General features: G+C 68.5%; 34 protein-coding genes and 1 pseudogene (2 of these 35 running past the window's edge). 29 read left to right on the top strand and 6 right to left on the bottom strand.

The features are described 5' to 3' along the window. The 5 genes and pseudogenes from TY25_RS39235 to TY25_RS39215 all read left to right on the top strand — a co-directional run. The coding region annotated (locus TY25_RS39235; RefSeq protein ID WP_042265300.1) for a condensation domain-containing protein crosses the window boundary (this coding region is incomplete at its 5' end): on the top strand, positions 1-1,134 show 1,134 of its 2,245 nt. The annotated region extends 1,111 nt beyond the left edge of the window. Between the two features lie 184 nt (positions 1,135-1,318). Further along, a pseudogene (locus tag TY25_RS39230) lies at positions 1,319-13,552 on the top strand (non-ribosomal peptide synthetase); the annotation flags it as partial. Between the two features lie 282 nt (positions 13,553-13,834). Then, complete coding sequence (locus TY25_RS39225; RefSeq protein WP_042265190.1) at positions 13,835-30,700, top strand: non-ribosomal peptide synthetase; 16,866 nt, start codon at positions 13,835-13,837, stop codon at positions 30,698-30,700. A gap of 241 nt (positions 30,701-30,941) precedes the next feature. Beyond that, positions 30,942-31,934 (top strand): alpha/beta hydrolase, encoded by a 993-nt coding sequence (locus TY25_RS39220; protein WP_029900750.1) that lies wholly within the window; start codon positions 30,942-30,944, stop codon positions 31,932-31,934. A gap of 126 nt (positions 31,935-32,060) precedes the next feature. Continuing rightward, positions 32,061-33,296 carry an Nramp family divalent metal transporter gene (locus tag TY25_RS39215; RefSeq protein WP_042265187.1) on the top strand — a complete coding sequence of 412 codons (1,236 nt, stop codon included), beginning with the start codon at positions 32,061-32,063 and terminating at the stop codon, positions 33,294-33,296. A gap of 7 nt (positions 33,297-33,303) precedes the next feature. On the opposite strand, the gene TY25_RS39210 is transcribed toward TY25_RS39215, so the two are convergent. Together TY25_RS39210 and TY25_RS39205 are read right to left on the bottom strand one after the other, a co-directional pair. Then, entirely contained in the window at positions 33,304-34,332 is a 1,029-nt protein-coding gene (locus TY25_RS39210) for an SDR family oxidoreductase (protein ID WP_042265185.1), read from the bottom strand. Between the two features lie 76 nt (positions 34,333-34,408). After that, the gene (locus TY25_RS39205; protein WP_081869384.1) at positions 34,409-35,230 is read right to left on the bottom strand and encodes an enoyl-CoA hydratase-related protein; all 822 of its coding nucleotides are present in this window, start codon (positions 35,228-35,230) and stop codon (positions 34,409-34,411) included. 130 nt (positions 35,231-35,360) lie between these two features. Here TY25_RS39205 and TY25_RS39200 point away from each other — a divergent pair, with 130 nt between their 5' ends. Then, positions 35,361-36,581, top strand: coding sequence for a TetR/AcrR family transcriptional regulator (locus TY25_RS39200; RefSeq protein WP_042265183.1), 1,221 nt, complete (start codon positions 35,361-35,363; stop codon positions 36,579-36,581). Positions 36,582-36,739: 158 nt separating this feature from the next. Here TY25_RS39200 and TY25_RS39195 read toward each other — a convergent pair whose 3' ends face one another. Next, the gene (locus tag TY25_RS39195; RefSeq protein WP_081869388.1) at positions 36,740-38,266 is read right to left on the bottom strand and encodes an aldehyde dehydrogenase family protein; all 1,527 of its coding nucleotides are present in this window, start codon (positions 38,264-38,266) and stop codon (positions 36,740-36,742) included. Between the two features lie 364 nt (positions 38,267-38,630). Between TY25_RS39195 and TY25_RS39190 the strand changes: the two genes are divergently transcribed. The 3 genes from TY25_RS39190 to TY25_RS39180 are packed head-to-tail and all read left to right on the top strand — an operon-like array spanning position 38,631 to position 41,298. Then, positions 38,631-39,614 carry an ATP-binding cassette domain-containing protein gene (locus TY25_RS39190; RefSeq protein ID WP_042265181.1) on the top strand — a complete coding sequence of 328 codons (984 nt, stop codon included), beginning with the start codon at positions 38,631-38,633 and terminating at the stop codon, positions 39,612-39,614. 38 nt (positions 39,615-39,652) lie between these two features. Beyond that, positions 39,653-40,435 carry an ABC transporter permease gene (locus tag TY25_RS39185; RefSeq protein ID WP_088607259.1) on the top strand — a complete coding sequence of 261 codons (783 nt, stop codon included), beginning with the start codon at positions 39,653-39,655 and terminating at the stop codon, positions 40,433-40,435. A 17-nt stretch (positions 40,436-40,452) separates the two neighbouring features. Continuing rightward, entirely contained in the window at positions 40,453-41,298 is an 846-nt protein-coding gene (locus TY25_RS39180; protein WP_042265295.1) for an ABC transporter permease, read from the top strand. Here the strand turns inward: TY25_RS39180 and TY25_RS39175 are convergent. After that, positions 41,268-42,458 (bottom strand): lycopene cyclase family protein, encoded by a 1,191-nt coding sequence (locus tag TY25_RS39175; protein WP_042265176.1) that lies wholly within the window; start codon positions 42,456-42,458, stop codon positions 41,268-41,270. The two genes, TY25_RS39180 and TY25_RS39175, sit on opposite strands and share 31 nt — an antisense overlap. A gap of 232 nt (positions 42,459-42,690) precedes the next feature. Here TY25_RS39175 and TY25_RS39170 point away from each other — a divergent pair, with 232 nt between their 5' ends. Together TY25_RS39170 and TY25_RS39165 are read left to right on the top strand one after the other, a co-directional pair. Beyond that, complete coding sequence (locus TY25_RS39170) at positions 42,691-43,695, top strand: alpha/beta hydrolase (RefSeq protein ID WP_042265174.1); 1,005 nt, start codon at positions 42,691-42,693, stop codon at positions 43,693-43,695. 1 nt (position 43,696) lies between these two features. Continuing rightward, positions 43,697-44,632: an esterase/lipase family protein gene (locus TY25_RS39165; RefSeq protein WP_042265171.1), complete on the top strand. Its 936-nt coding sequence runs from the start codon at positions 43,697-43,699 to the stop codon at positions 44,630-44,632. Positions 44,633-44,665: 33 nt separating this feature from the next. Here TY25_RS39165 and TY25_RS39160 read toward each other — a convergent pair whose 3' ends face one another. Further along, positions 44,666-45,142: a hotdog fold domain-containing protein gene (locus tag TY25_RS39160; protein ID WP_042265169.1), complete on the bottom strand. Its 477-nt coding sequence runs from the start codon at positions 45,140-45,142 to the stop codon at positions 44,666-44,668. 185 nt (positions 45,143-45,327) lie between these two features. On the opposite strand from TY25_RS39160, the gene TY25_RS39155 reads away from it, so the two are divergent. The 16 genes from TY25_RS39155 to TY25_RS39075 all read left to right on the top strand — a co-directional run bounded on the left by TY25_RS39155 (position 45,328) and on the right by TY25_RS39075 (position 54,871). After that, the gene (locus TY25_RS39155; protein ID WP_042265168.1) at positions 45,328-45,744 is read left to right on the top strand and encodes a hypothetical protein; all 417 of its coding nucleotides are present in this window, start codon (positions 45,328-45,330) and stop codon (positions 45,742-45,744) included. Positions 45,745-46,258: 514 nt separating this feature from the next. Further along, entirely contained in the window at positions 46,259-46,564 is a 306-nt protein-coding gene (gene rpsJ, locus TY25_RS39150; RefSeq protein ID WP_003938093.1) for a 30S ribosomal protein S10, read from the top strand. Between the two features lie 14 nt (positions 46,565-46,578). Next, positions 46,579-47,244, top strand: coding sequence for a 50S ribosomal protein L3 (rplC, locus tag TY25_RS39145; RefSeq protein WP_014981655.1), 666 nt, complete (start codon positions 46,579-46,581; stop codon positions 47,242-47,244). After that, complete coding sequence (gene rplD, locus TY25_RS39140; RefSeq protein WP_042265163.1) at positions 47,241-47,915, top strand: 50S ribosomal protein L4; 675 nt, start codon at positions 47,241-47,243, stop codon at positions 47,913-47,915. Before rplC ends, rplD begins: the two co-directional genes overlap by 4 nt. After that, entirely contained in the window at positions 47,912-48,217 is a 306-nt protein-coding gene (gene rplW, locus TY25_RS39135) for a 50S ribosomal protein L23 (RefSeq protein ID WP_014981657.1), read from the top strand. Before rplD ends, rplW begins: the two co-directional genes overlap by 4 nt. A 33-nt stretch (positions 48,218-48,250) precedes the next feature. Further along, positions 48,251-49,090, top strand: a complete 840-nt coding sequence (rplB, locus tag TY25_RS39130) for a 50S ribosomal protein L2 (protein WP_014981658.1) — start codon at positions 48,251-48,253, stop codon at positions 49,088-49,090. 15 nt (positions 49,091-49,105) lie between these two features. Further along, positions 49,106-49,387, top strand: coding sequence for a 30S ribosomal protein S19 (gene rpsS / locus TY25_RS39125; RefSeq protein ID WP_014981659.1), 282 nt, complete (start codon positions 49,106-49,108; stop codon positions 49,385-49,387). Continuing rightward, the gene (rplV, locus tag TY25_RS39120) at positions 49,384-49,788 is read left to right on the top strand and encodes a 50S ribosomal protein L22 (RefSeq protein WP_029892585.1); all 405 of its coding nucleotides are present in this window, start codon (positions 49,384-49,386) and stop codon (positions 49,786-49,788) included. The genes rpsS and rplV overlap by 4 nt, the downstream gene beginning before the upstream one ends. Next, entirely contained in the window at positions 49,789-50,595 is an 807-nt protein-coding gene (gene rpsC / locus TY25_RS39115; RefSeq protein ID WP_029892584.1) for a 30S ribosomal protein S3, read from the top strand. It begins immediately after the preceding gene. Between the two features lie 4 nt (positions 50,596-50,599). Next, the gene (rplP, locus tag TY25_RS39110) at positions 50,600-51,016 is read left to right on the top strand and encodes a 50S ribosomal protein L16 (protein WP_014981662.1); all 417 of its coding nucleotides are present in this window, start codon (positions 50,600-50,602) and stop codon (positions 51,014-51,016) included. After that, positions 51,016-51,255 (top strand): 50S ribosomal protein L29, encoded by a 240-nt coding sequence (gene rpmC / locus TY25_RS39105; RefSeq protein WP_014981663.1) that lies wholly within the window; start codon positions 51,016-51,018, stop codon positions 51,253-51,255. The genes rplP and rpmC overlap by 1 nt, the downstream gene beginning before the upstream one ends. Beyond that, positions 51,252-51,524 carry a 30S ribosomal protein S17 gene (rpsQ, locus tag TY25_RS39100; RefSeq protein WP_029892583.1) on the top strand — a complete coding sequence of 91 codons (273 nt, stop codon included), beginning with the start codon at positions 51,252-51,254 and terminating at the stop codon, positions 51,522-51,524. The genes rpmC and rpsQ overlap by 4 nt, the downstream gene beginning before the upstream one ends. 127 nt (positions 51,525-51,651) lie before the next feature. Next, positions 51,652-51,906 (top strand): DUF6364 family protein, encoded by a 255-nt coding sequence (locus TY25_RS39095; protein ID WP_014981665.1) that lies wholly within the window; start codon positions 51,652-51,654, stop codon positions 51,904-51,906. Beyond that, the gene (locus TY25_RS39090) at positions 51,903-52,340 is read left to right on the top strand and encodes a PIN domain-containing protein (RefSeq protein WP_042265158.1); all 438 of its coding nucleotides are present in this window, start codon (positions 51,903-51,905) and stop codon (positions 52,338-52,340) included. Before TY25_RS39095 ends, TY25_RS39090 begins: the two co-directional genes overlap by 4 nt. A 191-nt stretch (positions 52,341-52,531) precedes the next feature. Further along, positions 52,532-53,347, top strand: coding sequence for a phosphatase (locus tag TY25_RS39080; protein ID WP_201773755.1), 816 nt, complete (start codon positions 52,532-52,534; stop codon positions 53,345-53,347). Positions 53,348-53,665: 318 nt separating this feature from the next. Further along, the gene (locus tag TY25_RS39075) at positions 53,666-54,871 is read left to right on the top strand and encodes an MFS transporter (protein ID WP_226887068.1); all 1,206 of its coding nucleotides are present in this window, start codon (positions 53,666-53,668) and stop codon (positions 54,869-54,871) included. A gap of 357 nt (positions 54,872-55,228) precedes the next feature. On the opposite strand, the gene TY25_RS39070 is transcribed toward TY25_RS39075, so the two are convergent. Next, entirely contained in the window at positions 55,229-55,492 is a 264-nt protein-coding gene (locus TY25_RS39070; protein ID WP_201773754.1) for a DUF6247 family protein, read from the bottom strand. Positions 55,493-55,625: 133 nt separating this feature from the next. Here TY25_RS39070 and TY25_RS39065 point away from each other — a divergent pair, with 133 nt between their 5' ends. Together TY25_RS39065 and TY25_RS39060 are read left to right on the top strand one after the other, a co-directional pair. Continuing rightward, a complete protein-coding gene (locus TY25_RS39065) occupies positions 55,626-56,156 on the top strand; it encodes an EXLDI protein (RefSeq protein WP_146154093.1) in 531 nt (176 codons plus the stop codon). A gap of 34 nt (positions 56,157-56,190) precedes the next feature. Continuing rightward, on the top strand, positions 56,191-57,671 hold the 5' portion of the coding sequence (locus TY25_RS39060) for an MMPL family transporter (protein WP_042265154.1). The gene runs 715 nt beyond the window's last position; 1,481 of the gene's 2,196 nt are visible here — the first part of the coding sequence; the start codon lies at positions 56,191-56,193; the stop codon falls past the right edge of the window.

Raw genomic sequence — 57,671 nt, 5'->3', positions numbered from 1 at the left:
GGCCTGACCATCGCCGGGTTGGACAGCGGCGAGATCGCGGCGAAATTCGACCTGCAGGTGAACGTCGATCCGCGGCACCGCCCGGACGGCTCGCCGGACGAGCTGATCACCGCGATCACTTACGCCACAGACCTTTTCGACGAGTCGACGGTGCAGGCGCTGTGCCGCAGGCTGGAGCGGATTCTGACCGCGGTGGTCGCCGACCCGCAGGTACGCGTCGGCGATATCGACCTGCTGGACGAGCAGGAGCGCGAGCGGGTGCGGACGGCGGCGGAGTCGTCGCCGGAGTTCCGCGCCGAAGGCGCGCCCACCACCACCGGCACCGCGCTGACCCAGGCGCTGACCGCGGTGGTGGAGGACGATCCGGACGGTCCCGCGCTGGTCTCCGGTGAGGACGCGGTCTCCTACGAAGAACTCGACGCGCGGTCCTCGCGCCTGGCCCGGGTGCTGGCCGCCCGCGGCTGCGGTCCCGGCGACGGTGTCGCGGTGCGGCTCGACCGCGGCGTGGACGCCGTCGTCGCGACCTGGGCCGTGCTCAAGGCCGGTGCCGCGGTTGTTCCGGTGTCCTCGGTCGACGACCCGATGCCGGCCCAGCTGGTCGTCAAGGTGGGTTTGACCGACGCCCGGGTGCACGAGTCGGGCGAGATCGATTGGCTCGTCCTGAGCGATCGCGCGGTGGCCGCACAGATCGCGGCCGAATCACCGCGGCCGGTGACCTACGCGCACCGCACCAGGGTGCTCCGTGGCACGGACCCGGCCTTCGTCGGGGCTCGCACCGTCGGCTACGACGAGCTGGCGGCGGCGGTGGACCGGCTGCGCACCCGCACCGACCTGACCTTCGAGTCACGGACCTGCCGGCTCGGCGGGCCCGCCGAACTCGCGGTGCTCGAGGCGGTGGCCGCCGGTTCGTCCGGGGCCGCGATCGTGCTCACCCCGGCCGGCGCCGAGCCGACCGAGGCGCTCGCGGACGAATGGGTCAGCCACCTGCTGACCGACTCCGCGGGCCTCGATACCCTTGACCCGGCGGCCCTGGAAGATCTGCGGGCCGTGGTGGTCGCCGACGGACCGATTCCGGGTGGTGCATGGTCGCAGGTGACCGTGGCCACCCTCGGCGATCTTCTGAACGTCGGGTAGCAGACCGACGGGTATGGGGTGCAAGCCCCAAAAAACATGACTATGGTCACTCAGATCGGGTTGTCCGACGCCGACACCCGATGGTGGTGTGGCTTCACATGTTCGACAGGCAGGATGAGCAGAGTTTCATGGTTCGCGTAGTGGGGGACGTCAAGGAAAAAGAGGCACTCCTGTTGGTGCGAGCATGACGCGCCCAACTCGTGTCCGCCCCGCCAGAACCCGACGACCGCGGGTCATCACGCTGCCCCAGCTGATGGCGACCGCCGCGGAGGCGAACCCCGACGGCATCGCGCTGACCTACGCGGACGCCACAGCGACACTGTCGCAACTGAGCTACGCGGAGCTGGACGAGCGGTCGACCCGGTTGGCCCGCCTGCTCATCGACCGCGGGATCGGGCCGGAGGATCTGGTCGCCATCGGCATCCCCCGCTCGATCGAGTCGGTGACCGCCGTCTGGGCGGTGGCCAAATCGGGTGCCGGTTTCGTCCCGGTGGACCCGAACTATCCGGCCGACCGGATCGACCACATGGTGAAGGATTCCGGTGCGATCTTCGGCCTGACCACCCGCGCGGCCGCCGCTCAGCTGCCCGGCCAGGTCGAGTGGCTGGCCATCGACGACGAGTCCTGCCTGCGCTCGCTCGAGCGCTACTCCACCGAGCCGATCACCAACGCCGATCGGCTCGGCCGCCTGCATGCCGAACATCCGGCGTACGTCATCTATACCTCCGGATCCACCGGCAGACCGAAGGGCGTGGTCGTCACGCAGGCCGGTTTGTCGAGTTTCTGCGATGAGCAGCGTGAGCGGTACCAGGTCGTCAGTGCTTCGCGGACATTGCATTTCGCGTCGCCCTCGTTCGACGCGTCGGTGCTGGAGTTGTTGCTCGCGGTGGGTGGCGCGGCCACGATGGTGATCGCGGCGCCGACGGTGTTCGGCGGCGAGGAGCTGGCCACTCTGCTGCGGCGGAACGGGGTGACGCACGCGTTCATCACGCCTGCCGCGCTGGCCTCGGTCGAGCCCGCCGGACTGGACGAGTTGCGCGTTGTGGTCGCGGGTGGCGAGGCCTGCCCGCCGGAGTTGGTGCGGCGCTGGGTGATTCCGGTGGCGAACGGGCGGACTCGGGAGTTCTTCAACGGGTACGGGCCTACCGAGACCACGATCATGACGAATATCAGTGCGCCGTTGGTGCCGGACGAGCTGGTCACCATCGGCGGGCCGATCCGCGCGGTCACCGAATACGTGCTGGACGAGCGGCTTTCGCCGGTGCCGGACGGCGTCATCGGCGAGCTGTACATCGCGGGTGCACAGGTGGCGCGCGGCTACCACCAGCGGCCCGCGCTCAGTGCGGCCCGCTTCGTGGCAAACCCCTTCGATCCCAACGGGGCTCGGCTCTACCGCACCGGCGATCTGGTCCGCTGGGTGGCCGACGGCAAGCTGGAGTACGCGGGCCGCAACGACTTCCAGGTGAAGGTGCGTGGCTTCCGGATCGAGCTGGGCGAGATCGATGCCGTTCTTGCCGCGCACGACAGTATCGATTTCGCGGTCACCGTCGGTCATCAGCTGGAGAACGGGACAACGATTCTCGCGTCCTACGTGCTGGCCGCTCCGGGTGCCACGGTGGAGACCGCCGAACTCGTCGCGCTCGCCGAGCGCAGCCTGCCCGCGCACATGGTGCCGACGGCGATCACGGTGCTCGACGAGATCCCGCTGACCCCGGTCGGCAAGCTGGACCGGCGCGCACTGCCCGCACCGCAGTTGCAGACCAAGGAATTCCGGGCGCCGAGCGGGCAGTGGGAACAACTGGTCGCCGACATCTTCGGCGAGCTGCTGGACAGTGATGTCCCGGTCGGCGCCGACGACGACTTCTTCGAGCTGGGTGGCAACTCGCTGATCGCGACCAAGGTCGTGGCCCGTATCGGTGCGCAGATCAGCGCCCGGGTGCCGGCCAGGACCGTGTTCGAGGCGCCGACCGTCGCCGCCCTGGCGGCGCGGCTCGCTCCGCTGGCCGGGGCGGGCGGGCGCGCCGCGCTCACGCGCATGCCACGGCCGGAACATATTCCGCTGTCGCTCGCGCAGCAGCGGATGTGGTTCCTGAACCAGTTCGATACGGCTTCGGCGGCGAACAACATTCCGTTCGCGATCCGGCTGACCGGCGCGTTGGATGTGGCGGCGCTGCGTGCGGCGGTCGCCGATCTGGTCGAGCGGCACGAGACCCTGCGCACGGTCTATCCCGCGCTGGACGGCACCGGCCACCAGGTGATTCTGCCTGCGGCGCAGGCGACTCCGGAGCTGACAGTGACCCGGGTCGCGGCCGCCGACCTGCCGGACAGGCTGGCCGAATTCGCGGTGGCCGGTTTCGACGTCGCGGCCGAGGTGCCGCTGCGCATGGCGCTGTTCGAGGTCGGCGCCGACGATTACGTACTCGCGGTGGTGGTGCACCACATCGCGGCCGACGGCACTTCGATGGCGCCGATGGCGCGCGACCTGACCCTCGCCTACTTCGCCCGCAGCGCGGGCAACGCGCCCGAATTGGCCCCGCTGCCGGTGCAATACGCCGATTACGCGCTGTGGCAGCGCGCCATGCTCGGCGACGAGAGCGATCCGGCCTCGGTGGCGGCCGAGCAGATCCGCTACTGGCGCAGCGCACTGGCCGGACTACCCGGCCGCCTCGAATTGCCCACGGACCGGCCGCGTCCCGCGCTGGCCTCCGGACGGGGCGGTGTGCACGTGTTCGAGGTGGACGCCCGGATTCGCGCCGGACTGGACGCGATCGCGCAGGACACGGGCGCCTCACTGTTCATGGTGGTGCACGCGGCGTTCGCGGCCCTGCTGGCCCGGCTGTCCGGCACCACCGATATCGCCGTCGGCACCCCCGTCGCGGGCCGCGGCGAAGCCGAATTGGACGGCCTGATCGGCATGTTCGTCAACATGCTGGTGCTGCGCACCGAGATCGATCCGGGCGCGTCGTTCCGTGAGCTGGTCGCCGCCGCCAAGACGGTGGACCTCGCGGCGTTCTCCCATGTCGAGCTGCCGTTCGAGCGGTTGGTCGAGGTGCTCGATCCGGTGCGCTCGCAGGCGCACCATCCGCTGTTCCAGGTGGCGCTGTTCTTCCAGAACATGGACAAGCCCGCGTTGGAACTACCCGGGCTGTCCGCGTCGGCGCTCGAACTGGACGGCGCGGCAGCCAAATTCGATCTGCAACTGACCGTGACCCCGCACGAGGGCACGGACGCGGGTCTGTCGGCCATGTTCACCTACGCGACCGACCTGTTCGACGAGGCGACCGTCGCGCGCTTCGCGGCCCGGCTGCGCCGGTTGCTGCGTGCGGTGACGAGCGACCCCGACCGCCCGGTCGGCGACGCCGAACTGCTGTCGCTGGTCGAGCGTGACCGAATTCTGTTCGAGTGGAACGAGACCCGGCAGCGCCTCGCGCCGGAACTGCTGCTCGACGGCTACCGGCGCGCGGTCGGCGCCCATCCCGACGCGGTCGCGGTGGCCGACGAAGACACCACCCTGACGTATCGGGAGTTCGACGAGCGCGTCAATCAGCTCGCCCGCCTGCTGATCTCGCAGGGCGTGGGCGCGGAGTCGCTGGTCGGCCTGGCGATTCGGCGTTCGGCCGACCTCGTGGTCGGCATGTACGCGATCGTGACGGCCGGCGGGGCGTACGTGCCGCTGGATCCGGATCATCCGGCCGAGCGGATCGCACACATCCTCGACACCGCCCAACCCGTCTGTGTGGTCACGACTTCCGCCGATGCGGCGGCGCTGCCGGATGGCGTGGTCACGGTGGCTCTCGACAACGCCGACCTCGCGGCCTTCCCGGGCAGCCCGGTCGGCGCGGCGGAGCTGCTGCGCCCCGTCTCGCCGCTGAATCCGGCGTACGTGATCTTCACCTCCGGTTCCACCGGGCGGCCCAAGGGCGTCGCCGTCTCGCACGCGGCGATCGTCAACCAACTCGTGTGGATGCTCGCCGAGTATCCGCTGACCAGCGACGACGTCTATTTCCAGAAGACCGCGACGACGTTCGACGTATCGCTGTGGGGCTTCTTCCTGCCGCTGCGGGTGGGCGCGAAGCTGGTCGTCGCGACCCCGGACGGCCATCGCGATCCGGCCTACGTCGCCGAAACCATTGCCGCGCAGTCGGTGACGGTCACCGACTTCGTGCCGTCGATGCTGACGATGTTCGCGGCACACACCGCGAAGGGCGCGTGCCCGACGCTGGCACAGATCTTCGTGATCGGCGAGGCACTGCCGCCGGCGACGGTCGACGCGGTGTTCGCGGTCACCGACGCGGACGTGCACAACCTCTACGGCCCGACCGAGGCCGCGGTCTCGGTGACCTACTGGCCGGCCGACGGCTCGGACACCGGTTCGGTGCCGATCGGCTTGCCGCAGTGGAACACCCGGGTCTACGTGCTCGATGCCCGGCTGCGTCCGGTGCCCGAGGGGGTGGCCGGTGAGCTCTACTTGGCCGGGGATCAGCTGGCGCGCGGCTACGTCGGGCGGCCGGATCTGACCGCGGATCGGTTCGTGGCCAACCCGTTCGGCCCGGGACAGCGCATGTACCGCACCGGGGATCTGGTGCTGTGGCGTAAGGCCGCAGGCGCGGAGACCGACGACGAGATGGTGCTCGACTACCTCGGCCGCACCGATTTCCAGGTCAAGTTCCGCGGTCAGCGGATCGAGCTGGGGGAGATCGAAACGGCGTTGCTGGCACAGCCTTCGGTGAGTCAGGCGGTCGCGTTGGTCAGCCAGTCGACGCTGGGGGACCAGTTGGTCGCCTACGCGGTGCCCGTGCCGGGCGACCGGATCGATCCGCAGGAGCTGCGGACCGTCGTCGCGGAAACGCTGCCCGCCTATATGGTTCCGGCCGCGATCGTCGTCCTCGACGAGTTCCCGCTGAACCCGTCCGGCAAGCTCGACCGCAAGGCGCTGCCGGAGCCGATGTTCACCGCACGGGAATTCCGTGCGCCCTCGACCGCGCTCGAGGAGATCGTGGCGGGTGTGTTCGGCGAGGTGCTGGGGCTGACCCGGGTCGGCGCCGATGACGATTTCTTCGCCCTCGGCGGCAATTCGCTGATCGCCACCCAGGTCGTCGCGCGGCTCGGCGCCGCGGTGGGCGGCCGGGTGCCGGTGCGCACGCTGTTCGAGGCGCCGACCGTGGCCGGCCTTGCCGCCGTGGTCGATTCGCAGGTGCACGGTCGCCCCGGGGTCGCGCTCGGCAGCCTCGAGCGTCCGGCGGAACTGCCCCTGTCGCTGGCACAGCAGCGGATGTGGTTCCTCAATCGGTTCGACCAGTCCGATGACGGTTCGGCCGGTTCGGCCGCCTACAACCTGCCGTTCGCGCTGCGGTTGACGGGCGCACTGGATGTCGAGGCGCTGGGTGCGGCGCTGGGCGACGTGGTGACGCGGCACGAGGTGCTGCGGACCGTGTACCCGGCGACCGACGCCGGCCCGATCCAAGTGGTGCTGCCGCCGAGCAGTGCCGTGCTGGACGTCACGCCGCAGGTGCTGACCGAGGCCGAGGTGGCCACAGCGGTTTACGCGCTCGCCGCACGGCCGTTCGATGTGACCGACGAGGTTCCGGTGCGGGTCGCGCTGTACCGCATCGACGGCACGGCCGACACCTACGTCTTCGCCGTCGTCGTGCATCACATCGCGGCGGACGGCTCTTCGATGGGTCCGCTGGTGCGTGACGTGATGGTCGCCTATGCCGCGCGGACCGCGGGCGAGGCGCCGGGTTGGACTTCGTTGCCGGTGCAGTACGCGGACTACGCGTTGTGGCAGCGTGCGGTGCTCGGCGATGAGTCCGATGCGGAATCGATTGCGGCGCAACAGATCGATTTCTGGCGTACGCACTTGGCGGGTCTGCCGGATCGGCTGGAGTTGCCTGCTGATCGGCCACGTCCGGCGATCGCGTCGATGGCGGGCGCGCGGGTCGATGTGCGGGTCGATGCGGCTACTCATGCCGGTTTGGTGGAGTTGGGCCGGGCGCACGGTGCGACGTTGTTCATGGTGGTGCACACGGCGCTCGCGGTGCTGCTGGCCCGCCTGTCCGGCTCCTCGGACGTTGCCATCGGGACACCGCTGGCCGGTCGCGGTGAGCGTGAACTCGATGATCTGATCGGCATGTTCGTCAACACCGTGGTGTTCCGGACCCGCTTCGAATCGGACGAGTCGTTCGTCGAATTGCTCGGCAGGCAGCGCGAATCCGATCTGCAGGCGTTCGCGCACGCGGATATTCCGTTCGAGCGGTTGGTGGAGGTGCTGAATCCGCCGCGTTCGACGGCGCATCATCCGCTGTTCCAGGTGGGCCTGTCGTTCCAGAACATCGCGCGCACCGCGCTGGAGCTGCCCGGCCTCGCCGTCGAGGGGCTGGACGCCGATCTCGCGGTGTCGCAGTTCGATCTGCATCTGATCGTCGGCGACAGCTACGACGAGTCCGGTGTGCCCGCGGGCATGGGTGGCTTCTTCACCTATGCCACCGATCTTTTCGACGCCGCCACGGTGCAGGGCTTCGCCGAGCGGTTGACCCGAATCCTGGCCGCCGTGGTCGCGGACGCGACCACCCCGGTCGGCGATATCGAATTGCTCGACGCGGCCGAGCGCGACGAGGTGCTGGCCCGGTGGAACGCCACCGAACAGCTGGTCGACGAGTCGGCCACCTTGGCGTCGTTGCTCGACGCATCGGTGGCGGCCGACCCGCGAGCTGTCGCGCTGGTGACCGATCTGCCGGACGGCGGACGCGAGAAGGTCACCTATGGTGAGCTGGATGCGCGGGTGAATCGTCTTGCGCGGCATTTGATTTCGGTTGGTGTGGGGCCGGAGTCGCGGGTTGCGCTGGCGTTGCGGCGTTCGGTGGATCTGATTGTGGCGATGTATGCGGTGGCGAAGTCTGGTGGTGCGTATGTGCCGGTGGATCCGGATCATGCGGCGGAGCGGACGAGCTACATCTTGGAGACCGCTGCTCCGGTCTGCGTGCTGACGAACGCCGAGGCTGAGTTCGTCACTGATGTAGCGCCTTTGGTGCGTATCGATGAGCTGGACCTGGAGGGTTTCGCTGCCACGCCGGTTACCGATGCGGATCGGGTCGCGGTGTTGCGTCCGGGGAATACGGCGTATGTGATTTTCACGTCGGGTTCGACGGGTCGTCCTAAGGGTGTTGCGGTTTCGCATGGGGCGATTGCGAATCAGTTGCAGTGGAAGGTGACCGAGTTCGGTCTGGATGCTGCTGATGCGGTTTTGTTGAAGACGGCTGCGACGTTCGATCTTTCGGTGTGGGAGTTCTGGTCGGCTGCGGTGTGTGGTGGTCGTTTGGTGATCGCTGCTGCGGATGGTCATCAGGATCCGGTGTATCTGAACGAGTTGATGGCGCGGGAGTGGGTCACCACGCTGCATGTGGTCCCCTCGATGCTGGATGCGTTGGCCAACAACGACTTCCCGACCTCGCTGTGGCGGGTCCTGGCGATCGGCGAGGCGCTGCCCGGTGGGCTGGCACAGCGATTCCTGCGCGACTACCCGCGCGTGGAGCTGTTCAACCTGTACGGCCCCACGGAGGCGGCGGTGTCGATCACCCACCACCGGGTCGGTCGTAACGACCAGGCGTCGGTGCCGGTCGGCGGACCGGAGTGGAACAGCCACGTCTTCGTGCTGGACGCGCGGCTGCGGCCGGTGCCGGTAGGCGTGCCCGGTGAGTTGTATCTGGCCGGTGCGCAGTTGGCACGGGGTTACTTCGGTCGTGCGGATCTGACCGCGGAGCGGTTCGTGGCCAACCCGTTCGAGCCGGGCGTGCGGATGTATCGCACGGGCGACCTGGCGGCCTGGAATGCCGCGGGCGAGCTGGAATATCGGGGCCGCACCGACTTCCAGGTGAAGATCCGTGGTTTCCGGATCGAACTCGGTGAGATCGAGGCCGCGCTGCTGGCTTTGCCGCAGATCGCCCAGGCCACGGTCGTCGCGAAGTCCGATCCGCAGACCGGTGATCGCCTGGTGGCGTACCTGGTGCCTGCGGGGGGTGAGATCGAGGTGGCGGCGGTGAAATCCGCGCTCGGCACCGAACTGCCCTCGTACATGGTGCCTTCGGCGTTCGTTCTGCTCGACGCCTTGCCGCTCAACGCGAACGGCAAGCTCGACCGGAAAGCCTTGCCGGAGCCCGAATTCGAGCCACAAGCCTTCCGTGCGCCGTCGACGCCGATCGAGGAGATCGTGGCGACGGTGTACGCCGAGGTGCTCGGTGCCGAGCAGGTCGGCGCGGACGACGATTTCTTCGGTCTCGGCGGCAATTCGCTGCTGGCTACCCAGGTCGCGGCTCGGCTCGGTGCGGCACTGGATGCCCGGGTGCCCGTGCGCACCTTGTTCGAGGCGTCCACTGTCGCCGGACTCGCGGCCAAGGTCGCACAGCATGCGGGCAGCGGCGGCCGCAAGGCGCTGGTGGCCGGCCCGCGGCCGGAACAGATTCCGCTGTCGCTGGCTCAGCAGCGCATGTGGTTCCTCAACCAGTTCGACACCGCGTCCTCGGTGTACAACATCCCGGCCGCGATCCGGCTGGCCGGCGACCTCGACGTCGCCGCGCTGGGCGCGGCGGTGACCGATCTGGTCGCCCGGCACGAGATCCTGCGCACCACCTACCCGCAATCCGGACTCGGCCCGGTGCAGTCCATCGCCGCGGTACCGGAGGCCACCGTGGACCTCGCGCCGGTGCGGATCAGCGGGGCGGAGGTCGCCGACGCCGTATACCGCGTCGTCGCCACCGGTTTCGACGTCACCGCCGAGGTGCCGTTCCGGGCCCGGCTGTTCCAGGTCGACGACGCCGACTACGTGCTGGTTTTCGTGGCCCACCACATCAGCGCCGACGGCTGGTCGATGGGCCCGCTCACCCGGGACCTGATGCTGGCCTACGTCGCCCGCACCGGCGGCGCGGCACCCACCTGGGCGCCGCTGCCGGTCCAGTACGCGGACTACAGCATCTGGCAGCGCGAGGTGCTCGGTGCCGAGGACGATCCGAAGAGCGTGATCGCGCAGCAGGCCGAGTACTGGCGCGGCGCGCTGGCGGACCTGCCGGACGAACTGGCCTTGCCCGCCGACCGGCCGCGGCCCGCGGTCGCGTCCTATCGCGGGGCGACCCTCGATTTCGAGATCGACGCCGAATTGCACGGCGCGCTGGATGAGGTTGCCCAGCAGCACAATTCGACGTTGTTCATGGTGGTGCACGCGGCGCTCGCGGTGCTGCTGGCCCGGCTGTCCGGCAGCATGGACATCGCGATCGGCACGCCGGTCGCGGGCCGCGGCGAAGCCGAACTCGACGACCTGATCGGCATGTTCGTCAACACGCTGGTGCTGCGCAACGAGATCGCGCCGGGTTCGACCTTCGAGGCGTTGCTCGCCGCGGTGCGCGACACCGATGTCGCGGCCTTCGGCCACGCGGACCTGCCCTTCGAGCGGTTGGTCGAATTGCTCGATCCGGTCCGCTCGGCGGCTCGGCATCCGCTGTTCCAGGTCATGCTGGTGTTCCAGAACCTCGCCGAGTCCTCGCTGGAGCTACCCGGGCTCACCGTGGCGGGCATCGATCCGCAGGTGACCCCCGCCAAGTTCGATCTGCAGCTCACCGTCGCGGAACGGCCGGAGCGGCAGGGTATCTCGGCGGTCCTGACCTATGCGACCGACCTGTTCGACGCGTCGACCGTGCAGAACTTCGCGGATCGTTTCCAGCGCGTCCTGGCCGCGGTCGCCGCCGATGCGGCGGTGGTGGTCGGCGATATCGATGTGCTGGCGGCGGGCGAGCGGGAACTCGTGCTGTCGGAGTGGAATTCGCTCGGTGCCTGGGTACCGGGGGCTACGCTGCCCGACCTGATCGCCGAGCAGGCGTGGCGTCGCCCTGACACCGTCGCGATCCGCTGCGGCGCCCGAGCGCTCACCTTCGGGGAGTTGCAGTCCCGGGCCAACCAGGTGGCCAGGGCGCTCATCGCGCAGGGCGCCGGCCCGGAAACGCTGGTGGCCGTGGCCATGTCGCGTACCGAGGAACTGCCGGTGGCGCTGCTCGGTGTGCTCGCGACCGGTGCCGCCTACCTGCCGATCGATGCCGCCTATCCCGCGCAGCGACTGGAGTTCATGCTCGCCGACGCCGCGCCGGTCTGTGTGCTGACCACGGCGGCCGAGCGGGACGCGGTGCCCACCGGGGAACTGCCGGTGGTATTGCTGGACGAGACAACCACTTTCGCCGATGCGCCGATTCTCGAGGCCGAGCGGCTCGCGCCGCTGCACCCGGACAACCTGGCCTACGTGATCTACACCTCGGGTTCGACCGGTGTGCCGAAGGGTGTCGGTGTCGCGCACCGCAATGTCGTCGAACTGTTCGCGAACACGCAGCCGCTCTTCCGGTTCGACGAGAACGACGTGTGGACGCTGTTCCACTCGTTCGCGTTCGACTTCTCGGTCTGGGAGCTGTGGTGTGCGCTGGCGCACGGCGGTTCGGTCGTGCTGGTCGACTACCTGACCTCGCGGTCGCCGGAACAGTTCCGCGAGTTGCTGATTCGCGAACGGGTGACGGTGCTGAACCAGACCCCGTCGGCCTTCTACCAATTGGCCGAGGCGGATCGGGCCGCCGAACCCGCCGAGCTCGCGCTGCGATACGTGGTCTTCGGCGGTGAGGCGCTGGATCTGCGCAAGTTGCAGCGCTGGTACGAACGCCACGGTGCGGCAACCCGTCTGGTGAACATGTACGGCATCACCGAGACCACGGTGCACGTGTCGTTCCTGCCGCTCGGCGAGAGCGATGTGCGCGACGCGGCCAGCGTGATCGGCCGGGCCATCCCCGGCCTGGACGCCTACGTGCTCGATCCGCGGTTGCATCCGGCGCCGTTGGAGGTGCCCGGCGAGATCCATGTCGTCGGCGCGCAGCTGTCGCGCGGTTACCTCGGCAGGCCGGGCCTGACCGCGACCCGGTTCGTCGCGAATCCGTTCGGCGCGCCCGGTTCCCGGATGTATCGGACCGGTGATGTCGGCCGGTGGCGCGACTGCGGCGACAAGGCCCAGCTCGAATACGCCGGGCGCAGCGACCAGCAGGTGCAGCTGCGCGGCTTCCGCATCGAACTCGGCGAGATCGAAGCGGCGCTGCTGCGCTGCGACGGTGTGCGCCAGGCCGTTACGGTGGTCCGCACGGACGCGCACGGGGAGCGGCTGATCGGCTATGTCGTCGGCGCTGAGCCAGGGGCAATTGATCCGGTGACCGTGCGTTCCGAGGTGGCCCGGTTCCTGACCGGGTACATGGTGCCCGACGCGATCGTGGTGCTCGACGCCCTGCCGCTCACGCCGAACGGCAAGCTGGACCGAAAGGCGCTGCCCGCACCGGAATTCACCGGCGCCGCCGAGTACCGGGCACCCGAGTCGGCACTGGAGCAGGCGGTGGCGCAGGTGTTCGCCGAACTGCTCGGCGCACCGGCCGTCGGCCTCGACGACGACTTCTTCACCCTCGGTGGCAACTCGTTGCTCGCCGCGCAGGCGGTCGGCCGGCTGCGCGAGGCCACCGGCGGCTCGGTGAGCGTGCAGTGGTTCTTCACCGACGCCACGGTGGCCGGGCTGGCCGCGCGGATCGAGGCCGGGGCGGCGGGGGAGATCGACGCCAACGCCGCGTTGAACGTGCTGCTGCCGATCCGCACCGGCGGCACCGAGACACCGCTGTTCTGCCTGCACCCGATGTACGGGCTGGCTTGGACCTACGTCGGGTTCACCCGCTACCTGCCCGCCGCGCAGCCGATCTATGGCGTGCAGTCCCCGGCACTGTCCGAGGACGGCGCGCTGCCGGAGTCGATCACCGCGCTGGCCCGTCGCTACGTGGCCGAGATCAGGGCGGTACAGCCGGAGGGCCCGTACCGGCTGCTCGGCTGGTCGCTCGGCGGCGTGCTGGCCCACGCCATCGCGACCGAACTGCAGGTCGCGGGCCAGCGGGTCGAGCTGCTGGCCATGATGGACAGCCACCCGAATCCCGATGTCGTCGGCTTCCGGACGGCACTGCGGGGCGCGCTCACCGAACTCGGGTTCGGCGCGGACCTCGTCGCGGCCCAGGGCGATGTCTACGACCTGAGCGATCAGGCGCTGGCCGCGTTGCACGCGATGATCCCGCCGGAGCTGGTCGCCATCACCCCGGAACGGTTGCGCAGTATCTACCGCAGCGCGGTCCGCTCGGCCGAGCTCATCGCCGAGCACCGGCCCGGCGTGTTCCACGGCACACTCCAGTACTTCAGTGCCGCGGTCACCGATCCCACGGATGTGCTTCGCGCCACTGCGGGCGATTGGACCGAATTTGTCTCGGGAGAGGTGGTCGATCGACCGATCGAGGTGACCCACGCGCTCATGACCTCGCCGGAAGCGCTGGCTGAGATAGGTCCTCAGCTGGCTGTTCTGCTCGCTCGCCGGGCCTGACGATGCCCTGCCGACGCGCGCGACACCATTCTCGCGTCGGCAGGGAATAATCGTTCCGGGCGCTCGTTTCCCGTGGTTCGTCGCTACCCTTTTCCCGGGGTCGCACCGGGCTGTGTTCGGCGTGGGCCGGTTCCTTCGGTAACGATGGGCGGGCACGCGTTCGATGATCATGGGGGCGGGGGCCAGCTAGGCGGAAATGCGGCGACAACAGGCAGGGTGAGGCATCTTCATGGTTCGGTCGGTCGGGCAGCGAAGTGACGAGACCCGTGCAGCGGTGTGCGCATGACCCGCCCGGCACGCGTTCGACCGACGCGGACCAGGCGCCCGCGCGTCACCACCCTGCCGCAGCTGCTGGCGACCGCCGTCGAAGCCAACCCGAGCGGCCTCGGCGTCACCTACGCCGACGCCACCGGCGTCCTGGCCGAACTGAGCTACGCCGAGCTCGATGAGCGGTCGACGCGGCTGGCCCGGCTGCTGATCGAGCGCGGCATCGGCCCCGAGGACCTGGTCGCCGTCGGCATTCCCCGCTCGATCGACTCCGTGGTCGCGGTCTGGGCGGTGGCCAAGACCGGCGCCGGTTTCCTCCCGGTGGATCCGAACTATCCGGCCGACCGCGTCGAGCACATGGTCGTCGACTCCGGCGCCGTCTTCGGCCTCACGGTCGCGGGCGTGCGCGCCGATCTGCCCGACCGGGTCGATTGGCTGCCCATCGATACCGCCGACTGCGCCCGGCTGCTGGAGGAGTTCCCGGCCGACCCGGTGACCTACGTCGATCGGGTGCGGCCGCTGCGCGCCGAACATCCGGCGTACGTCATCTATACCTCCGGATCCACCGGCAAGCCGAAGGGCGTGGTCGTCACGCAGGCCGGTCTGTCGAGTTTCTGCGATGAGCAGCGGGAGCGATACCAGGTGACGAGTGCCTCGCGGACACTGCATTTCGCGTCGCCCTCGTTCGACGCGTCGGTGCTGGAGTTGTTGCTCGCGGTGGGTGGCGCGGCCACGATGGTGATCGCGGCACCCACCGTGTTCGGCGGCGAGGAGCTGGCCATCCTGCTGCGGCGCACCGGAGTGACGCACGCGTTCATCACGCCCGCCGCGCTGGCCTCGGTCGAGCCCGCCGGACTGGACGAGTTGCGCGTCGTGGTCGCGGGTGGCGAGGCCTGCCCGCCGGAGCTGGTGCGGCGCTGGGTGATTCCCGTGGCGGGTAGCCGGGCTCGCGAGTTCTTCAACGGATACGGGCCTACCGAGACCACCATCATGACCAATATCAGCGCGCCGCTGGTGCCGGACGAGCCGGTCACCATCGGCGGGCCGATCCGCGCGGTCACCGAATACGTGCTGGACGAGTGGCTGGTGCCGGTGCCCGCCGGTACGGTCGGCGAGCTGTACATCACCGGCGCGCAACTGGCGCGCGGGTACCACGATCGTCCGGGGTTGACGGCGGCTCGGTTCGTCGCGAATCCGTTCGATGCCAGCGGCTCCCGGCTGTACCGCACCGGCGATCTGGTGGTCTGGAACGACCGGAACGAGCTGGAATACCGGGGCCGCAACGACTTCCAGGTGAAGATCCGCGGCTTCCGGATCGAACTCGGCGAGATCGACGCGGTGCTCGCCGCGCACGAGACGGTCGACTTCGCGGTGACCGTCGGACACGACCTGGACACCGGCGCCACAATTCTCGTCTCCTACGTGCACGCCGCACCCGGAAAAGCCGCGGACGCCGCCGAGCTGGCCGCGTTCGCCGAGCAGAGCCTGCCCGCGCACATGGTGCCGACGGTCGTCATGGTGCTCGACACCATCCCGTTGACCCCGGTCGGCAAGCTGGATCGGGCCGCGCTGCCCGCACCGCGCTTGCAGACCAAGGTCTTCCGCGCACCGGTCGGCCCGTTGGAAGAGCTGGTCTCGGATGTGTTCGCGGAGGTGCTCGGCCCCGGTGCGCCGGTCGGCGCCGACGACGACTTCTTCGAGCTCGGCGGCAATTCGCTGATCGCGACGCAGGTGGCGGCCCGGCTCGGCACAGCACTGTCGGCCCGAGTGCCCGCCCGGCTGATCTTCGAAACCCCCACGGTGGCAGGCCTGGCCGAGCGGTTGGAGCCGTTGAAGGGCGCTGACGACCGGCGCGCGCTGGCCCCGATGGAACGACCCGAACACATCCCGCTGTCGCTGGCGCAGCAGCGGATGTGGTTCCTGAACCAGTTCGATCCGGCCTCGGCGGCGAACAACATCCCGTTCGCGATCAGGCTCACCGGGGCGCTGGATCTCGGCGCGCTACAGGCCGCGATCACCGATGTGATCGAGCGGCACGAGACGCTGCGCACCGTGTACCCGGCCATCGACGGTACCGGCTACCAGGTGATTCTGCCTGTCGCGGAGGCGGTTCCGGACCTGGCGCCGAAGCCGCTCGCCGAACCCGAACTGGCCGACTGGCTGCGCGAATTCGCGCTGCGCGGTTTCGACGTCGCCACCGAGGTGCCGCTGCGCCTCGCGCTCGCCGAGCTGTCCGCGAGTGAGCACGTGGTCGTGGTGGTGGTGCACCACATCGCCGCCGACGGCGCGTCGGTCGCGCCGTTCCTGCGTGATCTGCTGGGCGCGTTCCTGTCCCGGCGCAACGGCGCGCCGCCCGCGCTGCCGCCGTTGCCGGTGCAGTACGCCGATTACACGCTGTGGCAGCGCGAGGTGCTCGGCGACGAGCACGATCCGGATTCGGTGGCGGCCGCGCAGATCGCCTACTGGCGCAACGCGTTGGCGGGCATCCCGGACCGCATCGATCTGCCCGCGGACCGCCCGCGCCCGGTTGTCGCGTCCGGCGCAGGCGCGGAGTACACCTTCGAGGTGAGCGCCGAGGTGCACCGCGGACTCACCGAACTCGCCCAGCGGGCGGGCGCTTCGGAATTCATGGTGGTGCACACCGCGTTCGCCGCCTTGCTGGCCCGCCTCACCGGAACCGTCGACATCACGATCGGCACACCGGTCGCCGGACGTGGTGAGCGCGAACTCGACGGGCTCATCGGCATGTTCGTCAACACCCTCGTGCTGCGCACGCCGATCGATCCCGGCGCCTCGTTCACGGACTTGCTCGCGGCGACGAAAGAGACCGATCTGGCGGCGTTCTCGCACGCCGAGTTGCCGTTCGAGCGGTTGGTCGAGGTGCTCGATCCGGTGCGCTCGCAGGCGCATCATCCGCTGTTCCAGGTGGCGCTGTTCTTCCAGAACATGAACAAGGCGCAGGTCGAGCTGCCCGGATTGTCCGCGCAGGCGGTCGAATTCGACGGTGCGGTGGCCAAGTTCGATCTGCAGTTGACCGTGGTGCCCAAGGCCGAGTCCGGCTTCTCGGCCCAGTTCACCTATGCCACAGACCTGTTCGATGAAGCGACGATCGCGCAATTCGCGCATCGTCTGGACCGGCTGCTCGCCGCGGTCGTGGCACAGCCGGAACGGGCGGTCGGCGACATCGACCTGCTCGATCCCGCCGAGCGCGAGCGCATCCTGTACGGCTGGAACGAGACCAGGCATGCGGTGGCGCCGGAGCTGCTGCTCGACGGCTACCGCCGGACCGTCGCGGCACGCCCGTCCGCCACCGCGCTGGTCTACGAGGGCGCGACACTCGCCCACCCGTCGCCCGACCACCACCCCCCATCGAGTCGCTACGCGACGCTCACGTATCGCGAATTCGACGACCGGGTCAACCGCCTGGCCCGGTTGCTGATCGACCGGGGTGTCGGCGCGGAATCGCTGGTGGGGCTCGCGATTCGGCGATCCGTGGACCTCGTGGTCGGCATGTACGCGATCGTGACGGCGGGTGGCGCGTACGTCCCGCTGGATCCGGACCATCCGGCCGAGCGGATCGCGCACATCCTCGACACGGCCCAGCCCGCCTGCGTGCTGACCACCGCGGCGGATGCGATCCAGGTGCCGGACGGCGTCGAGGTGCTGCGGCTGGACGAGATCGACACCGCGGCCTTCGACGGCAGTCCGGTGCGCCCGGACGAATTGCGCCGCACGGTGCTGCCGCAGCACCCCGCCTACGTCATCTTCACCTCCGGTTCGACGGGACGGCCGAAAGGCGTTGCGGTCTCGCACGCGGCGATCCACAACCAGATCGACTGGATGCTGGCGCAGTACCCGCTCGGCCCCGACGACGTATACCTGCAGAAGACGGCGACCACGTTCGACGTGTCGCTGTGGGGTTTCTTCATGCCGCTGCGGGCCGGCGCGACCCTGGTGGTCGCCACCCACGACGGTCACCGCGATCCCGCCTACGTCGCGGAAACCATTGCCGCGCAACGGGTGACGGTCACCGACTTCGTGCCCTCGATGCTGACCGTCTTCGCCGCGCACGCGGCCGCCGACGCGGGGCCGACGCTGCGCGAGGTCTTCGTGATCGGCGAGGCGCTGCCCCCGGAGACCGTCGCCGCCTTCGGCGCGGTATCGCAGGCGCAACTGCACAATCTCTACGGCCCGACCGAGGCCGCGGTGTCGGTGACCTATTGGCCCGCCGACGGTTCGGACAGCCGCTCGGTGCCGATCGGCCTGCCGCAGTGGAACACCCAGGTCTACGTGCTCGATGCCCGGTTGCGCCCGGTGCCCGCGGGCGTCCCCGGCGAGCTGTACCTCGCAGGTGACCAGCTGGCCCGCGGCTACGTCCGGCGGCCGGACCTGACCGCGGATCGCTTCCTGGCCAACCCGTTCGGTTTCGGCGAGCGGATGTACCGGACCGGCGACCTGGTGGTGTGGCGCGCGGGCAGCGCGGGCCGGTCGCATCGGCTGGAGTACCTCGGCCGCACCGATTTCCAGGTCAAGTTCCGCGGTCAGCGGATCGAGCTGGGGGAGATCGAAACGGCGTTGCTGGCACAGCCTTCGGTGAGTCAGGCGGTCGCGTTGGTCAGCCAGTCGACGCTGGGGGACCAGTTGGTGGCCTACGTGGTGCCCGCGCCCGGGACGTCGGTGGAACAGCCGGCGCTGCTGGCCGCGGTCGCCGAAACCCTTCCGGCCTATATGGTTCCGGCCGCAATCGTCGTCCTCGACGAGCTCCCGCTGAACCCGTCCGGCAAGCTCGACCGCAGGGCGCTGCCCGAGCCGGCCTTCGCCGCTCGCGAATTCCGCGCTCCCGCAACGCCGGTCGAAGAGATCGTCGCCGAGGTGTTCGGCGAGGTGCTCGGGTTGAGCCGGGTCGGGGCCGATGACGATTTCTTCGCCCTCGGCGGCAATTCGCTGATCGCCACCCAGGTCGTCGCCCGGCTCGGTGCCGCGGTCGATGCCCGCGTGCCGGTGCGCACGCTGTTCGAGACACCGACGGTGCAGGCGCTGGCCGCCGCGATCGAGTCACAGACCCACGCTGCGCGCGGCATCGCGCTGGGCAGCATCGCGCGGCCGGACGAACTGCCACTGTCCTTGGCGCAGCGGCGGATGTGGTTCCTGAACCGGTTCGACCAGTCCGATGACGGGTCGGCCGGTTCGGCCGCCTACAACCTGCCGTTCGCCCTGCGATTGACCGGGGCGCTGGATGTCGAGGCGCTGGGTGCCGCGCTCGAGGATGTGGTGGGCCGGCACGAGGTGCTGCGCACCGTGTACCCGGAGACCTCCGCCGGTCCGGTGCAGGTGGTGCTGCCCGCGAGCCGGGTGACCCTCGATGTCGCCGCGCGGCCGGTGACCGCGGCGGCGGTACCCGCCGAGGTGTATGCCCTGGCGTCCACCCCGTTCGACGTCACCGATGAAGTGCCGCTGCGGGTCCGGCTGCTCGAGATCACCGACAGCGCCGACGAATCCGATCATGTGCTCGCGGTGGTCGTGCATCACATCGCCGCGGACGCGTCCTCCATGGGTCCGCTGGTGCGTGACGTGATGGTCGCCTATGCCGCGCGGACCGCGGGCGAGGCGCCGGGCTGGGCTCCGTTGCCGGTGCAGTACGCGGACTACGCGCTGTGGCAGCGTGCGGTGCTCGGCGATGAGTCCGATGCGGAATCGATTGCGGCGCAACAGATCGACTTCTGGCGCAAGCAGCTGTCCGGGTTGCCGGATCTGCTCGAGTTGCCGACGGACCGATCGCGTCCGGCGATCGCATCGATGGCCGGTGCGCGGGTCGATGTGCGGATTGATGCGGCTACTCATGCCGGTTTGGTGGAGTTGGGCCGGGCGCACGGGGCGACGTTGTTCATGGTGGTGCACACCGCGCTCGCGGTGCTGCTCGCCCGGTTGTCCGGGACGGGAGACATCGCGATCGGCACGCCGGTGGCGGGTCGCGGTGAGCGTGAACTCGACGATCTGATCGGCATGTTCGTCAACACCGTCGTGTTCCGCAGCATCGTGGACGGCGCGGAATCGTTCACGGATCTGCTCGCGCGGCAGCGCGACACCGATCTGCAGGCGTTCGCGCACGCGGACATTCCGTTCGAGCGGTTGGTCGAGGTGCTGAATCCGCCGCGTTCGACGGCGCATCATCCGCTGTTCCAGGTGGGCCTGTCGTTCCAGAACATCGCGCACACCGCACTCGAATTGCCGGGCCTCACGGTGGCCGGCGTCGATGCCGACCTCGACGTGTCGCAGTTCGACCTGCATCTGATCGTGGGCGACAGCTACGACGAATCCGGGGTGCCCGCCGGCATCGGTGGCTTCTTCACCTATGCCACCGATCTTTTCGACGCCGCCACGGTGCAGGGCTTCGCGGCACGGTTGGCGCAGGTCTTGGCCGCGGTGGTCGCCGACGTGGGCACGCCGGTCGGTGACATCGACATTCTTGTTCCCGGAGAACGGCATTCGGTGCTGTCGGAATGGAACGACACCGCGCACCGGGTCGATCCGGCCGCCACGTTGCCGTCGTTCCTGCGCCGGTCGGTGCTGGCCGCCGCACCGGAGGCGGTCGCCGTGGTGGCCGACCTGCCCGACGGTTCGCGTCACGAGCTGACCTATGTCGAACTCGACACGCGCGTGAATCGGCTTGCCCGCTACCTGATCTCGCGCGGCGTCGGCCCCGAGTCCCGTGTGGCGCTGGCTTTCCGGCGATCGGTGGACCTGGTCGTCGCGATGTACGCGGTCGCCAAAGCCGGTGGCGCGTATGTACCGGTCGACCCGGACCAGGCCGCCGAGCGCACGGACTACATTCTGGCGACGGCCGCGCCGGTCTGCGTGCTGACCGATGCCGACGCCGATTTCGACACCGCCGCGGCACCGGTCGTGCGACTCGACGACCTGGTGCTGAGCTCGTTCGCCAGCGGACCGCTCGCGGACACCGAGCGGGTCGCGCCGCTGCGGCCCGAGCACACCGCGTACGTGATCTTCACCTCGGGCTCGACCGGCAGGCCGAAGGGCGTCGCCGTGTCGCACGCCGCGATCGCCAACCAATTGCAGTGGAAGATCGCCGAATTCGGCCTGTCCGGGCACGACGCCGTGCTGCTCAAGACGGCCGCGACGTTCGACCTCTCGGTGTGGGAGTTCTGGTCGGCGGTGGTCTGCGCGGGCAAGCTGGTGATCGCCGCGCCCGATGGACACCGTGACCCGGCCTATCTCAATGACCTGATCATCCGGGAGGCGGTGACGACGCTGCACGTCGTCCCGTCCATGCTGGACGCGCTCCTGGTGCACACCAGCACGGCGGCCTCGGCCCAGCCCTCGCCGCTGACCCGCGTGCTCGCCATCGGTGAGGCCCTGCCCGCCGCACTGGCACAACGCTTCCTGGCCGCGCAGCCCGAGGTGGCGCTGTACAACCTGTACGGACCGACCGAGGCCGCGGTGTCGATCACCCGGCATCGAGTCACCGCGGACGACCAAGCCGTCGTGCCCATCGGCACACCGGAGTGGAACAGCCGGGCCTACGTGCTCGACAGCAGGCTCCGCCCGGTACCGGTCGGTGTCTCCGGTGAGCTGTACTTGGCCGGCGCGCAATTGGCGCGTGGCTATTTCGGCCGCCCGGATCTGAGCGCGGATCGGTTCGTGGCCAACCCGTTCGAGCCCGGTGCGCGGATGTATCGCACCGGCGACCTGGTTGCCTGGACCGGCTCGGGCGAGCTGGAATACCAGGGGCGCACCGACTTCCAGGTGAAGGTCCGTGGCTTCCGGATCGAACTCGGTGAGATCGAGGCCGCGCTGCTGGCGCTGCCCGAGATCGCGCAGGCCGCGGTGGTCGCCAAATCCGACGCCAAAACCGGTGACCGGCTGGTGGCCTACTTGGTCGCTGCCCAGCCGTCCGCCGCGCCGGCGGCCCCCACCTCCTTCGCCGTCCAAGCCGCGTCTTTCGCCGCGCAGGCCGCCGAGGCGGCCGGTGCCGCCGCCGCGGGTCTCGATGTGGCGCAGGTGAAGTCGGCGCTGAGCGAAGGTTTGCCGTCGTACATGGTGCCGTCGGCGTTCGTGGTGCTCGATCGCTTGCCGTTGAATGTGAACGGCAAGCTGGATCGTAAGGCGTTGCCGGAGCCGGAGTTCGAGGCGCAGGTGTTCCGTGCGCCGTCGACGCCGATCGAGGAGATCGTGGCCGCGGTGTACGCCGAGGTGCTCGGTGTCGAACGGGTCGGCGCGGACGACGATTTCTTCGCCCTCGGCGGTAACTCGTTGCTGGCGACCCAGGTCGCGGCCCGCATCGGTGCGGCGCTGGATTCCCGGGTACCGGTGCGCGCGCTGTTCGAGGCCGCCACCGTCGCGGGACTCGCGATCAAGGTGGAGCATCTCGCGGGCGAGCGCACCCGCACGCCGCTCGTCGCGCAGTCACGGCCCGACCACATTCCGCTGTCCTTCGCCCAGCAGCGGATGTGGTTCCTCAACCAGTTCGACACCGCCGCGGCCGTTTACAACATCCCGGTGGCCATCCGGCTGTCCGGCGACCTGGATGTCGACGCGTTGCAGCAGGCCGTCACCGACCTGGTCGCCCGGCACGAGATCATGCGCACCGTCTACCCGGAGACGCTGGACGGCCCGCAGCAGCGCATCCTCGCGCCGCACGAGGTGCTGGTCGACCTCGCGCCCGCCCAGATCGGCGAGGAGCGGGTCGCGCACGAGGTGCAGCGCATCGTCGCCGCCGGTTTCGACGTCACCATGGAGGTGCCGTTCCGCGCCAGGCTGTTCCAGCTCGCGGGCAGCGAGTACGTCCTGGTGTTCGTCGCCCATCACATCAGTGCCGACGGCTGGTCGATGGGTCCGTTGACACGAGATCTGATGCTGGCCTACGCCGCCCGCAGCGGAGGCGAGGCGCCCGCCTGGTCGCCGCTGCCGATCCAGTACGCCGACTACGCGCTCTGGCAGCGCACCGTGCTCGGCGACGACGACGATCCCGATTCCGTCGCAGGCACCCAACTGGCCTACTGGACAACCGAACTCGCCGACCTGCCGGATGAGCTGAACCTGCCGACCGATCGGCCGCGCCCGCCCGCGCAGAGCTTCGCGGGCGGCAAAACCCACTTCGTCGTCGACGCAGAGGTGCACGCCGCGCTGGTCGAGGTGGCCAAGCGGCACAACGCCACCCTGTTCATGGTCGTGCACACCGCGCTGGCGGTGTTCCTGGCCCGCCTGTCCGGGACCGAGGACGTCGTGGTCGGCACCCCGATCGCGGGCCGCGGCGAGGCCGAACTAGACGACCTGATCGGCATGTTCGTCAACACCCTGGTGCTGCGCACCCGGGTCGCGCCGCAACTCGGCTTCACCGAATTGCTGGCCGCGAACCGGGAAACCGATCTGCGGGCCTTCGCGAACGCGGACACCCCGTTCGAGCGGCTGGTCGAGGTGCTCGATCCGGAGCGTTCCGCCGGGCGGCATCCGCTGTTCCAGGTGGCGCTGTCGTTCGAGAACCTCGCCGCCACCAGCTTCGAGCTGCCCGGGCTGAGTTTCGCCGCGCTCGATCCAGCCGCGGACACCGCCAAATTCGATCTGCTGCTCACCCTGCGCGAGCAGCGCACCGAGGCCGGCGCGGAGGCCGGGCTCGCCGCCGAATTCACCTACGCCCGTGACCTGTTCGACGAGACGACGGTCACCGATTTCGGCCGCCGGTTCCGCCGTATTCTTGCCGCGGTCGCGCGGGATCCCGGGATCGCGGTCGGTGATCTGGAGATCCTGGACGATTCGGAACGCGCCGACCTGATCTCCCGGGTGGGCGCCGAGGCGGTGCCGCCGCGCACCCTGGCCGAGCTGATGGCCTCGGCGGTGACCCGCAACCCCACCGGCCCCGCCATCGTGGTGCACGGGCGGGCCTTCAGCTACGTCGAACTCGACGCCGCCTCTTCGCAATTGGCGCGCTCGCTGATCGACCGCGGCGCCGGGCCGGATGTGCTGGTCGCGGTGGCGATCCGGCGTTCGGTCGAATCGGTGCTCGCGCTGTGGGCGGTGGCCAAGACCGGCGCCGCGCTGGTGCCGATCGATCCGACCTATCCGGCCGAGCGCATCGCGCACATGGTCACCGACTCGCAGGCGTATCTCGGCGTGACGCTGACCGCGGAGCTCGGCACGTTGCCCGCGATGGCGGGCGGACGGCCGTGGCTGGTACTCGACGACCGCGACTTCACCTACGACGTCGCGTCCCGCTCGGACCGGCCGATCAGCTTCAGCGAGCGGCACGGCCCGATCCGCAGCAGCAACGCCGCGTACGTGATCTACACCTCCGGCTCCACCGGCCTGCCCAAGGGCGTGGTGGTGACGCACGCGGGCCTGGCCAATTTCAGTGCCGAGCAGGTGGAGCGCTATCAGCTCGACCAGTCCACGCGCGCACTGGCTTTCGCCTCACCGTCGTTCGACGCCTCGATGCTCGAGCTACTGCTCGCGCTGGGTTCGGCGGGCGCGCTGGTCGTCGCGCCGCCACTCACCTTCGGCGGCGCCGAACTGGCGAGCCTGATCCAGGAGGAGCAGGTCACGCACGCCTTCCTCACCCCGTCGGTGCTCGCCTCGCTGGACCCGGACGCCCTGTCCGGCATGCGGGCGATCGTCGCGGGCGGAGAAGCGGTGCCCGCCGATCTGGTGACCAAGTGGGCGGGCGACGAGCAGCGGCGTTTCCACAACGGCTACGGGCCGACCGAGACCACGATCATGACCAACATCAGCGATCCGCTGCGCCCCGGCGAACCGGTCACCATCGGTGGCCCGATCCGCGACATGCGCTCACTGGTGCTCGACAGCAGGTTGCGCCCCGTGCCCGAAGGCGTTGCGGGCGAACTGTATCTGGGCGGCATCCAGTTGGCCCGCGGCTACCACGCGCGGCCCGGCCTTACGGCCGCCCGCTTCGTGGCCGACCCGTACGGTGCGCCCGGCGAACGGCTCTACCGCACCGGTGACGTGGTGCGCTGGCGGCGCGGTAGCGCCGCGCCCGAGGTGGAGTACGTGGGCCGCAACGACTTCCAGGTGAAGGTGCGCGGCTTCCGGATCGAACTCGGCGAGATCGACGCCGCGCTGACCGGGCAACCGGGCGTCGAATTCGCGGTCACCGTCGGCCGCGAATCCGGTTCCGGCGCCACGATGCTCGTGTCCTACGTGCTGCCCGCGCAGGGCGCCACCCTCGACATCGCCGCGCTCACCGAGGAATTGGGCGCGATCCTGCCGGAATACATGGTGCCGACCGCGATCGTCGAACTCGACGAGATCCCGTTGACGCCGGTCGGCAAGCTGGATCGGCGCGCGCTGCCGGAACCCGCACTGGCGACCGCGGCCTATCGCGCGCCGCAGACCCAGGCGGAACTGGCCATCGCCGAGGTGATCGGCGAGGTGCTCGGCCTCGACCGGGTCGGGCTGGACGACGACTTCTTCGCGCTCGGCGGCGACAGCATCGTCTCCATCCAGGTCGTATCGCGCTGCCGCGCCCGGGGCGTGACCTTCACGCCCCGCGCGGTTTTCGAGTCGCGCACGGTCGCGGCGCTGGCCCGGGTCGCGGTGGTCGAGGACGGTCCGGGCGACGAATCCGGTGACCTGCCGTTGACGCCGCACGCGGCCCGGCTGCTCGACGCCGGCGTCGAGGTGCGCGCCATCGCGCTGGACGTGCCGGACAGCTGCGCCGTCGAGGCCGTGCACGCCGCTGTGGGCAAGGTGCTCGACCAGCATCCGATGCTGTGGGTGCGGCTCGATCGCGCGGGCGAGGCCCCGGTGCTGCGCATCCCGCCGGTCGACGAGCGCACCGGCGAGGCGTTCCGCAGGCTGGATCCGCAGCACGGCGAGACGTCGCTGCCGATCGACGACGTGGTGCAGGCCGCCGCCGCGGCACTGGATCCCGAACAGGGACGCAATATCCACTTCGTGCTGACCGGCGGGCCGGAAGGCCGATCGACGCTGATCGTGGTCGCCAACGGCCTTGTCGTGGACGACATCTCGTGGCGCACCATCGTCGATCAGTTGACCGCCGCGTGGAGCCGCGGCAGGCATGCCGCCCCCGCCGCGCCGGAATCCGGTCTCGGCGTGCTGATCCGGGCATTGTCGACGCGGGCGCACGATCTGCGCACCGTCGGTGAGCTGGGCTGGTGGGAGCGGGCGCTGGGGGCCGTGCCCGCCGCTGCCGACACCGATCAGCTGGATCTGCGGACCCGCAGCCGGGTCTCGCTGGCCATCACCGCCGAAGGCGCCGCCGCGGTCGCCGCCGTCGCGGCGGCCTATCACACCATCGTGGACGACGTGCTGCTCACCGCGGTCGCGCTGGCGTTGCAGACCTCGGCGCAGGAGTCCGTCACGCGCGCCGTCGGTTCGCTGATCCGGCTGTCCGCCGATCAGCGGTCCGCGACCAACGCCGACGAGAGCATGGTCGGCGGTTTCACCACCGAGTTCCCGCTGCCGTTGCGGCTCAGCCGGATCGACACCGCCGAGGCCCTGGTCGGCGGTCCCGCCGCGGGTGCCGCCCTGGCCCAGATCAAGGAATCGCGCCGGGCGGTGCCTTCGCAGGGCGTCGGTTACGGCCTGCTGCGCTACCTGAACGCAGACACCGCGGACGAGCTCGGCGTGCTCGGGCGCGGCCGATTCGCGTTGCGCTACCGGGATCTGCGCCCGGCCCGGGTGCACACCGATATCGCCGCCGACGATCTGCTGCTCGACCTGACCGTCGACGCCACCGACGACGGACTGCTCGCCCGATTCGACTACGCCACCGCGGCGTTCGCCGCCGACGAGGTGAAAACCTTTGCCGAGCATTGGATCCGGGCGCTCGGCGGGTTGGCCGAACACGGCTTGCACCCGGACGCGGGCGGTTTCACGCCGTCGGACTTCGGTCTGGTCCGGCTGAACCAGACCGGCATCGACCGGCTCGCCGCCGCCTACCCGAACCTCACCGACGTATGGCCGGTGACGCCGCTGCAGTCGGGCATGCTGTTCCACGCGCTACTGGCCGAGTCCTCGATCGACGCCTACACCACCCAGTTCGTGCTCGACCTGGGTGGCGCGGTGGACGCCACCCGGATGCATCGCTGCGCGCAGGCCGTGCTGGACCGGCACGACAACCTGCGCGTCGCCTTCGCCGAGGACGCGGAGGGCAAACCCCTGCAGATCGTGCAGGATTCGCTCGACGTGCCGTGGCGGCTGATCGATCTCGCGCAGTTGGAGCCGGGTGCCGCGACCGCCGAACTGGACCGGATCAAGGCGGCCGACCTCGCGGACCACTTCGACATGCGGACCGCCCCGCTGCTGCGTTTCGCGCTGATCCGCTCCGCGGCCGACAGCTACCACCTGCTGGTCACCAGCCATCACATCCTGATCGACGGCTGGTCGATGCCGCTGCTGATGAAGGACCTGCTGACGCTGTACGCGCTCGGCGGCAACGCCCGGCACCTGCCCAAGGTGCCGTCGTATCGGAACTATCTCGCCTGGCTGGGCGCGCAACCCGCCGACGCGGCCCGCGACGCCTGGCGCGCGGCGCTGGCCGGTGTCACCGAGCCGACGCCGCTGGCGCCGGTCGACCCCGGTCGCGAGATCTCTTCGGGCGTCGGCGAAGTCGGCTTCGAGCTGGCGCCGGCGGACACCACCGCGCTCACCCGCCTCGCCTCGGGGCTCGGCGTCACGGTGAACACCGTGGTGCAGGCGGCCTGGGGTCTGCTGATCGGGCGCAGTGTCGACCGCGACGATGTGGTCTTCGGCGCCACCGTGTCCGGCCGGCCGCCCCAGCTCGACGGCGTGGAGAGCATGGTCGGCCTGTTCCTCAACGCGATCCCGGTGCGGGTGCGGCTCGGGGCGACCGACACCCTCGGCGGCCTGCTGCGCCAGCTGCAAGCCGAACAGGCCGGACTGCTCGATCACCACTATCTCGGCCTGAGCGACATCCAGGAAACCGTCGGTGTGGAAGGACTTTTCGACTCCCTGGTGGTGTTCGAGTCCTTCCCCGTCGATCGGGAGGGACTGGAGAAGGCCAGCGCGATCGACGGTATGAACATCACCGGTGTCGGCGCGGTCAACGGGACGCACTATCCGCTGACCGTCATGGTGGTGCTCGACAGCCAGCTGCGGGTGTCGGTGAAGTACCTGCGCGACCTGTTCGACGAGGCGACGGCACAGGCGCTGGCGGAACGACTTTCGGCGCTGATCCGCCGCTTCGTGACCAATCCGCAGGCCCGCGTCGCCGACATCGACGTGCTGCTCGACGGGGAACGCGCCGAACTGGCCGCCCGCAACGGCACCGACGTGCCGGACCTGTTGGACGAAGCCACCCTGCTGTCGCTGTTCGACGCGCAGGTGGCGCGGACGCCGGACGCGCCCGCGGTGCGCTTCGGCGAGGTCACGCTCAGTTATGCCGATCTGGACCTGCGTTCCCGCGCGCTCGCCGCCGAATTGATCCGCTGGGGCGTCGGCGCGGAATCGCTGGTGGCCGTGGCCATGCGGCGAAGCATCGATCTGGTCGTCACGATCTACGGCGTGCTGCGTTCGGGTGCCGGATACCTGCCGATCGACCCGGACCATCCGACCGAGCGCAACGAGTTCGTGCTCGACGCCGCGGCGCCCGCGTGCGTGCTGACCACCACCGGCGACGCGTTCGACACCGACGCCGCGGTGCCGGTCGTCGCGGTCGACACGCTGTACCTGCCGCTGGATGCGGTGTCGCCCGCGGACCCGGAGATCACGCCGGACAACGTCGCCTACGTCATCTACACCTCGGGCTCCACGGGCCGTCCCAAGGGCGTGATGATCACCCATCGCCAGATGGTGAACCAATTCCGGTGGGCGCAGTGGATCTACCCGCACGACGCTTCGGATGTGGTGCTGCACAAGACGCCGATCACCTTCGACATCTCGACGTGGGAGTTGTTCTGGCCCTTGCAGACCGGCGCGGCGATCGTCGTCGCCGAGCCCGACGGGCATCGCGATCCGGCTTATCTGGCCCGGGTGATCGCCGAATACGGCGTCAGCACGGTGCATTTCGTGCCGTCGATGCTGGATGCCTTCCTGGATCCGGCGCTCGCCGCGCAACTTCCGACGCTGCGGCGGGTGTTCGCCGCGGGCGAGGCGCTCACCGGCGAGACCGCGGCGCGCTTCGCCGCCACCATTCCCACCGCCCAGCTGGTCAACTGGTACGGGCCCGCGGAAGCCACCGTGGTCACCGACTATCCGGTGCAGGACAGCGGCGTCGTCGCCGTTCCGATCGGCACGCCGGTCGCGAACACCCGGGTGCACGTGCTCGATCGGCAGCTGTGCCCGGTGCCGATCGGCGCGGCGGGCGAGCTGTACATCTCGGGCGTGCAACTGGCCCGCGGCTACCTCGGCGCCCCGGCCCTCACCGCCGAACGGTTCGTCGCGCACGAGGGCGGTACCCGGTTGTACCGCACCGGTGACATCGTGCGCTGGCACGGTGCTGCCCTGGAATACCTGGGCCGCAGCGACTTCCAGGTGAAGCTGCGCGGCCAGCGGATCGAGCTCGGCGAGATCGAGACGGTGTTGCTGGGGCATCCGTCGGTGCGGCACGCCGCGGTCGCGCTGGTCCACGGCAGCACCGGGGACCGGCTCGTCGGCTACCTGGTCGCCGCGCCGGGGGAGGTCGTCGACAACGCCGCGGTGCTGAGCCACGCGCGCGGTGCGCTGCCGTCCTACATGGTGCCGTCGACGTTCGTCGTGCTGGACGCGCTGCCGCTCAACCCGAGCGGCAAATTGGACCGCAAGGCCCTGCCCGTACCCGAATTCGCCGCGCGCCCATACCGTCCGCCGACGACCCCGCTGGAGCGGACCATCACCGAGGTCTTCGCCGAGGTGGTCGGCGCCGAGCAGGTCGGCCTGGACGACGACTTCTTCGACATCGGCGGCAATTCGCTGGTGGCGACCCGTGCGGTCAGCAGATTGCGCACGCTCACCGGGGCCGAGGTCCGGGTGCAGTGGTTCTTCACCGACTCGACCCCGGCGGCGCTGGCCACCCGCATCCTGGCCGCGCTCGCCGGCGACCACGACTACGACCTCGAATCGAACGCCGCGCTCGGCGTGCTGCTCTCGATTCGCACCAGGGTGCCGCACGACACCGCGGCCGCCGAGCCGCTGTTCTGCATCCACCCGATGTACGGATTGTCCTGGTGCTATGCGGGTCTCGCGCGCTACGTACCCGCCAGCACACCGATCTTCGGCCTGCAATCGCCGGCGCTGTCCGAGGACGGCTACCTGCCGACCTCGCTGGCCGAAATGGCCACCCGGTATGTCCGGGAGATCCGCGCGGTGCAGCCGGAGGGGCCGTACCGGCTGCTCGGCTGGTCGCTCGGCGGCGTGCTCGCGCACGCCATCGCGACGGAACTGCAGGCCGCGGGCGAGCAGGTCACGTTGCTCGCCATGCTCGACAGCCATCCCGACATCGATGTGACGGACTTCCGCGCGGCGATTCGGGAGGCGCTGGCCGAACTCGGCATCGGCGCGCACGCGCTGCTGCCCGAGGACGGTGACATCCACGACCTCAGTGAAGAGGCGCTGGCCGCGCTGCACGCGACCATTCCGCCGGACATGGCCGTGCTCACGCCGGAGCGGGTGCGCCGGATCTACCGCAGCGCCGTGCGTTCGGCCGAGCTCATCGCCGAGCACCGGCCCGCGGTATTCCGCGGCAGGCTCGACTACTTCAGCGCCGCCGGTCACGAGACCGCGGCGCAGAATTGGTACCCGCTGGTCGAGGGCCGTGTCGAAGATCACCCGATCGGTGTCCCGCACGATCAGATGACCTCGCCGGAAGCCTTGGCGGACATCGGTCCGGCCCTGTCGCGCCTGCTCGATCCGCGTACCGGGGACACGGCGCGCAGATCGGGTCTGACGTGACGAAATCGAGACTGCTCAGGCATGATGGGCAACGCTGCGGTAACGGTGACCCCTGTCGGCACGACTACATAGGCCGTATGGTCTGGCGCAGGTGTGCCCAGGGCGCTATCGCCGGCGCGTGGGGCATGCAGATGACATTTCGAGACGAAGCGAAGGTGCGAAATTGATACGTCGACAGACTCGGCGCGGCGGCCTACGTGCCGCGGCGGCGATCGCGGCAACGGCGGTCCTTGCGGGCGTGATGACCGGTCTGGGCGTGACCACCGCGTCGGCTGCTGACCCGATCATCGACGGGAAGAGTCTGCTGGCCAACCCGACCGCCCCCGACGGTTCGAAGATCACCAAGGCCGAGTACAAGGACGACCGGAACATCCGGCTGTACGTGTACTCCGCGGCGATGGACCAGAAGGTCATCATCGACGTGCAGCGTCCGGCCGACGCCTCGGTGCCGCGCCCGACGCTGTACCTGCTCAACGGCGCGGGCGGCGGCCAGGACGACGCTTCCTGGCAGGCGAAGACCGACGCGCTGAAGTTCTTGTCGGACAAGAACGTCAACGTCATCCAGCCGATCGGTGGCAAGTGGAGCTACTACACCGACTGGATCAAGGACGACCCGACGCTCGGCCGCAACAAGTGGAAGACCTTCTTCACCGAGGAGCTGCCGCCGCTGGTCGACGGCGCCCTCGGCACCAACGGCGTGAACGCGATCGCGGGGCTGTCCACCTCGGGCACCACCGTGCTGGCGCTGCCGATCGCCAAGCCCGGCCTGTACAAGGCGGCCGCGGCGTACAGCGGTTGCGCGCAGACCAGTGACCCGGTCGGCTCGGAGTTCGTGAAGCTCACGGTCGAGACCTGGGGCGGCGGCGACACCGAGAACATGTGGGGCCCACAGGGTTCGGCCGAATGGGTGGCCAACGATCCCTACGTGCACGCCGAGGGCCTGCGCGGACTGGACCTCTACATCTCCACCGGCAACGGCCTGCCCGGCCAGTACGACACGCTGGACGGCAAGTACGCGCTCCCCGGCGCCTATGGTCTGGCCAATCAGATCATCATCGGCGGCGTGATCGAGGCGGGCACCAACTTCTGCACCAACAACCTCAAGAACAAGCTGGAGTCGCTGGGCATCCCGGCGACCTACAACTTCCGCAACAGCGGCACCCACTCGTGGGGTTACTGGCGCGACGAGTTCCAGCTGTCCTGGCCCGTCCTCGCCCGGGGTCTCGGCATCTGAGGTAGCACCGAATACCGACCGGCCGCCCGGTTACGCCAGCACGGCGTAACCGGGCGGTCGGCTTTTACGGGTACCACTAACGGAAAAGTTCGGGAACCCGTAAAATTCTGTTCTGTGAGTACAACCTTGGCTGAGTCCGCTAAATCCGCCACCCAGCGCGCCCGGGCGGCCAGCCTGCTGCTGGGCCCGGCGTTCGTGGCCGCGATCGCGTACGTCGACCCCGGCAATGTCGCGTCGAACATCAGCGCGGGCGCCCAGTTCGGTTATCTGCTCGTGTGGGTCATCGTGATGGCCAACGTGATGGCGGGCCTGGTCCAATTCCTTTCGGCCAAGCTGGGTTTGGTGACCGGGCTGTCGCTGCCGGAAGCGGTGCGCGACCGGTCCGGCAAATGGACCCGCCTGGCCTACTGGGGGCAGGCCGAGACCGTCGCGATGGCGACCGACCTGGCCGAGGTGGTCGGCGGCGCGATCGCGCTGAACCTGCTGTTCGACCTGCCGCTGCTGGTCGGCGGCGTGATCACCGGCGTGGTCTCGATGGGGCTGCTGCTCGTGCAGGACAAGCGCGGCCAGCGGCCGTTCGAGCGGGTGATCACCGGCCTGCTCGCCATCATCGCGATCGGCTTCCTGGCCAGCGTGTTCATCTCGCCGCCCTCGGTCGGCGGCACCATCGGCGGACTGGTGCCCCGATTCCAGGGCACCGAGAGCGTGCTGCTCGCCGCGGCCATGATCGGCGCGACGGTCATGCCGCACGCGGTGTACCTGCACTCCGGCCTGGCCCGGGATCGGCACGGTCACCCGGAGCCGGGACCGATGCGGGCCCGGCTGCTGCGCGTCACCAAGGTCGACGTGCTGCTGGCCATGCTGCTCGCGGGCACGGTGAACCTGGCGATGCTGCTGATGGCCGCGAACACGCTGCGCGGTCGCGAGGTCGAGACCCTGCAGGACGCGCACACCGCGGTCGGCGATGTGCTCGGCCCGGTCGCCGCCCTGCTGCTCGCCATCGGCCTGCTCGCCTCCGGGCTGGCCTCCACCTCGGTGGGCGCCTATGCGGGCGCGATGATCATGCAGGGCCTGCTGCGCAGGCATATCCCGCTGATGGTGCGCCGGCTGGTCACCTTGGTCCCGGCACTGGTGATCCTGGCCATCGGCATCGATCCCACACGCGCACTGATCATTTCGCAGGTGGTGCTCTCGTTCGGCATCCCGTTCGCGTTGATCCCGCTGGTGCGCCTGACCAGCGATCGCACCCTGATGGGCGCGGACACCAACCACCGTGTCACCACCGCGCTGGCCTGGCTGATCGCCGGAATCATCTCCGCGCTCAACGTGGCGCTGATCTACCTGACCATCACCGGCGCGTGAAAGCCGTTCAGATCACCCAGTTCTCGATCCAGTACCGCCAGATGAGCGGGGCGTAGCCGGCCAGCGGCGGGACCTTGATATCGGTGCCCGCCAAGGCCGCGGTGGTGTTGCGGCAGTCGAACCAGCAGCTGAACTCGCTGTGCTCCAACACCTCTCGGGGCACACCGACGCGGGGGAGCAGCCAGCTCGCCCCGGGCACCTGTAAGGCCAGGTCCAGCGCGCGTTTCGGCATCACCTCGACCAGGTGCGGCGCGCCCGCCTCGTCGGCGAACAGGTTGAGCGCCTCGGCCACGCCCTGCCTGCGGGGGTCGATCAGGTGATAGGTCTGTTCGTTCGGGCCGGCCCGGTGCGCGAGATGATCCAGCGCGCGGGCCACGAAATCGACCGGGACCATGTTTGTTTCGCCGAGCTTGGGCACCAGCACCGGCAGGATGCGCGGCAGCTGCGCGCCCATCCGGAGCAGCCGGAAGAAGTAGTACGGGCCGTCGATCCGATCGATCTCGCCGGTGCGGGAATGGCCGATGACGATCGACGGACGATAGATCCGCCAGGGCAGCGCCGACGTGCGCACGATCCGCTCGGCCTCGAATTTGGCGCGCTGGGCCGGCGTGGTGAGCTCCTGGCCCTCGTCGAACATGTCCTCGGTGAACAGGCCGGTCGTGGTACCGGCGATATCCACCGTCGAGACATGATGCAGCAGACCGGCTTTCAGGCTTTCGGCGACGTCGACCAGATGCTTGGTGCCGTCGCCGCGCTCGGCCGTGTCGTAACTGGACGCCAGATGGAAGACATGATCGATCGTGCCGCGGTGGGCGGCCAGCCACGCCGGGTCGATACCCAGCCCGGGGGCGCCGAGGTCGCCGCGCACCGGCCGCACCCGATCGCCGCCGTCCCATTCCCGGGCGCAGCAGGTGAACCGGTCGGCGGACTCGACGCCCGGCCGCACCAACACATGGATGTCGCCCTCGCGTTTCAGCAGCTCGGGGATGAGAAAACGACCGATGAACCCAGTTGCCCCGGTAACCAGGTAGCCCATAGCCGATCAACATAGCTCATCGACCGCGTCGCGTCTGCAGCCCAGACCCGGTGCGCCGACGGCGGTGCTCGGCGGATCAGTCGGCGAAGACGGCCTTGCGCTTGGTCAGCATGGCGGTGGCGCCTTCGGCGAAGTCCGGGGATGTCAAAAGTTCGCTCTGCCCGGACTTTTCGGCGGCCAAGGCGGCGTCGAGGGACGTCAGCGTCGCCTGGTTCAACGCCTGCTTGGTGAGCTCGAGGGCGCGGCGGGGGCCCGCGGCGAGCTTGGCGACGGCGGCCTCCACCTTCGCGTCGAGTTCGGCCTCGGGGACCACCGCGGTGAACAGCCCCGCCGCCTTGGCCGCGGGTGCGGGCAGCCGCTCGCCGAGCAGTGCCATCTCCGCCGCCAGGGTGCGGCCGGCGGCGGCGGCGATCATCGCGGCCGCGCCGCCGTCGGGCATCAACCCGATGTTGATGAACGCCAGCAGGAGGTAGGCCTCCTCGCTGGCGTAGATCAGATCGGCGGCCAGCGCGATCCCGACGCCGACCCCCGCGGCCGCGCCCTTCACCCGGACCACCACCGGGATCGGCGCGTCCACGATCGACTTCACCAGCCGGTTGGCCGCGTCCATCGTCATCTCGGGGGTGATGCCGCGCTGCGCCTCGGCCATCGAGGTGGACAGGTCGGCGCCGGTGCAGAAATCGCTGCCCTCGCCGGTGAGCACGATGACCCGCACGGAGCGGTCGGTGGCCGCGGCGGCGATGGTGTCGCCGAGCGCGACCATGGTGTCGTAGTCCACCGCGTTCTTGCGCTTCGGCTTGGTGAGGGTCAGCCGCAGGACCTTGCCGTCCCGCACCGCCGAGAAACCCGCGGCTGGCCCGGCGGACGCGGTCACAGCCGCGGAATCTGTATTGCTCATGTTCGCTCCTACGCTGCAACTCTGCGGCTATCGTGCCATGAATACTGGTTAACTTTGCGAATTGTGGTTAACTTAGGTTCCATCGTCGGGCGCTGTCAACCAGCGCCGCCGCAGCAGAACGGAGAGGTGCATGGTCGCGGAACGCAGCGAGGTCGGCCTCGCTTCCGCGCGCCCTGACGCCGGACCCGTGCGCCGCAGGCCCAAGGATCGCAAGGTGCAGATCATCCGGGCCGCCGCGCGCGCGTTCAGCGACCGCGGGTACTACCCGGTCGGCGTGGACGAGATCGCCGCCGAGGTCGGGATCTCCGGTCCCGCGCTGTACCGGCACTTCACGAACAAATACGCGCTGCTCGTCGCGGCCGCGGAAGAAGGCGCGCGGCACCTGCTCACCGTCGCCCGGGCCGCGGACGATCCGCAACTCGAACCCGCCGCCCGGCTGGATGCGCTGATCAGGGCGATCAGCGAACACACCATCGAGATCCGCCGCGAGGCCGGGCTGTACCGCTGGGAGCGGCGCTACCTGGAACGCGAGGACCGGATCCGGATCCGCAAGATCTACGACGACCTGAACGCGACCCTGGCCGAACCCATCGAGCAACTGCGTCCGGAAAGTCCGCCCGCCGACGTCGCGATGCTGGCCGCCGCGGTGCTCAGTGCGATCGCCAGTATTTCCGCGCATCGCAGCGCGCTGTCCGGCGCCAGGCTGCTGCCGCTGCTGCGCGATATGGCGTGGGCGATTCTGCGCGCCGACCTGCCGCCCGCGCCGCCGGAGCCGGAGCCGGGCCCGGTCACCCGTGGCCTGCCGGTCTCGTCGAAACGCGAACAGCTGCTCACCGAGGCGATCCGGATCTTCGGCCGCCAGGGCTATCACGAGGCGAGCATCGAGGAGATCGGCGCGGCGGTCGGCATCAACGCGTCGAGCGTGTATCGCTACTTCGCCAGCAAGTCCGATCTGCTCGCGGCGGCGTTCTACCGGACCGGCGACCGGGTGGCACTCGCGATCACCGAGGCGCTCGCCGAGGCGACCAGCCGGGCCGACGCCGTGCGCCGGATCGCCGAACGGCAGGCCAAACTCACGTTCCAGATGCCGGAGATCATGCCGGTCTACTACGCCGAGTTCAGCAACCTGCCCCCGGCCGAACAGCACAAGCTGCGTGCCATCCAACGCCAGAACGTGCTGGAGTGGGCCAATCTGCTCGACGGCGATCCGACCGAGGCGCGGTTCCGGGTGCACGCCGCGATCGGTCAGGTGATCGATGTCGGCCGGTTGATCCGATTCGATTCGCGCCCAACGCAGCTCGCCCGCGTCACCGCGCTGATGGAAGCGGTGTTGCTGGGGCCTGCGGCCTAGGCTCTGTCTCGAAGTCCCATCCGGCGCCTCCACGGTCCAGCTCGCCGCCTGGCCGCGTTGTCGTCGTCACCGATACCACCCCGGTATCGGCTCTTGCTCCGCCTTGCCAGGCGACGAGCTGAACCGCGGAGGCATCCGGCCGGACTTCGAGACAGAGCCTAGCTGCGTCTACCGTGCCGCAGCCGGAAGATGGCTCTGGCCAACCGCAGATGGCGCGGATGACGGTCGAAGGTGGACAGGTCGACCGGCGCCTTGTAGCGCTTGCGGGCGATGGCCAGGGTGTGGCTGAACTCGCGGAGGCCCTGATCGCCGTGGCTGTGGCCCTGCCCGTATTCGCCGACGCCACCGAACGGGAGCGCGGGAATTCCGGCGTAGGCCGACGAGGAATTGATGGTGACCACGCCCACCCGGAGTTGCTCGGCGAACTGCTCGATCTCGTGCACGTCCCTGGTGAACACCGAGACCGCGACGTCGGTGCCCACCGCGTTGATGCGCTGGGCGGCATCATCCATGCTGGTCACCTTGTTCACGATCAGCACGGGACCGATGCCCTCGCCGGTGATCGCCGTGCTGTCCTCCGGGACCTCGGTGAGCACCACCGGCTCGATATAGGGCTCGCGAATCGAATCGAGGCCGCCGACCACGGCGCGGCCGCCACGGGCGAGCGCATCGCGAATCTGCTTGCGCACCACCTCGACCTGTGACTCCAGGATCATCGGGCCGTAGGAGGCGCGCTTGTCTGCCCCCGGGCGGAGCTTGCTCGCCTGGGCGGCAACGAGTTCCAGGAACGGTTCGTAGACCGACTCGGCCACGTAGGCGCGCTGGATGCCGGTGGCGTTCTGTCCCGCGTTGGCCATCGCGCCGAAAACCGCTGCCTCCGCAGCATCGTCGAGCTTCGCGTCGACATGCACGACCATGCTGCCCTTGCCGCTGCGCTCGACCACCACCGGCGTCATCGTCTGCGTGCACAGTGCGATCACCTCGCGTGCGCCGGATTCCGAACCGGCATAGGCGATCTTGTCCACCTTGGCCCGGCACAGTGCGTTGCCGGTCCCGGTGTCGCCGGTAACCACTTGCAGCACCGGCTGATTCGGCGCCAGCCTGGACCAGCTGTCGGCCAGCCAGACGCCGACGCCCGTGGTCAGCTCGTGCGGCTTGAACACCACCGTGTTGCCCGCGGCCATCGCGTAGGCGATCGAACCCATGGGCGTGAACACCGGGTTGTGCCAGGGGCCGAGCACGCCGATCACGCCGAGCGGCAGATAGCCCACCGAGGCGCGCTGATTGCGGCTCAGCCAGCTGGACCCGAGCTTGTGCCTGCCGAGCGCACGCGCCGCGTTGCGCGCCGCCCAGTCCAGGTTCTCGACCGCCAGCATCACCTCGATCGCCGCGTCCGCCTCCGGTTTTCCGGTTTCCTCGGACAGGATCTCGACCAATTCGCCTGCGCGGCGCGCGATATCGTGCTTCCAATCCAGCAGCCAGCGCTTGCGTCCGCTGAATCCCAGTTCGGCCCACCATTTTTCGGCCGAGCGCGCGCCTCGTACCGTGCGGTTGATTTCACCCGCGCCCATGATGGCGTAGTTCCCGACGGTTTCGCCGGTGCGCGGGTCGTAGGACGTCAGCACGTTCGGTCGGCCCGATCCTCCCGGCTGCGCCGCCACCCGGGGCTGCGCGGACTCGGCCATGATCACCTCTCGCAGTATCGAAATCGGCGAGCGGACCGGTTACCGGCGGCCGCCGCGGACGAGTGAGTGTTCCCCCGAATAGCAGACTATGGTCGCCGGGACGGACCGTAAAGGCTCCTTCGTCGCCACCACGCTGCCCTTGACCACGTCCACCAGCGCCGATCCGCCCGATGCCGGACCGAGATCGGTAAATGTGAGTAAGGACACAATTAGCTCGGGGTCCAGTTGGGTACTGCGCGGGTGGCCCGGCCGGAACCCCACAGACCGGTAACATCACGCCCAGCGCTACGGATCACCATTCGGGACGTATACGCGCGCGCTCCGGCGACCGAGAATCGCCGCAATTGCCGATAGTGGAGAGTTGATGCCGAGCTTGAACCAAGCAGATCTGCGTGCGAATGAGCCAGCGGTCCGTGTGGCGGATGTCCGGAAGTCGTTCGGCGACGTGCACGCACTGCAGGGCGTCAGCTTCGTCGCCGAGCGGGCCTCGGTGCTCGGCATCCTCGGCCCGAACGGTGCGGGCAAGACGACGATGGTGAAGATCCTGTCCACCCTGCTGCGCCCGGACTCCGGCACCGCGGTGGTCGCCGGGCACGACGTGCTGAAGGACCCGGCCGGGGTGCGGCGCTCGATCATGATGACCGGTCAATACGCCGCCCTCGACGAGAACCTGTCCGGCCGGGAGAACCTGGAACTGTTCGGCAGGCTGATGGGACTGAGCAAGTCCGTCGCGCGCAAGCGGGCCGACACCTTGCTCGAGGAATTCGATCTGGTCGGCGCGGGCCGGCGTGCGGTGCGCCACTACTCCGGCGGTATGCGCCGCCGGGTGGATATCGCCTGCGGTCTGGTGGTGCGACCCGAGGTGGTGTTCCTCGACGAGCCGACCACCGGTCTCGATCCGCGCAGCCGCCAAGGCGTGTGGGATCTGGTCAACGCGCTCAAGGCACAGGGCATCACGGTGTTGCTCACCACCCAGTACCTCGAGGAAGCGGACGTACTCAGCGACAACATCATCGTCATCGACAAGGGCACGGTGATCGCCGAGGGCACCGCCGACGAGCTCAAGGAGAAGACCGGCGGCAGCTACTGCGAGGTGGTTCCGCTGGATCCGACCAAACTGCAACTGACCGCGGACGCGCTCGGCGATCTGGTGCCGGCCGCGGTGCTCGCCGACCTCAACGGCAGCGACCGGCTCTCCATCCCAGCGCGCGACGGCGCGGCCACGCTCACCGAGGCGCTGCGCCGGCTCGACAGCGCGGGCATCCCGCTGGCCGATATCGCGTTGCGCAGGCCCTCGCTCGACGATGTCTTCCTGTCCATCACCGGCCACGCGGGCGGCAAGTCGTGAGCACTGCCACCGCCGCGGCGCCCGGCGCCGACGCGGCCATGCTGTTCGCGGACCTACCCGCGGCCAAGCTGTCCTCGTTCGCCCAGTGGCGCGCGCTGACCGGCCGCATCGTCCGGACCATGGCCACCAAAGGGGAATTGATCGTCGCGGTGGTGACGCCGCTGGTGTTCACCCTCGGCTTCTACCTGCCCCTGCGTTTCGTGATGAAGTTCCACGGCATCGACTACGCGCAGTACGTCATGCCGATCATCGTGTTGCAGACGATGGCGTTCACCATGATGTCGAACGCCCAGCTGTCCGCCTTCGAGGCGCTCACCGGTTTGAGCACCCGCATGCAGACCATGCCGATCGGCATGCTGGTCCCGCTGTCCGCGCGGATCGCGGCCGGACTGGTGCGCTCGGTCACCTCGCTCGCCGCGGCGATCCTGTTCGGCTATCTGATCGGTTTCCGGTTCGTCGCGGGTTTCGGTCAGGCCGTGCTGTTCTGCGCGTTCTCGCTGGCGGTCGGGACCACGCTGGCGCTCGGCGCGGACGCGCTCGGCAGCCTGACCAAGAGCCCGGAATCGCTGAGCCAGGCCTTGACCCTGCCCACGTTGATCTTCGGCATGCTGTCCTGCGGGTTCGTCCCGGAAGGACAGTTCCCCGAATGGATTCGCGGGTTCGTGCGTAATCAGCCGGTCTCCCAGTTCTCCTTCGCCCTGCGTGACATGGCGGCCGACGGGGTGAGCTGGCAGGTGTTGTGGGTGCCGTTGGTGTGGGTGAGCGGGCTCGCGCTGGTGTTCACCCCCTTGGCGATCTGGGCGAGTGTGAGGCGGTCATGACCAGTTCAGAGGCGACCATGGCGCCGGCCGGCCCCGAGCAGCTCGCGTGGAACACGCCGTTGCCCGAGGTGACGGCGAAACCCGAGAGCGCGCTGGCCAATTGGGCCACGCACAGCCTGATCCAATGCAAACGCCTGCTGCTGGTGTGGGCGCGCGACCCCGCGACCACGATCCAGACCCTGGTGTATCCGGCGTTGACGCTGTGGATGTTCCAGATCGTGCTCGGCCGCTCGATCACCGGCTACACCGGTCAGCCGAGTATCTATGCCCAGGTGTCGTTGCTGACGCTGGTCGCCGCCATGTCCGGCGCGGTCGTGAGTGCACTGGGTTTCAAGGGCGAGAAGATGACCGGCCTGCTCGGCCGGTTCTGGACCATGCCGATCCACCGGGCCGCCGGGCTCACCGGGCGACTGCTGGCCGAGGCGGTGCGCGTGCTGGTCACGACGCTGTTCGTGATCGTGGTGGGCCTGCTGCTGGGGTTCCGCTTCCTCAACGGGCCGCTCGCGGGTCTCGCGCTGATCGGGATTCCGGTGCTGTTCGGCGTCGCGTTCGCGGTGCTCGTCACCGCCTTGGCGACCATCACCGAGGGGGTGATGCTGGTGAACGTCATCGGCATCATCAACACCCTGCTGATGTTCTTCAACACCGGTTTCGCGCCGGCCTTCGCCTATCCGAAGTGGTTGCAGGCCACGGTGCAGAACCAGCCGATGAGCTGTGCGATCGATGCGATGCGCGGGCTGTCCTACGGCGGACCGGTCGCCGAACCGTTGCTGAAGACGCTGCTGTGGACCCTGGGCGTGATCGTGGTGTTCACCTACCCCGCGATCCGCGGCTACCGCCGGGCCGCCGAGACCGGCGCCTGATCGAAGTCGTAGCCGAGCCAGCGGTTGCGGTGGGTCCAGCCCACCAGGTCGTACCGCCAGCGGAACGGCCAGGTGTGCGCGACGGTGTTGAACAGCACCGCGCCGAGCGCGGCGTAGTCGTCGTGCGCGGACAGCAGCGCGCGCTGTCCGCGCGGGGAGGCGCTGAAGAACGCGTCGAACATCGTGATGGACTGTTCGGTGGTCAGCCGACCGAGGCCGTACAGGCCGCGCATCCGCATCCAGTACACCAATCGCGCTCGGCGCGGCCACAATTCGGCCACCGGGTCACGGCCGGTCTGCACGGCGGCGACCGCGGTGTCGACCAGGGCCAGCGAGTCGGCGACGCTGTAGCCGGTGCACGGGTGCATCATGCCGCCGCGCGAGCCGAACGGCACCGCGACGGCCGTGCCCCGCTTCGGCGGTGGCTGATCCAGTAGATAGTGCGCGGCTTCGTGCGGCTCGTCGCCGGTGAGCCGGATGCCGTGCGCGGCAAGGCGATTGAGCGTGCGCCTGCGCAGCTCATGCTGCGGCATGCCGCCGCGCAGGCCGAGGCTGGTCTCCTCGAAGATCACCGTGCCGTCGCCGAGTGGCACCGCGTAGAGGAACGACGGCGGCTCGTCGGGGCCCGCGCCGTTCTCCGGTCGCCAGTCCAGCAGGAGTCCCTCCTGGTCGGCGACCATCGGCGCGGCCGTTTCCGCGGCGACGAAGATGCCGTGCGCGCTGGCGGCCCGGCGTTGCCCGAGGGTGGGCAGGCCACGGGTGTCGAAAACCGTTGCGGCGGTGATCGTCGCGCCCCCGGCCAGCTCGACACGATGCGCGTCGACGCTGGTGGCGCGGTCCGCGAGCACGGTGGCGTCGTCGAGGGGGAGCGCGTCGCGCAATCCGGTCTTGGACAGCACGCAGTAGGGACGGTCGATCCGGAGCTCGGTCGTCGTCCAGACGGTCGGCGTCGGAATCCGGCTGGCGACGGCGCTCGACGGCAGCCACTGCGGTAGTTCGTCGACCCAGCAGGAGAAGGTGGGCGGCCAGAGCCGATCCGGGCGCGGATCGACGGCGGTCACGCGCAGCCCGGCGCGCATCGCCCGATGCGCCAGTGCCCGGCCGGTCGGGCCGAGCCCGACCACGCAAACGTCGACATCTCCGACCGCGCTGACACCCATACAGGCATTCAATCCGTTGCGGCCACACCGACGCAACTGCCCCCGCCCGCCGGGGCCCCGGAATTCGGGTCTCGCCCTAAGTCGCCGACGTGAAATAAAGCGGCTCGAGAATTGCATTCCGGACCTGCCCCCAGAATTGTTGTCCCAGCAACTCGAGGCGTGAAAGTGGTTGTGCCGCAAGCTAGCCTGGCTCAGGAGCACGGGCGGTTTCGTGCTCTGGAGAAGGGGAATCATGAGAGGCAGCTACGTCCGCTGGCTTGGTGTGCTCGCGGTCACGGTCGGAGCGGTCGCCACGGCGGTAATTCCGGGCCGGGCACAGGCCGAGCCCACGGAATCCTCGATTGTCGCGGTGCAGCAGCACGATGCGCGCAAGGCGACTTTGACAATTCATTCCGCGGCAATGGATCGCGATATCCAGGTCGATATGCAGCGCGCGTTCGACACCAGCGTGGCGCGTCCCGTTCTCTATCTCCTGCAGGGTGCGGGCGGCGGTGACGACGGCGTCACCTGGGCGACGGAAACCGATGTGATGGAGTTCCTTTCGCCCAAGAACGTCAACGTGGTCTCGCCGATCGGCGGGCAGTTCAGCTACTACGCGGACTGGGTGACCGACGACAAGCGGCTCGGCAAGCAGAAGTGGAAGACGTTCCTGACCCGGGAACTTCCGCCGATCGCCGACCGGTACTTCGCGAGCAGCGGCCGCAACGCGCTGGCCGGCTTCTCCATGGCGGGCACCACCACGCTCGCGCTCGCCGCGACCACCGGCGACCTCTACGCCAGTGTCGCCGCCTACAGCGGTTGCGCGCAGATCAGCGATCCGGTCGGTCAGCAGTTCGTCCATCTCACGGTCGAGACGTGGGGGTGGGCGACCATGGCGAATATGTATGGGCCGCCCGGAGATCCGCGATGGGCGGCCAACGATCCGTACGTCCAGGCCGAGGGGTTGCGCGGGAAATCCATCTATATTTCCAGCGGCGGCGGCATTCCCGGCAAATACGACGAGCTGAACGGCAAGTATTCATTGCCCGGTGTCGACGGTTTCGCGGCGCAACTCATCAAGGGCGGCGCCATCGAGGCGGCGACCAACTATTGCTCGCGCAATATGCAGACCCGCCTGAATTCCCTGGGCATTCCGGCGACCTATGACATCCACCCGGACGGCACCCATTCCTGGGGCTATTGGGAAGAAGCGTTCAAGAACTCCTGGCCGACTCTGGCCGCTCCGTTGGGAATTTGACATGTGGTTTCGCAGACAGGCCGTGCGGATCGCCGGCCTGATGTTCACGGCTGCCTGCACGACGTTGCTCGCCGCCCCGGCGGCGACGGCCGCACCGCTGTTTCCCGCGGTCAGCGGGGCCAACGAGGCGGCCTGCCGGCCGTCGCAGGCCCGGCCGCAGCCGGTGGTGCTGGTGCACGGTTCCGGCACCGACGCGGTGCGCAGTTACGCGCTGCTCGCGCCGCTGCTGCGGTCCGAAGGGTATTGCGTGTACGCGGCGAACATCGGTGCCGCGCCCGCCCTGCGGGACGTGGTGAGCGGCCAAGCCGGTTCCAGCACAACGGGTATCGGGCCGGTCGGGGCCGCGGCCCTCGGTCGCACGATCTACGGCGTCGCCGATATCGACCGGATGGCGAACGAACTCGGCGATGTCGTGCAGGCCGTGCGCGCCGATACCGGCGCGCGTCAGGTCGCGCTGGTCGGCCACTCCACCGGAGGCACCGTGATCCGGCAATATCTGCGCACGCACGGTCCGGAGGCGGTCGAGCAGGTGGTCACCCTCGGCACGCCGTATCGGGGCTCGACCTGGGACGGGCTCCGGAAGAACTACCCCGATCTGGCCTCGATCGGCCTGGGCAACGCGCAGATCGCGGCCCAGGTCTTCGGAGCTCCGGGAACGCAGCAGGTGGTCGGGTCACCTCTGTTGAACCGGTTGAACGCGGGGGGCGAGACCGTGCCCGGTGTGCGGTACACGGCCATCGCCTCCCGCGCCGACTCCGTGATCACCCCGCAGGAGACCGCGCTGCTGGCCGCGCCGGCCGGCGCCGACCGCAATATCTGGCTGCAGGACGGTTGCCCGACCGACCAGGCCGATCACGGTGGGATGCTGGCGGATTCCCGCGCCTCGGCCGCGGTGCTCGGCGCGCTGGCCGACGACGGCCGGGCGCTGCCCTGCTGAGGCGGCGTTCGCGGCCGGTGCGCGAGCGGCCGGCTACTTCGGGGTGACCCAGGTGGTGATGTCCGCGTGCACGACCTCGAGGCCGTGCTTGTCGTAGACCGACACCGGGACGGTCAGGTTCTGCCCCTGCGTGATCGTCGCGAAGTCGGGGATCTCCGGCAGCTTCGCCACGGCCCGCAGCCCGGTCTCCGCCTTGGCCAGGTACTGCACGTTCATCGCCTTCGGGATCCAGCGATGCGTCGCGGGCACGGTCGCCTCGCTCAGCATGCCCATCGCGACCTCGGCCAGGTTGCACGCCGCGATGGCGTGGAAGGTGCCGAGATGATTGTGGATGCCGAACCACTTGGGCGAGGTCACCTCGCACAGTCCGGGCTCGAGCCGCACCACGTTCGGCAGCACCGTGCCGAAGTACGGCACCCGCGCCACCATGCCCAGCGAGAACAGCGTGTGCCCGAGCCGATTGTCCGGCAGCTTCTTCCAGCCGCGGTAGGTCGCGGTCTCTTTCGTCATGCGGACATCTTACTGCGGAGTAAGTTCGCCCCGTCCAGTGTGCCGCAACTCACCCGCAAAATCGCGATACCGAACTTTTCGGACAAGCGCCCAGCTTGTTAGGTTGTTGCGTTGCGCAGAGCTGTCACGCAACTGGGGGCCAACACCATTTCTGTTGGTGTGCAGGTGAACTGGAGTTTTTGAGTATGCGTATTCGTACTGTCGTCGCCGGTGTCGCCACCGCGCTCGGACTTGCCGTGCTGGGTGCGACCACCGCGGGTGAGGCGGCGGCGATCGTGCCGGAGTTCGATCCCGGCGTAGGCCTCTACGGGGCCTTGGACCTCAACGGCGCGGAGACCGCTGCACTGCGGAACAGCCCCATTCCCGGCATGCTCGACGGGCTCTGGATGGATCGCGGGCTGATCGACGCGGACCCGGCGTCGCAACTGTCCGGCGCGCACACGGGTGAGGACATCGACGCGAACTTCTCCGATGTCGTCGCCGAGGCGGCCGCGCGCGGCGGCACGGTGAGCATCGGCATCGTCGATCCGCTGCGGTTCTATGAAGGCAACATCTACCCGAGTCAGGTCCATCGGAACTTCCTCGTGGTGCAGTTCCTGTAGGGAGGTGCGTGCGTCGGCCGGACCCCGGCCGGCCCTCGATGCGGCGGTGCGTTGCGCACCGCCGCATCGCGTTTTACGCCGTTGACCGGGGGTAGTCCGGTCCGAGTGCGCGCGCGGGGGGCCGGATTTGATGTCGCTGAGCGCGTCGGGCATACTGTTCGGGTTGCCTTGCACCGGGCCGTGCCTGTTTCCGAGCGAAACGGGATTGGCCGGGCGGGGCGAGTGAGCACTAAATCGTGTACCTCGCTGGGAGACCGGCGTGGGTACGTCCGGGACATTGTTCCAGGCCTGAGATGAAGTTCGATCCGGGACCGAGGAATGAGCGGAGGGGCGACACGCCCGACCGCGTGGACCGGAGAACCATGACAGATGAACAGCGGCGAGGATCGAGCATGCGTGCTTGATCGCGGTCTCACGTGAGACGTCTTCGTGTGTTCGGGCTGTGCAAATAGAGGGTGGTACGGAAGCCAGCTTCCGGATCACGAAGGTAAAAGCGGAGAAAAGGACACTTAGCGTGGCGGGACAGAAGATCCGCATCAGGCTCAAGGCCTACGACCACGAGGCGATCGACGCGTCAGCACGCAAGATCGTGGAGACGGTGACCCGTACCGGGGCCCGCGTCGTCGGCCCGGTGCCGTTGCCGACCGAGAAGAACGTGTACTGCGTCATCCGTTCGCCGCACAAGTACAAGGACTCGCGCGAGCACTTCGAGATGCGTACGCACAAGCGGCTGATCGACATCCTCGACCCGACGCCGAAGACGGTCGACGCGCTGATGCGCATCGACCTGCCGGCCAGCGTCGACGTCAACATTCAGTGACGGGGACTCGAGATATGACTGACAACAAGAACAGGCCTGCGGCGGGCATCCTGGGCACCAAGCTCGGCATGACCCAGGTGTTCGACGAGAAGAACCGCGTCGTGCCCGTGACCGTGATCAAGGCCGGACCGAACGTTATTACCCAGATCCGCACCGTGGAGCGCGACGGCTACAGCGCCGTCCAGGTCGCTTTCGGCGCCATCGACCCGCGCAAGGTGAACAAGCCGGTCTCCGGCCAGTTCGCCAAGGCCGGTGTCACCCCGCGCCGCCACGTCGCCGAGATCCGCGTCGCCGACGCGTCCACCTTCGAGGTCGGCCAGGAGATCAACGCCGACGTGTTCGAAGAGGGCACCTACGTCGACGTCACCGGTACCAGCAAGGGCAAGGGCTTCGCCGGCACCATGAAGCGGCACGGCTTCGCCGGCCAGGGCGCCTCGCACGGTGCGCAGGCCGTGCACCGTCGCCCGGGTTCCATCGGTGGTTGCGCCACCCCCGGCCGCGTGTTCAAGGGCATGCGCATGTCGGGTCGGATGGGTAACGACCGTGTCACCACCCAGAACCTCTCGGTTCACAAGGTGGATGTCGAGAACGGCCTGCTGCTGATCAAGGGCGCCGTCCCTGGTCGTCGCGGCAACGTCGTCGTCGTCAAGAGCGCCGTGAAGGGTGGTGCGCACGCATGACCAGCCTCGAGAAGAAGGCCAACCTCACGCTGCCGGTGAAAGAACCGGGCGGCAAGACCAACGGCACCGTCGACCTCCCCGCGGAGATCTTCGACGTGACCGCCAACATCGCCCTGATGCATCAGGTCGTCACCGCGCAGCTGGCCGCGGCCCGGCAGGGCACGCACTCGACCAAGACGCGTGGCGAGGTGTCCGGTGGTGGCAAGAAGCCGTACCGCCAGAAGGGCACCGGTCGCGCCCGTCAGGGTTCGACCCGCGCACCGCAGTTCACCGGCGGTGGCACCGTGCACGGCCCGCAGCCGCGCGACTACAGCCAGCGCACCCCGAAGAAGATGAAGGCTGCCGCTCTGCGTGGTGCCCTCTCCGATCGGGCGCGCAACGAACGTATCCACGTGGTCACCGAACTGGTCGCCGGGCAGACCCCGTCGACCAAGACCGCCAAGAGCTTCCTGGCCGAGCTGTCGGACCGCAAGAAGTTCCTGGTCGTCGTCGGCCGCGAGGACCTGGCCGCGTGGAAGAGCGTGGCGAACCTGGAGCACGTGCAGCCCATCGCACCGGACCAGCTCAACACCTACGACGTGCTCTACAGCGACGAAGTGGTGTTCAGCGTCGAGGCCTTGAACACCTTTGTGCACGGCCCGGCCGAGGCAGCACAGGAGGAGAGCAAGTGACCACGATCGCCGACCCCCGCGACATCCTGCTGGCGCCGGTCATCTCCGAGAAGTCCTACGGACTGATCGAGGAAGGCACTTACACCTTCCTGGTGCACCCGGACTCCAACAAGACGCAGATCAAGATCGCCGTCGAGAAGGTCTTCGGTGTCAAGGTCACCAGCGTCAACACCGCCAACCGTCAGGGCAAGCGCAAGCGGACCCGCTTCGGTTACGGCAAGCGCAAGGACACCAAGCGCGCGCTCGTGACCATCTCGGCCGACAGCAAGCCCATCGAGATCTTCGGAGGCCCGGTCGCGTAAGCGGACGGGAATCCAGAAAGCAGAGAAGAACTCATGGCAATTCGTAAGTACAAGCCGACAACCCCGGGTCGCCGCGGGTCGTCCGTTTCGGACTTCGCTGAGATCACTCGGTCGACCCCCGAGAAGTCGCTCATCCGTCCGCTGCACAGCAAGGGTGGTCGTAATGCGCACGGTCGCATCACCACTCGGCACCGCGGTGGCGGCCACAAGCGCGCCTACCGTCTGATCGACTTCCGTCGGCTGGACAAGGACGGCATCCCGGCCAAGGTCGCGCACATCGAGTACGACCCCAACCGCACCGCGAACATCGCGCTGCTCCACTACGTGGACGGCGAGAAGCGGTACATCATCGCGCCCAAGGGCGTGGTGCAGGGCACCCCGATCGAGTCCGGCCCCACGGCCGACATCAAGCCGGGCAACAACCTGCCGCTGCGCAACATCCCGACCGGTACCACGATCCACAACGTGGAACTGCGTCCGGGCGGTGGCGCGAAGATGGCCCGTTCGGCCGGATCCAGCATCCAGCTGCTCGGTAAGGAAGGCACCTACGCCACGCTGCGTATGCCCTCCGGTGAAATCCGTCGCGTCGACGTGCGCTGCCGCGCCACCGTCGGCGAGGTCGGCAACGCCGAGCAGTCGAACATCAACTGGGGCAAGGCCGGCCGTATGCGCTGGAAGGGTCGTCGCCCCACGGTCCGTGGTGTCGTCATGAACCCGGTCGACCACCCGCACGGTGGTGGTGAAGGCAAGACCTCCGGTGGTCGCCACCCGGTCTCGCCGTGGGGTCAGCCGGAAGGCCGCACCCGCAAGCCCAACCGCCCGAGCGACAAGCTCATCGTCCGCCGCCGCAAGTCCGGCAAGAACAAGCGCTGAAGGAGGAGGTAAGAAATGCCACGCAGCCTCAAGAAGGGCCCGTTCGTCGACGACCACCTCCTCGCGAAGGTGGACGTGCAGAACGAAAAGGGCACGAAGCAGGTCATCAAGACCTGGTCGCGTCGTTCGACCATCATCCCCGATTTCATCGGCCACACCTTCGCCGTCCACGACGGTCGCAAGCACGTGCCGGTGTTCATCTCGGACAACATGGTCGGGCACAAGCTCGGTGAGTTCGCGCCGACCAGGACGTTCAAGAGCCACGTCAAGGAAGACCGGAAGAGCAAGCGGCGATGACGACTGAGACTCAGAATCCGACTGCCCGCGCGACGGCAAAGCACGTTCGCGTCACCCCGATGAAGGCACGTCGTGTCGTGGACCTGGTCCGCGGCAAGCGCGTCGAGGACGCCCTGGCGATCCTGAAGTTCGCGCCGCAGGCCGCGAGCGAGCCGGTCGCCAAGGTCGTCGCCAGTGCCGCGGCCAACGCCGAGAACAACCTCGGCCTGAACCCGTCGACCCTGGTGATCTCGACTGCCTACGTCGACGAAGGCGCGACCATGAAGCGGTTCCAGCCGCGTGCCCAGGGCCGTGCGTTCCGTATTCGCAAGCGCACCAGCCACATCACCATCGAGGTCGAGAGCATCCCCGCCGCCGGTGGAGCAGCAACTCGTAACCGCCGGAAGGGAGGGGCAAAGTAAATGGGACAGAAAATCAACCCCCATGGCTTCCGCCTCGGTATCACCACCGACTGGAAGTCGCGTTGGTACGCGGACAAGCAGTACGCGGACTACGTGAAGGAAGATGTCGCCATCCGCAAGCTCCTCGCCACCGGCATGGAGCGGGCGGGCATCTCCAAGGTGGAGATCGAGCGCACCCGTGACCGGGTTCGCGTCGACATCCACACCGCTCGTCCGGGCATCGTCATCGGCCGCCGTGGCGCCGAGGCCGATCGCATCCGCGCCGAGCTGGAGAAGCTCACCAAGAAGCAGGTGCAGCTGAACATCCTCGAGGTCAAGAACCCCGAGTCGGATGCGCAGCTGGTTGCTCAGGCCGTGGCCGAGCAGCTGTCGAACCGTGTGGCGTTCCGTCGCGCGATGCGTAAGGCCATCCAGTCGGCCATGCGTTCGCCGAACGTCAAGGGCATCCGCGTGCAGTGCTCGGGCCGCCTCGGTGGCGCCGAAATGTCGCGCTCGGAGTTCTACCGCGAGGGTCGGGTGCCGCTGCACACGCTGCGCGCCGACATCGACTACGGCCTCTACGAGGCCAAGACCACCTTCGGTCGCATCGGCGTGAAGGTCTGGATCTACAAGGGCGACATCGTCGGTGGCAAGCGTGAGCTGGCTGCCGCGAGCGCACCGGCCGGTGGCGATCGCGATCGTCCGCGCCGTGAGCGTCCGTCTCGCCCGCGTCGCTCCGGTTCCGCCGGTACCACGGCGACCAGCACCGAGGCCGGACGCGCCGCCACCGCGGTGGCCGACGCACCGGCAGAGACACAGGAGGGCTGACGCAATGCTGATGCCTCGCAAGGTCAAGCACCGCAAGCAGCATCACCCGAGTCGTTCCGGCATGGCCAAGGGCGGCACCTCGGTGGCGTTCGGCGAGTTCGGCATCCAGGCGCTGGAGCCGGCCTACGTGACCAACCGGCAGATCGAGTCGGCGCGTATCGCGATGACCCGTCACATCAAGCGTGGCGGCAAGATCTGGATCAACATCTACCCGGATCGCCCGCTGACCAAGAAGCCTGCCGAGACCCGCATGGGTTCCGGTAAGGGTTCGCCGGAGTGGTGGATCGCGAACGTCAAGCCCGGTCGCGTGATGTTCGAAATGTCTTACCCCAACGAGGAGATCGCTCGTGAGGCCCTGCGCCGCGCGATGCACAAGCTCCCGATGAAGTGCAGGATCGTGACCAGGGAGGAGCAGTTCTGATGGCTACTGAAACACCGGCCGCAGAGCTCCGCGAGCTCACCGAAGAAGAGTTGGTGCAGAAGCTGCGCGACTCCAAGGAAGAGCTGTTCAACCTGCGCTTCCAGATGGCGACGGGTCAGCTGGACAACAACCGTCGGCTGCGCGTGGTTCGTCACGAGATCGCGCGCATCTACACGGTCATGCGCGAGCGCGAGCTCGGTCTGGCCACCGGACCCGCTGACAAGGGAGACGCGGCATGAGCGAGCAGAAAGTGGAAGAGCGCAACAGCCGCAAGGTTCGTACCGGCTACGTTGTCTCGGACAAGATGAACAAGACGATTGTCGTCGAGCTGGAAGACCGTAACCGGCACCCGCTCTACGGCAAGATCATTCGCACCACCTCCAAGGTGAAGGCGCATGACGAGAACGAGATCGCCGGCATCGGCGACCGCGTCCAGCTGATGGAGACCCGACCCCTGTCGGCCACCAAGCGCTGGCGTCTGGTCGAGGTGCTGGAGAAGGCCAAGTAAGCCTCCTCGGTCCGAAAGTCGAAGGCCCGCTTCCCGTTTCGGGAGGCGGGCCTTTGTCGTAGCGGCCGTTCGGTGCGTGGTCCGCAATCCACGTGATTCTCACGTGCTCCACGTGATATCCTGTGGCATGTCCAAAAGGAACCTGACCATCCAGCTGGATGAAGAGGTGATCGCGCAGGCAAAGCTGATCGCTGCCCATCGGGGTACTTCCATCAGCGCGCTGCTTGCGCAGCAGGTGCGCGAGCTCGCCCAAGATGTCGATCGCTACGAGTATGCGAAAAAGCTTGCATTGCAAGCGATGGCGGAGGCGACAGGGCATGGTGGGACTATCACCTGGAGCCGCGACGAGCTGTATGACCGGGGGGAGCGCAGGTACTCGTGACGGACTTGGGGCGCACCTTCATTGATACCAATATCCTCGTCTATGCGCACGATACAGATGCCGGTCGAAATCATCAGATTGCGCAGACCATCTTGGAGGGCCTGTGGAGCCGCAAAACCGGCGCACTCAGTACTCAGGTACTTCAGGAGTTCTACAACATTGCCACTCGTAAGCTGACGCCGCGGATGAGTCAGGCGAAGGCCCGTGGCATAGTCGCCTTGTACAGCGGATGGTGCGCCATCGACATGGACCCGCTGGTCGTCGTGAGCGCTTCATTCCTCCAGGAGACGCACACCATGTCCTGGTGGGACGCGCTGATCGTCGAGGCTGCCGTGCAGTCCGGCGCGAAGTACCTGCTGTCGGAAGATCTGCAGCACGGGCGGAAGTTCGCGGGTTTGGAAGTGCGCAATCCGTTTGTCGATCTGCCGAAATAGGTTTGTTCGCCGCGGAGTTCCCGCCGACTCGAGTTGTCGCGGAATTCGAAATCTGCATGCCGTACTCGGCCCGCGACATGCCGACGTTCTGCGGGATGTCCGTCGTGCCTTGTACTGTCGGATTGTGTTGCGGCAGGTCGGGGCTCGGCGCACCGACGCCCGCGCAGTCGGTCGATGCGGAGGTGTGACCAGTGGAATCCACGCGGGAAGCAGGACAGTCCAACGACCGGATGTTGCTGCGTAAGCACCTGTTGAAAGCCAAGATCGCCGGGGAGGTCGCGACACCACGCGAAGGAAACCTGGCGCACTACCGCAGGATGGTCGACAAGGACCCGGCTTACCAATTCGGACTGGCGCTGAAGGATTGGACGTTCACCGAAACGCTGGCGATGATGGCGCAACTGTGTGGCGTCAACCCGGATCCGCGGCATCGGCACGGGCAGGACACCATCGATCCCGAACTCACCCTCGACGCGCTCGACGCGATGGGTGCCCGCATCGGCCGCGCCGCCGAACGCCAGGAAACGGTACTGCTCGCGACCGGGCATCCGGGAACGCTCATGGGTGTCTATCGCGCGGTCGAGGATGCGTTGCGCGCCAACGGATGTACGGTCCTGACCCCGGCCGCCGGTTGGTCGTATCGGATCGCCACGCCCAACGGCGCGGCCCGTCGCGAAATCGTCTACACGTCGCGGGTGGCGGCGCTCGGCACCAACGGCTACCTGAAACACACGCACGATCCGCAGCCGATGCAGGCGATGCTGCACGAACTCGCCGACGGAGCGGGCTGGCCCGACCTCGTCGTGGCCGATCACGGCTGGGCCGGGGCGGCGGGCGAAGCCGGTATCGACACCGTCGGCTTCGCCGACTCGAACGACCCGGCGCTCTTCGCCGGGCACGCCGAAGGCAAGATCGCCGTCACCGTCCCGCTGGACGACGGTGTCTTTCCCGAGTACTACGAACCGTTGACCACCTACCTGCTCGATCGTGCGGGGCTGGTCTCCTGAACCCGTTCGGGGGTTGTGCGCCGGAGGACGTGCCCGCTCATGAGCGCAGTTTGGTCGGCAGCACCAAGGCGTCCGCGTAGTCGGGGGGTGTAAAGTCCGGCACATCCGCCGGGTAAACGCCGCGATGTCGGCGCGTGAGAACTGGGCTGCCTCGGGCGATCCGGCACTGTCCTGCATGCCGCCGTTCTGCGATCTTGCTGTTCGAGCAGGGCGTCCCTCGGCTCGCGTGCCGGCTGGCCGCAGCTGGTTCCCGTGGGTAACAGAATTCATGGGATAAATCGGTGGCGGAGGGTGCCCGGGGCGTGCCAAGCTCGGTCGGTGCGGGCGTATCGGGTGGTTTTGGCGAGCGCGGCGGTGCGCAATGTTCTCCTGCTCGGATCGCTCGTACGTATCCCATTTTTCGCGGGCGCGGTGCTGCTCGCGTTGCATGTGGTGCAGACGTTGGACGGATCGTACGCCCAGGCCGGCGCGCTGAGCACGGTTGTCACCGTGTGCATCGCGCTCAGCGGGCCGTGGCGCGGCCGCCTGCTGGACCGGTTCGGGTTGCGGCGCACGATCCTGCCGTCCATCGTGATCGAGGCGGTGTGCTGGTCGATCGCGCCGTTCGTCGACTATGTGCCGCTGCTGATTCTGGCCGCGATCGCCGGATTGTTCAGTGTGCCGATCTTTTCCGTGGTCCGGCAGGCGGTGATCGCCGCGACCACCGAGCAGAACCGGCAGCCCGCGCTCGCGTTGGAGGCGGTGTCGGTGGAGGCCGCCTTCATGGTCGGCCCGATCATCGGCGTCGCCGCCGCGAGCGTCTGGTCGACGACGATCGTATTGTTCTGTGCGCAAATGGGTCTCGTGCTCGCGGGCGTGCTGCTGTGGATCATGAATCCGCCGCTGCGCTCGGCCGACCCCGCCGCCGATGCGCCCGCGATACCGCGCCGTAGCTGGTTCCGCGTCGAGTTCGTCGCGCTGTGTGTCGGTGCGAGCGTTGCCATTTCGGTTCTCGCCGCGACCGAGCTGACCTTCGTTTCCGCGATGCGCGAGTTCGATGCGCAACAGTGGCTCGGCATCGTCCTGGCCATCTGGGGTTTCGGGTCGATCATCGGCGGGCTGGTCTACGGTGCCCTGCACCGCGCGATCTCCACCTACCTGCTCCTTTTCGGCCTGGGCGTGGTCACCCTGCCGATGGCCTTCGTCGTCGGCCCGATCTCCCTCGCCATCACCGGTCTCATCGCGGGCGTGTTCTGCGCACCGACCGTCACCGCCTCGCTCGACCAGGTCAGCCGCATCGTCCCCGAGGGCGGCCGCGGCGAAGCCATCGGCTGGCACGGCGCCGCCCTCACCCTCGGCAACGGCATCGGCAGCTCACTCGCCGGCCTGGCCATCGATGCCGGCGGCTTCTCCGCCGGCTTCGCCGCCGCCGCCCTCCTCGGCATCGCCCTCGGCGCCGGCCTGGCCCTCCTCGTCCGCCTCATGAACCGCCGCAACCCCACCCCGGCAAAACCTCCCTCGCCGGTCAGCGGAATCGCATCCTGAATCTTCTGCGGACACGGCTGCTGCGGAATCAGCCGAGGTCACCGATCCACTGGATCATGAGCAGGTGGACCTCGCGGCGTTGTTCCACGACGAGGTAGGTCGCGAGTCCTTCGTGGTGCACTCCGAACGGCAGCGTTCGCACCGGCGCGTCGGGATTCGCGCGGTTGACCGAATCGCCGCTCCACGGACTGACTTCGAGGGTGACTCGCAGCTCCGCGAACGACGCGAGTGCGGGTATCGGGAGGGCTGCGATCTATTGAGCTACGTCAGGGTCGTTCTCAACTCTGTACACCTACATGTCGGCTTTGGCGCGGGTGACTTCCAGCGGTTCGTCTTCGGGGACCGCAGCACCCGTCATCAGCTCGGCGCTTTGCGCACGACGTTGCGATAGCTTTCGCGGTCGCTTTGCAGAAGTGCGGTGCGCCGCCGGAGTTCGAGGGTGCGGAAGAGTTCGGTCAGGTCGAGGCTCTTGCGCGCCTCGACGAGAGCCTGCTCATACGCGATGTCGAACTCTTCGCGGTCGGTAGGTAGTAGCGCCGAGCGAATGTCCTGGGGCGACGCGCCGGGGCGCAGCGGGTGTCCACTGCTCGGCTGTTCGTCGTAGGCATACGTGGCGGTCATGCCACTGACGATAGCTGGATGCCGAAAGTGATCCCGGGGTTGTGGTGTCCAGACCTGGAGTTTTGGTGGGTTTGGTTTGGGTCTTGCGTTATACGTATACATCTACTTATAGTGGGTCGGACGGTTGGGGAGGGTGCTTGACCGTCTCGGGTCGGACGAAGTGGGGGTCGGGGTGGCTGGTGCGTCGTGGATGGAGCTATGCGCGTATGCGCATCGACGAATGGAGTTGATCATGGTTGAGGAATCGCAGCAGGTGGAGGTGGTCGACTTCCGGAAAGAGTCGGCGGAACTGCCTGAGGTCGTGCTGCCGGTCGGTCCCGGTGGGACGCGCAAGCAGCGTTTTCACGGGCGCAAGCTCGGTGAGGCGAAGCAGTTCAGCAAAACGGGTGTGGAACTGATTCGGCTCTATGTGACCCGGAAAGGCAAGTACGTCGTGCATCGCCAGGCGGCCGATTGGACCGACCTGTCGCTGATGAGCGATTGGGTGCAGGAACTGAAGAAGACCAATTGGCGCGGCCTGGATCTCGAACGGTGCGCCTGGAGCGATTACGCGCTCGACATCGTGGACACCGCCGAGGAGCTGCGAGATCTGGTCCCGCCCAGAATCTTCCGCACGCTCGACGCGGTGAACGAACATCCCCCTATCGAGGATCTCGACATCTGAGCCACGGCTCGGATACCGAAAGGAACTGTCCCCCATGTTTGCTCGACTCGGGCGCCTGGTTGTTCACCATCCGTGGAAGGTGATCGGCCTGTGGCTGCTCATCATCGTCGGCGTGGTCGCGGCGGCACCGCAACTGAAGTCCACCACCGACCAATCCGCGTTCCTGCCTTCGCATTACGAATCCATTCAAGCAATGGAGATGCAGCAGAAGGCCTTTCCGCAGAGCGCGGCCCCCGCGGCGATCATCGTGTTCGAGCGAGCCGACGAGGCGCCGCTGAGCGAGGGTGACGCGGCTTCGGTCGCGGCGATCGGCGGAAAGCTCACCGCGGCGAATATCAAGGACGTCACCGGATTGCAGGTGGTTCCGCCGTCGGAGAACAAGCTCATCCAGATCATCGCGGTGCAGATGACCAAGGTGACCAGCGCGGGCGACACCACGCAAAGCGACGCGGTCAAAGCGTTGCGCACCGCGCTGCAGGACCAGGTGCGCGGTAGCGACCTGAAGGCGGGCATCACCGGGCAAGCGGCGCAGATGCTCGATCAGACCGAGTCGAGCGAGAAGGGCATGGCGATCATCGGCATCGCCACGATCGCCTTGATCCTGGTGTTGTTGCTGATCATCTTTCGCAGTCCGGTCATCGCGCTGCTGCCGATCATCACCATCGGCGCGGTCTCCAGCCTGGTGAACGGCCTGATCGCGATGGTGGCCAAGGCTTTCGATCTGCAGGTGGACAGCTCGGTCACCGCCATCCTGCTCGTCGTGCTGTACGGCGTCGGCACCGACTACATCCTGTTCCTGATGTTCCGCTATCGGGAACGGCTGCGGGCGGGGGAGGATCCCAAGACCGCGATGGTGAGCGCGGTGACCCGCGTCGGCGAGGCGATCACGTCTGCGGCGGGCGCGGTGATCATCGCCTTCATGGCGCTGACGCTGTCCACCCTCGGCATGTTCCGGGCGCTCGGTCCGGCGCTGGCGATCGCGGTCGCGGTGGCCCTGCTCGCCGGTCTGACGCTGATTCCCGCGGTTGTTTCGCTGTTGGGCACCAAGGTGTTCTGGCCGTCGAAGGCTTGGCAGGCCGAGCCGAAGGGGGCGCGCTTCGCCGCGATCGGTGCGGCGCTGGGGCGGCGTCCGGCCGCGTTCGCGCTGGCCTCGGGTGGTCTGCTCGTCGCGCTCGGCATTCTCGCCGTCGGATTCAACCCGACCTTCGACCTGAGTTCCGGCTCGACGTCGGACGCCTCCGAATCGGTGGTCTACAACAAGGAATTGCTCAAGGGCATGCCCGCCGGCGCCACGCAGCCTTCGGACGTCCTGCTCCGTTCCGATGGCGCGTTGACGGTCGAGCAGCTCACGACCTTCCGCGCGGCACTGACCGAGGTGCCCGGCGTCGGGCAGGTGGGCGAGCCGCGGCTGTCCCAGGACAAGGCGATCGCCGAGTTCCAGGTAACCCTCACTGCCGCACCGGAATCGGACGCTGCGCTGGAAACCGTCGAGGGCCCGCTGCGCGATGCGGCGCA

This window comes from Nocardia brasiliensis NBRC 14402, from assembly GCF_000308475.2.
GTDB lineage: Bacteria > Actinomycetota > Actinomycetes > Mycobacteriales > Mycobacteriaceae > Nocardia > Nocardia brasiliensis.
The sequence above is the reverse complement of the archived record's forward strand: the minus strand, read 5'-3'. Positions and strand labels throughout refer to the sequence as shown.

Bases quoted from the DNA above. Each gene is read 5' to 3' on its own strand.
- TY25_RS39225 (WP_042265190.1), top strand. From the start codon at position 13,835: ATGACCCGCCCGGCACGCGTTCGACCGACGCGGACCAGGCGCCCGCGC.
- TY25_RS39220 (WP_029900750.1), top strand. From the start codon at position 30,942: ATGACCGGTCTGGGCGTGACCACCGCGTCGGCTGCTGACCCGATCATC.
- TY25_RS39210 (WP_042265185.1), bottom strand. From the start codon at position 34,332: ATGGGCTACCTGGTTACCGGGGCAACTGGGTTCATCGGTCGTTTTCTC.
- TY25_RS39205 (WP_081869384.1), bottom strand. From the start codon at position 35,230: ATGAGCAATACAGATTCCGCGGCTGTGACCGCGTCCGCCGGGCCAGCC.
- TY25_RS39200 (WP_042265183.1), top strand. From the start codon at position 35,361: ATGGTCGCGGAACGCAGCGAGGTCGGCCTCGCTTCCGCGCGCCCTGAC.
- TY25_RS39195 (WP_081869388.1), bottom strand. From the start codon at position 38,266: ATGGCCGAGTCCGCGCAGCCCCGGGTGGCGGCGCAGCCGGGAGGATCG.
- TY25_RS39190 (WP_042265181.1), top strand. From the start codon at position 38,631: ATGCCGAGCTTGAACCAAGCAGATCTGCGTGCGAATGAGCCAGCGGTC.
- TY25_RS39185 (WP_088607259.1), top strand. From the start codon at position 39,653: ATGCTGTTCGCGGACCTACCCGCGGCCAAGCTGTCCTCGTTCGCCCAG.
- TY25_RS39180 (WP_042265295.1), top strand. From the start codon at position 40,453: ATGGCGCCGGCCGGCCCCGAGCAGCTCGCGTGGAACACGCCGTTGCCC.
- TY25_RS39175 (WP_042265176.1), bottom strand. From the start codon at position 42,458: ATGGGTGTCAGCGCGGTCGGAGATGTCGACGTTTGCGTGGTCGGGCTC.
- TY25_RS39170 (WP_042265174.1), top strand. From the start codon at position 42,691: ATGAGAGGCAGCTACGTCCGCTGGCTTGGTGTGCTCGCGGTCACGGTC.
- TY25_RS39165 (WP_042265171.1), top strand. From the start codon at position 43,697: ATGTGGTTTCGCAGACAGGCCGTGCGGATCGCCGGCCTGATGTTCACG.
- TY25_RS39160 (WP_042265169.1), bottom strand. From the start codon at position 45,142: ATGACGAAAGAGACCGCGACCTACCGCGGCTGGAAGAAGCTGCCGGAC.
- TY25_RS39155 (WP_042265168.1), top strand. From the start codon at position 45,328: ATGCGTATTCGTACTGTCGTCGCCGGTGTCGCCACCGCGCTCGGACTT.
- rplC (WP_014981655.1), top strand. From the start codon at position 46,579: ATGACTGACAACAAGAACAGGCCTGCGGCGGGCATCCTGGGCACCAAG.
- rplD (WP_042265163.1), top strand. From the start codon at position 47,241: ATGACCAGCCTCGAGAAGAAGGCCAACCTCACGCTGCCGGTGAAAGAA.
- rplB (WP_014981658.1), top strand. From the start codon at position 48,251: ATGGCAATTCGTAAGTACAAGCCGACAACCCCGGGTCGCCGCGGGTCG.
- rpsS (WP_014981659.1), top strand. From the start codon at position 49,106: ATGCCACGCAGCCTCAAGAAGGGCCCGTTCGTCGACGACCACCTCCTC.
- rplV (WP_029892585.1), top strand. From the start codon at position 49,384: ATGACGACTGAGACTCAGAATCCGACTGCCCGCGCGACGGCAAAGCAC.
- rpsC (WP_029892584.1), top strand. From the start codon at position 49,789: ATGGGACAGAAAATCAACCCCCATGGCTTCCGCCTCGGTATCACCACC.
- rplP (WP_014981662.1), top strand. From the start codon at position 50,600: ATGCTGATGCCTCGCAAGGTCAAGCACCGCAAGCAGCATCACCCGAGT.
- rpmC (WP_014981663.1), top strand. From the start codon at position 51,016: ATGGCTACTGAAACACCGGCCGCAGAGCTCCGCGAGCTCACCGAAGAA.
- rpsQ (WP_029892583.1), top strand. From the start codon at position 51,252: ATGAGCGAGCAGAAAGTGGAAGAGCGCAACAGCCGCAAGGTTCGTACC.
- TY25_RS39095 (WP_014981665.1), top strand. From the start codon at position 51,652: ATGTCCAAAAGGAACCTGACCATCCAGCTGGATGAAGAGGTGATCGCG.
- TY25_RS39070 (WP_201773754.1), bottom strand. From the start codon at position 55,492: ATGACCGCCACGTATGCCTACGACGAACAGCCGAGCAGTGGACACCCG.